Here is a 54,577-nt window from a genome sequence, read left to right on the forward strand (position 1 = left end):
CGCATGTTTGTAGTTGAAACCGGTGGAGCCGAAGCCTTCGGCAAAAAACAGCGCGCCCGCCGTTGCCAGCAGGGCCGCGACCCGATAACCGGCCATGTAGCTGGCCGCCAGTGCAGCCTGGCGGGTATCGTCGACGATTTCCAGGCGATAGGCGTCGATGGCAATGTCTTGCGTTGCCGAAGCAAAGGCGACTACCACAGCGATGGCGATCAGCCAGGACAGGTGTTTTTGCGGGTCGCAGAAACCCATGCCGATCAGGCCGAGGATCACCAGTGCCTGGGCCAGCACCAGCCAGGAGCGTCGTCGGCCCAGCTTGCCGAGCAGGGGTAGGCGCCACTGGTCGAGCAGCGGGGACCAGACCCATTTAAAGGCGTAGGCCAGGCCGATCAGGCTTGCATAGCCGATGGTTTCGCGGGCAACACCGGCCTCGCGCAGCCAGACTGAAAGCGTCGAAAACACCAGCATGTAGGGCAGGCCGGCGGCGAAACCAAGCAGCAACAGCACGAGCGTCGAGGGGCTGGCATAGGCGGCGAGCGCGGCGCGCCAGGTTTTACGGGGCATGGGCTGGAGTCTGCCTCAAGAATTACGGAAACAAAGCGCGCACTCTAACCGCTGTGCTCTACCGGGCGCCAGCCATGGCGCTGAATATCAACACGATTGTTCAGAACACTGATGCCTTCCATGCGCAATCGGGCCCGCTGTTCATCCCCTGAAGGGCTGCCTGCAGGCAGGCTGATCCGACCGCCGGCACCCAGCACGCGATGCCAGGGCAATTTAGTGTCACCGGGCAGTTGGCTCAATGTTCGCCCGACCCAGCGGGCGGCGCGACCCAGTCCCGCCAGCTCGGCGAGCTGACCGTAACTCACGACTTTGCCCTCGGGCACTTGTGCCAGGGTCAGGTAGAGCGCCGTGCGTCGGATTTGCGCTGCGCTTTCGGTTTCAGCGGTTGAGTCGGTCACGTCCGGGTTCCTGAAAAAAATACGCATTGACCGTCTGTAGGGTAAATCCTGGATTGTCAGTTGAGAAATGAACTCAATAGAAATAGCCGGGTCAGTCCTTGCCAGGGCCTTATTTCCAAGAATAATGCCGATTTTTTTTCGCAAAGTTGAGCTTTTGATTCGCTTATGTTGCCCAGAACCTTGCTGTGCCTCGCTGTCGTCAGTGCATCCACTCCCTTGCTCGCCGATACGGTCTGGTTGAAGAACGGTGACAAGCTGAGCGGCAAGATTACGCTCTTCGATGGCGGCAAGCTGTTGATCCAGACCCCGTATGCCGGTGCGGTTCCGATTGACTGGAAAGAGGTCAAAACCCTGGAAAGCGATCAGCAAATGTTGGTCAAACAGGATGCTTACACTGGCGAGAAGGCCAAGTCGCTGCATGCGGCGGAGGACGGCAAGGTCATCCTGGCCAACGGCGATGGCCCCAAGACTGTGGAGTTGGCCAGCATTCAGCAGATGCTCAAGCCCAAGCCGGTGGTCGAGGATTTGGTGTGGAAGGGTAATGTCGACATGGCCCTGGATTATCGGCGGGCCGAAAAAGATACCGATGATTATGATGTCGGCTTCAAAACCAGCGCGCGTCATGGTCGGTGGCGTCATACGGCGGAAGGTGAGTACAACCGCGAGTTCCAGGATAGCGTCGTTACCACTGATAACTGGCGTGCCGAGTATTCTCTGGACCGATTCCTTACCGATAAGTGGTTCTGGCAAGGTCGTTTGAATTACAAGCGCGACAAGGTCGAAGAGCTGTCCCGGCAGCGCACCATCGGTACCGGCCCCGGTTATCAGTTCTGGGATGACGAACTGGGCGCCTTCTCTCTAGGGTCGCTCTTGAATAACACCGATTATGAGTATTCCAATGGCCGCAAGGAAAATTTCTATTCCTTGGCGATGAAGTGGGACTACAACCGTTATCTGGTCGGCAAGAAGGTTGAGTTCTTCACCAAGGGTGAGGTGGGTAAGCCTTTGTCGGGTGTCGCGGATTACGCCCTCGATGCCGAGGTCGGTCTGCGCTACAAAGTCACTGATTGGGCATCGCTGAATCTGAAGGCTGAGAGAGACATTATCAGTGGTAGCGATGAGGCTGACCTGAGCAAGACCCGATATACCGCAGGGTTTGGCGTGGCCTGGTAACACGCTGGAAGATCAAAAGATCGCAGTCTTCGGCAGCTCCACACTTGTGGGTGCCGCCGAAGGGTGCGATTTTTTGTTGCCTCACAAAACACACAGGCACAAAAAAGCCCCGCTTTTAAGGGCGGGGCCTTTTACTAAAGCAAGTACAAGTTAGATAACTTGAACTTCTTCAGCTTGCATGCCTTTCTGACCGCGGGTAGCGATGAAAGAAACCTGTTGGCCTTCTTTCAGGCTTTTGAAGCCGTCGGATTGGATAGCTTTGAAGTGAACGAACAGGTCGTCACCGGATTGTGGAGTGATGAAGCCGAAGCCTTTTTCATCGTTGAACCACTTAACGGTACCGGTTTGGCGATTAGACATGGTGTAACTCCTTGAACAAAGATAACTGCGACTCAGGAAGAACCCTGGCCGAGACTGAGTGCAAAGAGCAGGAAAAATTCTTGTAGATGGTTGGATCGAAATTCAACATATCGTGTAGAGATTCTCAGTGACACAAGCAGCACAGTGGCGCCACCTTAACCCTTTTTCCGGAACGTGCCAATGGTTCTTGCGAAGGTTTCTCTTTTTTAATGACTGACGGTTAATAACATGGCGGTGAGGCCCCGGAATTCACGGGGGAACGGCGAGAATTGTCTCCCAGACTTTGAACCCGGAGCGCCTGCCCGGTAAGATGCCGGACAGAATTTTTCCGCCTCGCTATTCAGGACACCCGCCATGAGCATCAAATCGGACAAGTGGATTCGCCGCATGGCGCAAGAGCACGGCATGATCGAGCCTTTCGTGGAACGTCAGGTGCGCGGTAGTGACGACAGTCGTGTGATCTCCTATGGTGTGTCGAGCTACGGCTACGATGTGCGTTGCACCAATCATTTCAAGGTGTTCACCAACATCAATTCGGCCATCGTCGATCCGAAAAACTTCGACGCTGGCAGCTTCGTCGACATCCACAGCGACGTGTGCATCATCCCACCAAACTCTTTCGCCCTGGCCAGTACCGTCGAATACTTCCGCATTCCGCGCAACGTATTGACCATCTGTCTGGGCAAGAGCACCTACGCCCGCTGCGGCATCATCGTCAACGTGACTCCGCTCGAGCCCGAGTGGGAAGGCCATGTGACCCTGGAGTTCTCGAACACCACCAACCTGCCGGCGAAGATCTACGCCAACGAAGGCGTGGCGCAGATGCTGTTCCTCGAGTCCGACGAGGAATGTGAAGTGTCCTACAAGGACCGTGGTGGCAAGTATCAGGGCCAGCGCGGCGTGACCCTGCCGCGTACCTGAGTCAACCGTCTGACAAACCGTTGGAATTCCTGGGCGGGCGTACACTCTATGGGGTGTACTGCTCCGATTCGCGCAAGGCGGATCGGGCCATCGCTCAGGAGTGCTTCATGAAGATCGATCCGCGAATAAGTGCCGAACTGGCAAGGCTCGAGCCCAATCAGGTTGGTGTGCTGGCCTGGTCCTTGTTGGCGCATCCGCCAGTCAGCATGGCAGGGGGCATCCCCCATCAGCCTGATCCCGACACCCCCAATGAAGATCCGACAGAACCCGGAGAGCCCACCCTGCCGGATGAGCCACCTCCCGCACCTGTGGTCTGATACCCGCTTTTGTGGGCGCGAGCATCGCTCGCTCCCACGGGAAGGTGGCGTTTTACTTGAGGTTGCCGCTCAAGAACTGCTTCAACCGCTCACTCTTCGGATTGCCCAGCACGTCTTCCGGCGCGCCTTCTTCTTCCACCAGCCCCTGATGCAGGAACAGCACCTGGCTCGACACTTTGCGGGCGAAGCTCATTTCATGGGTGACCATGATCATGGTCCGGCCTTCCTCGGCCAGGCCCTGAATTACCTTGAGCACTTCGCCCACCAGTTCCGGGTCGAGTGCTGAGGTTGGTTCGTCGAACAGCATGACTTCAGGTTCCATGGCCAGCGCACGGGCAATGGCTACCCGTTGTTGCTGACCGCCCGACAGGAACGCCGGGTACTGATCCGCCACACGCGGCGCCAGGCCAACCTTGTCGAGGTAACGTCGGGCGCGGTCCTCGGCTTCTGCCTTGGTGCAACCGAGCACCCGCCGCGGGGCCATGGTGATGTTTTCCAGCACCGTCATGTGGCTCCACAGGTTGAAGTGCTGGAACACCATGGCCAGGCGGGTGCGGATCCGTTGCAGCTCATCGGGGTCGGCCACATGGATGCCGTGACGGTCCTTGGCCATGCGGATGTTCTGGCCGTCCATGCTCATGGTGCCGTCGTTGGGTTGCTCTAGAAAGTTGATGCAGCGCAAAAAGGTGCTTTTGCCCGAGCCGCTGGCGCCGATCAGGCTGATAACGTCGCCGGTTTTGGCCTTGAGCGAAACGCCTTTGAGCACCTGATGATCGCCATAGCTTTTATGCAGGCCTTCGATGGTCAGTTTGTACATGGGGCATGCATCCTCAAGGCGAAAGTAGATAGCCGCTGCGATAGGCTTCGGTGCCCGCGACGTGGGCGATTACCATGCCGGCAGTGGCCATGCGCCGCAGCGAACGGGCGTACATCAGCCCGGCGACGGTGCAATGAACAGGGGTGACGCGATCATTGATCGGGTCGATGACTTCGGCGATCAGTTGCCCGGCCTCCAGGTATTCCCCGGGCAGGACTGTAAACACCAGCAGTCCGCCCACGGGTGTCGCGACCGGTTCGACGCCGGCCAGCGGCGTGGCCGGGTAGGGCAGTTCCGGTAAGGGCGCCGGCTCACCGGCAATCGCGCCGAAGTGAATCAGATAATCGATCAGCGCTTGGCAGTCGAGGCTGGCCAACGGGTGATTAACGTCGCCCTGACCGCGCAATTCGACGGTGACCGAAAAGCTGCCCAGCGGAATATCGAAATGCTCGCCGAAGCGTTCTTTCAACTGCCACCAGAGCAGGGTGAAGCATTCATCGAATGACTGGCCACCAGAGTCGGTGGCCAACAGGCTGGCTTCGGCACCGATGTAACGCGCCAGCGGCTCGACCTGAGGCCAGGCTTCGGGCGTGGTGTAGAGGTGTGCCACGGCTTCGAAATCGCAATGCAGGTCCAGCACCATGTCCGCATCGCAAGCCAGTCGTTGCAGGGTCAGGCGTTGGGATTGCAGTTGCGTGCTGGCGGTATGGCGCGCCAATACGTCGCGCAGGCTGCTGCGGATCAGTTCGAGGTTGCGTTGTGGATTGTCGCCCAGCAAGCCTTCGATCTCGTTGCCGACTTCTTCACTCAAGTCGACGAACCAGCGATTGAAGTTCTGCCCGCTTTCCAGCTCGTAACGGCCCAATGGAACGTCCATCAACACTTGTTCCAGGCCGACCGGGTTGGCCACGGGCACCAGCACGATTTCGCTGCGCAGCCGACCGGCGGCTTCCAGCTCCGCCAGACGCTGTTTGAGGTGCCAGGCCACCAGCATGCCGGGCAGTTCATCGGCGTGCAGGGAGGACTGGATGTAGATCTTGCCTTTGGCCGCCTGGGGGCCGAAGTGAAAGCTGTGGATCTGTCGCACGGTCCCCGGCAGTGGGGCCAGCAGGTCATGAATCTGGTGGCGCATGTACGAATTGTCCTAGTGAGTCGGCCCGAGGAAGGCCAGCCATCGGCGTTCGGCGAGGCGGAACAGGCCGACCAGCGCAAAGGTAACGGTCAGGTAGATCAGCGCGGCGATGCCGAACGACTGGAAGGTCAGGAAGGTCGCCGAGTTGGCGTCGCGCGCGACTTTCAGGACATCCGGGATGGTCGCGGTGAACGCCACGGTGGTCGAGTGCAGCATCAGGATCACTTCGTTGCTGTAGTAAGGCAACGAGCGACGCAGCGCCGACGGCATGATCACGTAGGTGTACAGCTTCCAGCCGGTCAGCCCGTAGGCTTTGGCCGCTTCGACTTCACCGTGGTTCATGCTGCGAATCGCACCGGCGAAGATCTCCGTGGTGTAGGCGCAGGTGTTCAGGGCGAAGGCGAGGATGGTGCAGTTCATCGCATCGCGAAAGAACGCATCAAGGACGGGCTGCGCGCGCACGGCCGCCAGACTGTAGATGCCGGTGTAACAGATCAGCAGCTGAATATAGAGCGGCGTACCCCGAAACAGATAGGTGTAGAACTGCACCGGCCAGCGTAGGTAGAGCTTGGGGGAAACCCGGGCGATGGACAGCGGGATCGACACCAGAAAGCCGATGAAGATCGACGCACTGAGCAGCCACATGGTCATGGCCAGGCCGGTGATGTTGTAGCCGTCGGTATAAAGGAAGGGTTTCCAGTATTCCTGCAAGAGTTCGATCATCGTACGGCCTCCCGGGCACCGGCGGCGTAGCGGCGTTCGAGCCAGCGCAGGACGACGTTGGAGGCACTGGTGATCAGCAAGTAGATCAATGCGGCCAGCACCAGGAAATAGAACAGTTGATAGGTGCTTTTACCGGCGTCCTGCGCCGCCTTGACCAGGTCGGCCAAGCCGATGATCGAGACCAGCGCGGTGGCCTTGAGCATCACCATCCAGTTGTTGCCGATGCCCGGCAGGGCGAAGCGCATCATTTGCGGGAACACCACGAAACGGAAACGCTGGCCACGTTTGAGGCCATAGGCGGTGGCGGCTTCGACCTGGCCCCGTGGCACGGCGAGGATCGCCCCGCGGAACGTTTCGGTGAAGTACGCGCCATAAATGAAGCCCAGGGTGATGACCCCGGCGCTGAACGGGTTGATCTCGATGTATTCCCATTCCATGAGGTCGGTTAACGAGGTCAGCCAGGTTTGCAGGCTGTAGAAGATCAGCAGCATCAGCACCAGGTCTGGTACCCCGCGAATCAGCGTGGTGTAGATCTGCGCCGGCACGCGCAGCAGTTTGACTTTTGACAGCTTGGCACTGGCGCCCAGCAGGCCGAGCAACACGGCCACCAACAGCGACAACACCGATAATTTGATGGTCATCCAAGTGCCTTCCAACAGCAACGGACCGAAGCCCTGAAGGCTGAAGGCTGAGAGCCCCAGGTTTTGTAATAGGTTTTCAAACATAAATCAGCAACCTGATCGGGTGAAAAAAGCGCCCATCGCGAGATGGGCGCCGGGCATTACTTGCCGCTGTACAGATTCAGATCGCCAAAGTGTTTCTTCTGAATGGTGGCGTAGGTGCCATCGTCGTGTAACGCTTTGATACCTTTGTCCAGAAGTGCCTTGAGGTCTTTGTTACCTTTCGAGATACCGACAGCAGTTTTGGCTGGCAGCAATTCGCTGTCGACAGGCTTGCTGACTTCGTAATCGGCGCCTTTTGGCGACTTCAGGAAGCCCAGTTCGGCTTGCAGCATGTCCTGGATCGCGGCGTCGAGACGACCGGAAGTCAGGTCGGAATACACCTGATCCTGGTTGGCGTAGGCCTGGGTTTTCACGCCGGCCTTGTCCAGCACGGCTTTGGCATAGGCCTCCTGAATGGTGCCTTGCTCGTAACCGACGGTTTTACCCTTCAGCGTGGCGACGTCAGTGGTGAGGCCGGAGCCCTTCTTGAACACGTAGGCGGTAGGGCCGGAGAACAGCTCACTGGAGAAGTCGATGACTTTTTCGCGAGCCGGCGTGACGGTCATCGAAGAGATCACACCGTCGAATTTATTGGCCTTGAGGCCTGGAATCATGCCGTCGAAATCGCTTTCGACCCATTTGCACTTGACCTTCAGCTCGGCGCAGATTGCATTGCCCAGGTCGATGTCGAAGCCCACCAGGCTGCCGTCGGCTGCCTTGGATTCGAACGGCGCATAGGAAGGGTCAACACCAAAACGCAATTCTTTGTATTCCTTTGCCAGCGCGGAGCCGGCAGCCATGCACAACGCCAGTGCAGAAAGGGTCAGCAATGCTTTTTTCATTATTCAATCCCTAAGAACCAATATGAGCGCTTGTGGCGCAGAAGTACTGTTACTGAAAAGCGTAAGACCTATTAAAAGTAGCAATTTCCGAACCAGAGTCCCGAACAAGCGTTTTAAAAGGTGGCACAGGAAATGGCAAAGCGCGATTTGTGCACGAAAACGGGCGCTGCCAGATTCTTGCGTCTGGATGGTGCACAGGGAAGCTGATACCCATTAAATCTTGATGCTATTTGTGTAGCAGCTGTCGAGCCTGCGAGGCTGCGTTCGGCTGCGCAGCAGTCGCAAAATCAGAACTTGCGGTGCGTCAGGCGGACCGCATCAGCTGGATGCACGACGGCTGCGCCGCCGAACGCAGGCTTCGCCAGCTGCTACAAAGGCAGGGCCACAAGAGTCGGGTCAAGCCAGTAAATCCCGCAACGTCGCCAGGCTGTTAGCTTCTTCCACCGACTTGTCCTGCCGCCAACGCAATATCCGGGGAAACCGCACTGCAATCCCGCTCGGGTGCCGTTTCGACGGGGCAATGCTCTCGAATCCCAGCTCAAACACCAGGCTTGGTTTCACACGGATCACAGATCCGGACTTTTCCACCGTGGTCTTGCGCACGAGGCTGTCGATCTGGCGGATTTCTTCGTTGGTCAACCCGGAGTAGGCCTTGGCGAAAGGCACCAGTGTCCGCTCGCAGGCACAGGGTGGGCCGTCCCAAACGGCGAAAGTGTAATCAGTGTAGAGACTGGCCTGGCGGCCATGACCCTGCTGCGCATGGATCAGCACCGCATCGACACTGAAGGGGTCGACTTTCCATTTCCACCACACGCCCGTGTCTTTGTTCCGCCCGACGCCATACTGCGCATCGCGGGCCTTGAGCATCATGCCTTCGACCTTCAGTTTGCGAGAGGCTTCCCGTTGGCGGGCGAGGTCGAACCAGTCTTCGCCGATCAACATGGGCGAGGCAAGTAACACCGGGTTTGCGCAGGTGGTGACGAGGTGTTCCAACTGAGTGCGGCGCATGGCCTGAGTCTGGTTGCGCAAATCCTGGCCCTGCCATTCGAGCAGGTCAAAGGCCTGAATGACCACGGGCACCTCATCGAGGATTTTCTTGTCCAGCGTGTGACGGCTGCTGCGTTTTTGCAGCAGGGCGAAAGGCTGCACCGCCAGCGACGCAGGCGATTGCCGCTCGCAAGCGTTCCCAGAGCCCGAGGGCGCGGTTTTCCAGGCGACGATTTCACCGTCGATCACCGTGCCGTCGGGCAAGTCGTGAATCAGGCTGCCCAGTTCGGGGAACCGTTCGGTCACCAGTTCTTCGCCTCGCGACCAGACCCACAAGCGCCCATCGCGCTTGACCACTTGGGCGCGGATGCCGTCCCATTTCCACTCCACTTGCCATTGGCTGGCCGGGCCGAGCAGCGCTTCGAACTGCTCAACCGGTTGCGACAACGCATGGGCAAGGAAGAACGGGTAGGGTTGGCCACCCCGTTGGTCGTGTTCATCGGGTGCTTCGGGGGCAATCAGCTTCAGGTAACTGGCGGCATTCGGGCGGTGCGACGGGTCGGTGTAACCCACCAGTCGCTGGGCCACGCGTTTGCCGTCGAGCCCGGCCATTGCTGCCACGGCGCGGGTGACCAGCGATTTGGAGACACCGACACGGAAACTGCCGGTGATCAGTTTGATGCACAGCATCAGGCCCTGGCGATCCAGTTGCGCCCACAGCGCGGGCAGGCGTTCAGCGAGGACCCGCGGGGGCGCGCTGCGCAGTGGCAACAGTTTGTCCTCAATCCACACCGTCAGTCTGTCAGTAGACGTGTGAGGCGTTTCGGGCAGCACCAGCGAAATGGTTTCCGCCAGATCACCCACCGCCTGGTAGCTTTCCTCGAACAACCAGGGCGAGAGCCCGGAACACGCGATTGCCATGTCGCGCAGCACCCGTACCGGCACCCATTGCCGAAGCCGCCCGCCGGCCAGCAAATACACCGCCCAGGCGGCATCTTCAGGCGTGGCCTGGGCGAAGTAATGCTGCATCGCCGCCAGTTTGGCGTCGCTTGAGGTGGTGGCATCGAGTTCGGCATACAGCTCGGCGAAGGCTTTCATGCCTGCACCTCGGCGCTCTCGGGTTCGAAGGTTGCATTGTTCTCGTCGTCGCCATATTCGGTGCGCAACCCCATGGCATCGAGGCCCTGTTCGCGCAGATGCCGTACCAGCACTCCGATCGATCCATGGGTGACCTTCACCCGCTCGGCCCCGGACTGTTCGATGGCCCAGAGCAGGCCGGGCCAATCGGCGTGATCGGACAACACGAAACCACGATCCACGCCATGCCGCCGCTGCGTGCCGCGCAAACGCATCCAACCGCTGGCGAGGGCATCGCTGTAGTCGCCGAAGCGCCGTACCCAATTGCTGGTACCCGTTGCTGGCGGCGCGAGGACCAGAGCTTTGCGCCTCATCGGGTCCTGCTTTTTTACTTCGCTGGCATAAATCGTCGGCGGTAAATGAATGCCGCTCTGACGATAAAACTGATTGATCGGTTCAACCGCGCCATGCACCAGGATGGGGCCCAGGCTGGCATCGAGGCCATGAAGAATCCGCTGAGCCTTGCCGAAAGCATGACAGAGCAGCACGCTGGTTTTATCGACTGCGGCGTTGGACTGCCACCACTGATTGATCTCGGCAAGGATCTGCGCCTGGGGTTGCCAACGGTAAATTGGCAGGCCGTACGTCGATTCTGTGATGAAGGTGTGACAGCGCACCGGTTCGAACGGTGCACAGGTGCCGTCGGGCTCTGTTTTGTAATCACCGGAGGCAACCCAAACCTCACCGCCGCATTCCAGCCGCACCTGGGCTGAGCCGAGCATGTGGCCTGCGGGGTGAAAACTCAGTTTTACGCCATGGTGCAGCAATGGCTCGCCATAGGGCAGCGTTTGCAGGTTGATGTCCTGGCCCAGCTGCGCGCGCAGAATACCCGCACCCGGTGCCGCCGCCAGATAGTGTTGGTTGCCACGGCGAGCATGGTCGCTATGAGCGTGGGTGATGACTGAGCGCTCGACGGGGCGCCACGGGTCGATATAGAAATCCCCGGGCGGGCAGTACAAACCTTCAGGACGTGCGATAACAAGGTCCATATTGTTACCAGAATGGAGAGGCCTGTTAGCTAGGAGGTTTGCCCGAAACGAGAAGTTCTATTTATTTTCACAGAGATTAATAACAAAAGATCGCAGCCTGCGGCAGCGCTTACAGATGGGTGCGAATCCCCTGTAGGCGCTGCCGCAGGCTGCGATCTTTTGATGTTACTTGCCAGGCGTCAGCGTCAACCGCGTCTTGCCATACACCTTGTCAAAGTTCTGCGGCTGCATCGGCAGGCTCATGTATTGACCCTTGAGCCATGGATCGACGCTGTCGAGATAGTGCGGGCTGGCCGGGTTGCCGGATTGGCCGGTAGCGTTCTGGCCCATCAGCGGTTCGGCCTGGCCGAAGTCGACAATAAAGCGCATGGCCGGGGCCTGCGTGGTGTTGAAGTCCTGACCCCAGGCGAACGAGGCGGTGTTGAGCGTAGTGTGATCGCCGCCGGCCGCCAGCGGACCGCGCACGGTCTGGCCGCTGGCGTTTTTCCACTCGTAGCGGTGCAGTTTGCCCCACTGCCAGGCTTTGTGATCGCCGCCCAACTGGCTGTCACCCGCGCTGATCGCAGCCGCCAGGCTACGGGCCAGGATCGCCGGTTTGTCTTCCTTCTGCGCGGTGCGCACGTCATCCCAGAACGGACTGTCCTCACGCCCAAGCAGGTGATCGGCCTGGGCCGCGTAGGATAATTTGCCGTTGGCGATAAAGGCTTTCCACGCCGGGCTGCTTTCCGGGCCCAGTTCGTCGAGGAAAATCTGTTTGGTACTTTCCTGCAGGAACAGCTCGTAAATCGCCGCGTCGGCGGAGGTCGGGCTGAGTTTGCCGTCGAAGGCCATCAAGCGGGTATACGCCTCGCGAGCCTTGCCGCGATCGGCCACCGGCAACGCTTCGATGGCCTGCTTGAGTGGCTGGGCCATGCCCGGCGCTTCAAACATCTTCTTCAGCTTGGCGGCGAAGGTGGTGGTCTGGTCGTATTGCATGGCGATCAGGCTGCGGGTGTCGTGTTTGCCCACGCCCGCCAGTTCGGCCATGCGTTCGCCACGCTCCGGCGCCGCCCAGGAATTGGACAGCTGCATGCCGTAGCCATGGGGAATGACCCGCTGGTTGGCGGTGCCGAGCCAGCCCTGCGCCGGGTCCTGGTCATACGGATGGAGCATCGGGTCGGCGTAACCGTCCCAGTCGTAGCGACCTTCCCAGCCCGGCGACGGCAGCAAGCCTTCGCCTTCGCGACGGTTCGGGTAGCGACCGGTGACTTGCCAGCCGATATTGCTGGCATCGGCAAACACCAGATTCAGGGCGATGGCGCGGATTTCACGGCTAGCGTCCGACGCTCTCTCGGTACTCTGCGCCCGGGACAGGTCGAAAAAGGCGTCCAGGGTTTTGTCATCGGTGAAGTCCGGCGCCTGCAGGGCCAGGCCGAAACCATTCGCCAGCGCCGTGCCCTGAGCGCTGTTGAGCAGTGGCCCATGGCGGGTTTCGTACACCGCTTCGCGAATCGGCCGCTGGCCTTTGACGAAATAGGTTTCGTTGCGCACGATCGCCGGCTGCCATTTGCCGCCCACTTCGTAGGAAAGGCCATTGCCCTGGCGTTTGATTTTTTCCAGGAACACGTCCTGGTTGTCGCCCATGACCGAGGTCATGCTCCACGCCACTTTGCCGTTGAAACCAGCGAGCACCATCGGTAACCCGGCAATGGTTACGCCGGAGGCCTGGTATTTCGGCGCGCGAATCTGCACGTAACTGAACAGCGACGGGACGCCCAGCGGTCCATGGCTGTCGCTGGCCAGCAGGCTCTTACCGCTGCGGCTGCGTTGCGGGGCGATCGCCCAGTTGTTCGAGGAGGTAGCGCCCAGCAGATTCAGATCCGACAGTTGACCAGTGGCTTTGCTGATTTCGCTCAGCCCCGGGATTTGCCCGGTGAGTTTGATGCCCTGAAGTTTTTCAGCTTCAGCCACCGGCAGTTTTTCGTCGGGAGCGGACGGGGTCAGCCACGCCAGTTTGTCGGTGCTGACAGTCTGGGCCAGCATCAGCGAGGAAATTTCTTCCGGCAGGTTCGCCGACTGGCTGAAGTTCAGCAGGCAGAACATCAGCGCCGAATCTTCCGGTTTCCAGTATTCAGGTTTGTAGCCAGTGGCCGCGAGGTCCGCCGGCAGCTTGTCGCGGTAGCGGAACAGGTAGGCGTTGACCCCGCGGGCATAGACTTCGAAGAAACGCTTGAGGCGTGGCGACGAGGCCTTATACAGCTCATCCGCGCTTTTCTTCAGGTTGACCGCACGCATGTAGCGGTCGGCATCGAGCAGGTCCGCGCCGGACATTTCCGCCAGACGGCCCTGGGCCAACAGGCGCAGAGTGACCATTTGGCTGATGCGGTCGCTGGCGTGCACGTAGCCGAGGGTGAACAGCGCATCGTGGAAGCTGTTGCTCTCGATCAGCGGCATGCCCATGGCATTGCGGCGAACCGAAACGTTTTGCGCCAGGCCCTTCAGCGCTTGCACGCCGGAGGTGGGCGGGAGGGTGTCCTGGGCGTTCCATGTCTGACAACCGGTCAGGCTCAAAACACCGGCCACTGCTGCGGCAACGCCGAACCGGGGAAGAAAATGTGTAAGGGCTGGCGAGGCCATGGCAAAGCTCCTGCGGGGGTAGTGACGCGACAAAGGCGCTACGTTAGTGAGCAGGAGGTGGACGCGCAAGCGGCGGCTGGGTTATTTCTTTTCGGTGATCGTCGGCATCAGGTCGTCCTGTTTGCGTTTGATGGCTTGCCGGTAGCAAGAGGCGATGCTGAAGTGCGGCAAATTCAATGGCCTCGCATGGGAAAAGTCGGCATGGAACTTAAGACAAACGCGGCGCTGATCATCATCGATCAACAAAAAGGCATCCTGCATCCCAAGTTGGGCCGTCGAAACAACCCTCAGGCCGAAGAGCGCATCCTGGAGTTATTGGGGCATTGGCGTCGCACCGGGCGGCCGGTGATTCATGTGCAGCACCTTTCCCGCTCTGTGGATTCGGTGTTCTGGCCGCAGCAATCGGGGGTGGAGTTTCAGGAGCGCTTCCAGCCATCGATCGGTGAGTGGCTGATACAGAAACAAGTGCCGGATGCGTTTTGCTCGACCGGGCTGGAAGCGAGTTTGCGCGAGGCGGGGATCGATCAGTTGATCATCGTTGGCGTGGCGACGCACAACTCGGTGGAATCCACGGCGCGAACGGCTGGGAATCTGGGGTTTGAGGCGTGGGTTGTGGAGGATGCGTGCTTTACCTTCGACAAGGCGGACTTTTTCGGCAATGCCCATTCAGCTGAAGAAGTGCATGCGATGTCGCTGGGGAATCTGCATGGGGAATATGCGACGGTCGTTAGCGCCGCGAGCATTCTCATGATCGACTGAAACCTTGAACTGACCCCAAAATTAGGATTGGTGTCCAACTTTTGGGGTGCAGATCAACTTGTAGGAGCGAGGCTTGCCCGCGAAGAACGATGACGCGGTTTTTCTGATTGATCGTGGCGCCCTTTTCGCGGGCAAGCCTCGCTCCTACAGGGATTTGCGATTCAACAGGCGAAGAAGTTATTCGCCCGAATCCTCAAGCCCCGTGGCACTTCTTGAATTTCTTGCCGTTGCCGCAGGGGCAAGGGTCGTTGCGACCGACGTCTTTCAGGGCGTTGCGCACCGGTTCCTGGTGGGCGTGGCCGCAGTTTGGGCCGTGGACATGGCCATGGTCGTGATCATGGTGGTCGTGATGGTCATGATCGTGGTTGCAGTCAGGGCCATGGACGTGGGGTTGCTGGGTCATCGGGGTCACTCCGGAATTAAATCGGCGGCGATTATCACGCCATTGCGCGCCAGGTGCACGTAGTGCGCGATGAATAAACCGGTTTCAAGTGTGCCTTCCAGACGATAGGGAATCGGTTGCTCGGGTTTTTTCAGCAGTTTCACCACATCCCGAACCCTGGGCCACAGGTTGGTTCGGATCGGCACCTTGAAGTAGGCACTGTGCCTGGGGCCGACGGTGAACCAATGTTCGTGCTCGCCTTCGGTCAGCAGGACGTCCCCCAGATGAATGCGATATTCCAGGGCGCGCACCGTCAGGTCTTCGTCATTGGGGTTGTCGACGCGAAAATGCAGCAGGAATTTCTGCTCCAGCAACTTGGCCCGGACCACCTCGACCTTGACCAGATGCACTTGCGGGTCTGGCAAGTCGTTGCTGAACCATGAGGCGCAGCCGCCGACTCCTGAAAACAGAAGCAGCAAAGTGAACAAATAGAGCGCGAATCGTCCGGTGATCATGGTCGTGTTTCTCCCTTTGTAGCAGCTGCCTCGCTGTAGCAGCTGCTACGGCCGAACGCAGCTTTCGGCAGCTGCTACAGGGGGCACCTCAAGCGCCGAAATAACTCGCGCAGCACTTCTTGAACTTCTGCCCGCTGGCGCACGGGCACGCATCGTTGCGCCCGGCCTTGAGCGGCACCGTAGGGTCGATGAAGTACCAGCGGCCGGCGTTCTGCACGAATGACGAACGTTCGCGGTGGCTGTGTTCGCCGCTGCCGTCGTGCCAGCGAGCGGTGAAGGTGACGAAGGCGTGCTCCGGCTGGCCGCCGAAGACCTCGGCGCCTTCCACTTCCAGGCCCAGCCAGGTGCTCTGGGCGCTCCAGTCGCTGATCGACTGGCGATCCAGGCCGGCCTGTTGCGCGGGCAGGGTGGTGGCCACCAGATAGTCGACCAGCCCCAGCACATAGGCGCTGTAGCGCGAACGCATCAGGACTTCGGCGCTGGGGGCCGGATGGCCGGCATGGTAATGACCGCAGCAGGCATCGAGCAGCGTGCCGCTGCCGCAAGGGCAAATGGATGTACTCATTGCGTTACCACCAGTATTTCCCGAAGTTTTCCGGATTGGCCCAGAAGCGTGAGTTGAGCCAGTCGGGTACCTGTTTGTAGTCAAGCAGATCGTAGGTAAACAACGTCAACACTTGATCGTCGCGCTGGAAGCGTTCGCTGGCTTGCAGGGCCAGGGAGAAAAAATCCGTCTCCTGCCAACCGCTGGCGGGCAAGTCGGCCAACACCGCAATGCGACTGGCATTGAGGTTGCGTATCCCGCCGAGCAGATTCAGGCCGTCGCGCTTGGGTAAGTGTTCGAGGCAATCGACCACCAGCGCCAGATCAAACCGCTGCGCCGCCAGTTCGGCCGGCAATGCTCCGGGTGCGGCAAAAGCCACGATGCTATCCGGGTGCGCGAGTTTGAATGCCTCGAGCGCGGGGAACTCACTGGCGCCAATCAGCAACAGACGCGTCGGGGCGTAACGATCAAGCAATGCGGCCAACGCCTGCTGGGGCGTGCGCGAAGAAATACTTGCAGTCATCGAAGATCCTCAATCAGAACGCCAAGATTAACGTGTCTTGTCGAGCGTGTTTAAGCAAAAAAGCGCCGATCTTCCGTGAACATAAGGCAAAACAGCAATGGCCTATTGCTGGCGGAGATTAAAAGTCCGGTCTTTACTCCTTGAAATCGGTTATTAGCCGATCCCTCAGGAGAAAACTAGATGAGCATAGTTCGGACAGCATTACCTTTGGTTCTGCTAACCAGTGTGTTAACTGGTTGCGCAGGTTTGCAGAAAACCGACTGGCCGACCTGTGCGGCGGTCGGTGGTGTCGTCGGTGCAGGGCTCGGTGCGACAGAGAGCTCTTCATGGGCGGGGTATGGCGCGCTGCTGGTCGGCGGCACGGCAGCGGCTTATTGCTGGGTGCATGGCGATGGCGACGAAGACGGCGATGGTGTGCCGGACAGCCGCGACAAGTGCCCTCACACACCGAGAGGCGTGCGAGTCGATGCCGACGGCTGTCCTCCACCCGCGCCTGCGCCGGTGGTCGAAGAGAAGGCGGTGGTCAAGGAAGAAGTCATCGTTATCCGTGATGTTCACTTCCAGTTCGACTCGTCCAAGCTCACTCCTTCCGATAAAGAGGTACTCAACACCGTTGCTACGCGCCTGAAACAGGAGCCCGCCAGCGCCCGGTTGACCGTGACCGGTCATACCGACAGCGTCGGCAGCGATAAATACAACCAGAAACTGTCGGACAAACGCGCCCATTCGGTGGTGGAGTACCTGATTTCCCAAGGCGTGCCACGCAGCAGTTTCGTGTCTGTGACCGGTGCCGGTGAAAGCCAGCCGGTGGCCGATAACAAAACCGCTGAAGGCCGTGCGCTGAACCGGCGTACGGAAATCAAAATCGACCGCTAACCCCCTTGTATTCCGCGGCTTGTGCAGTCGCGGATGCGGGTCTTTACTCCTGTGTGACCGGTATGGGCCGGTGACACAGGAGCATTCACAATGAGCGTTCTCACAAGGACCGTCTTGCCGGTTCTACTGCTTGGTAGTCTTCTGACTGGCTGCGCGACTCACAGCGATGGCACCGCCCCCTTGAATCAACGAACCTGGCCGATCTGCAGTGTCATTGGCGGACTGGTTGGCGGCGGTCTGGGCGCGATCGAAAGTGGCGGTTGGGCGGCAGGTGGAGCGGCGCTCGGTATCTTGACCGGTGGCTTGGTCTGTTACGCCCAGGATGGCGACGAGGACGGTGATGGTGTTTTCGATCGACGCGATCGTTGCCCCGATACGCCTGCCAATACACCTGTCGATCATCACGGTTGCCCGCTACCGCAATATCCGGCCAGCGTAAAACCTGCTGAACCGCCGGTATCCGAAGTCATCACTCTGAGCAGTAATGTGTTGTTCGCGTACAACAAATCCGACCTGACGCCCGAGGCACGCAGCGAGCTGGATTCGTTGATGCCCAAATTGCAGAGTGCCGATGTGGTGAGCGTCAAGGTCGTCGGCCATACCGACAGTCAGGGTTCGGACGCCTATAACCAGAAGCTGTCGGAACGTCGTGCCAGTAGCGTGGCGGCCTACCTGTTGAGCCGGGGGCTGGCGCCGAACAAACTCACCAGCGAAGGACGGGGTGAAACCCAGCCGGTGGCTGACAATGATACGGAAGAAGGGCGGGCAAAAAACCGTCGTGTGGAGTTGCACATCAATCGCTAGGCTCCGTGATCAAGAGGCCCGTGATAGAGCCGTCGGATGACCATCAAGGTTGATCCGGCGGCCATTCGATGCCTTTCGGAAGAATTTTCTGCTGCCCTCTGGCTTATCCCGCGTGTAAGCCGTTATGGTGCGTGCAAATAATAATTCTCGACGGGGGAGCGTATGAAGGTGTTTTGGGGGCTGGGGAAGTTGTTGACCCTGCTGTTCTGGTTGGTGGTGCTGGTCAATCTGCTCATACCGTTTGTTCGTCCACTGCACCTGTTGGTCGATCTGGCTGGCAGCCTGTTGGCGCTGGCTCATCTTCTGGAGCTGGTGTTCTGCAATCGCAGCCTCAAAGGTCGAGCCCACCCCTGGCGTGATCGCCTGAAGATTGTCTTTTTCGGCGTTTTCCACCTGCAAACCATTCCGGCCCCGGCCACTGCGAAGGCTTCCCATGCGTAAAATCTGTCTGCTCGCCGCACTCATCAGCCCATTGGCCTGCGCTCAGGTGGTGAGTGTTGAAACCAACTCGCTGATGCGCTTGCCCAACACCGCCAGCTCCCTGCAACTGGAACGACTGGAAGTCGCCGATTACGGCACCTTGCTGATTCCCTCGAACGTGACCGAAGTGACGGTCGGCGAGCTGCACCTGGGACGCGAAGCGCGGATCGCCATTGTGCCGAGCGAACAGGCTCTGGCGTTGAAGGTCAGCCGGGCCGAGTTGGCCGAAGGCAGCCAGATCACCGCGCGGGGCGCCCCCGGGACTTATCTCAAGGCTGCCCGCTCCGGGCGCAATCTGAATTTGCAGATCAAAGCGCTGAAGGCGCAGCAATTGTCGGTAGACGCTCGCGGTGGCGCGGGCGCCCCGGGTTTTGTCGGTCTTGACGGGGCCAACGGCCAAGCACCGGGTTGCACCTGGGGCCAGGCCGGTCGCGGCTTCGATGGCAGTGACGGCAGCGACGGCCAACCCGGTGCGCCGGGGGCGCTGGTTCGACTGGAAGTGCCGCGTGACTATCCGGCGGAGCAGATCAAGGTCGAGGTGGCGGGCGGAGTCGGTGGCGCGGCCGGACCGGGTGGCAAACCGGGGGCGGGCGGCAAGGCCAAGGGCTGTATTGTCTATAAAGCCGATGGCGGCAAGAGCGGTCGCCCCGGTGCCGATGGCCAGCCTGGGCCTGCCGGGGCGGCAGGCTCGGTGAGCATTCAGCGGTTGTAAGAACGACCGAGAACCCCTGTGGCGAGGGAGCTTGCTCCCGCTGGGTCGCGAAGCGGCCCCAAAGCCGGCGACCCTGTTCTTTCAGAACGTGCGCAGTGATCGATTACGACTGCTACGCAGCCGAGCGTGAGCAAGCTCCCTCGCCACAGAGACTATGCATTGCTCAGAACATCGGCCGAGCCGCAGCAATCGCCACCAGCACCAACCCGACCATCAGGTTAATCCCCACCAACCGGCGAATCTTGCCCAGCGTCGCCGCGCCCGTCGGCCAATCCTCAGCCGCCACCGCCGTGCGCAGTTCCGGCAGCAGCAACGCCTGAATCCGGATAAACAACGCGGTCATCACCACATACAATCCCATCATCGCCTGCACATACCGCGGTGCCGCTTCAAACCCGGCGAACTGCAAATGAATCATGCCCACACCGCTGATCGGCAAAAGCACCACCGCGACCCAGACCCAGCGGAAAAAACCTTGAAACACTTCCACCCACAGCTTCAACCGGGCAGGGCCTTCCAGCGCCTTCATCGCCGCAGGGCGAAGGACCATCCAGGCGAAAAACATGCCGCCGACCCAGACCAGGGCGGCCAGGACATGCAGGGTATAAACGATGCCAAAAGGTGTCATTGGGGTACTCCGTTCTGCGCGGGATTAATTAGCGGGGTATGATAGCGGCCGATCCGAACCACTGAAAATTTATCCAGCGTTTTTTGCGCCCGACAATCAATGATCAGCACTGAACTCAAAACCACGATCCAGGGCGCCTACTCGCGTTTTCTCGAAGCCAAGAGCCTCAAACCGCGCTACGGCCAACGCCTGATGATCGCCGAAATCGCCAAAGTCCTCGGTGACATCGACACCGACGACGAAGGCCGGCGCAGTGGCGACCCCGCGATTGTCGCGGTGGAAGCCGGCACCGGTACCGGCAAAACCGTGGCCTACAGCCTGGCGGCGATCCCCGCCGCCAAGGCCGCTGGCAAGCGTCTGGTGATCGCCACGGCCACCGTGGCCCTGCAAGAACAGATCGTCTACAAGGATTTGCCCGACCTGATGCGCAATAGCGGGCTGAATTTCAGCTTCGCCCTGGCCAAGGGCCGGGGGCGCTACATGTGCCTGTCCAAGCTCGACATGTTGCTCCAGGAAGGTCACGCGCAAACCGCCACCGCCCAGCTGTTCGAAGAAGAAGGCTTCAAGATCGAGGTCGATGAGGCCAGTCAGAAGCTGTTCACCAGCATGATCGAGAAACTTGCCGGCAATAAGTGGGACGGCGACCGTGACAGTTGGTCCACCGCGCTCGAAGACGCCGACTGGGCGCGCCTGACCACCGATCACAGCCAGTGCACCAACCGCCATTGCCCCAACTTCGGCCAGTGCGCCTTCTACAAGGCCCGCGAAGGCATGGGCAAGGTCGACGTGATCGTCACCAACCACGACATGGTCCTGGCCGACCTGGCCCTGGGCGGCGGCGCGGTTCTGCCGGACCCGCGCGACACGATCTACGTGTTCGACGAAGGCCATCACCTGCCAGACAAGGCCATCGGCCACTTCGCTCATTACACGCGCCTGCGCTCCACTGCCGACTGGCTGGAGACCACCGCCAAGAACCTCACCAAATTGCTCGCCCAGCACCCGTTGCCGGGGGATCTGGGCAAGTTGATCGAGCAGGTGCCGGAACTGGCCCGGGAGATCAAGACCCAGCAGCAGTTCATGTTCAGTGCCTGTGAGCAAGTCGCCGACTTCAAGCCCGGCGAAGACGTCGAAGGTCGCGAGCGGCCGCGTCACCGTTTCGTCGGCGGGGTGATTCCCGAACACATGCGTGAGATGGGCATCGAGTTGAAAAAGGGCTTTGCCCGACTGACCGACCTGTTCACCCGGCTTACCGAACTGCTCAAGGAAGGCATGGACGGTGAGGTCAACATCGGCATCGCCAGCAACCAGGCCGAAGAGTGGTATCCGCTGTTCGGTAGCCTGCTGTCGCGTTCTTCGGGCAACTGGGAGTTGTGGACCGCCTTCACCGTCGAAGACCCGGAAGACAACCCGCCCATGGCCCGTTGGCTGACGCTGGCCGAAAGCGGTTCGTTGTTCGACATCGAGGTCAATGCCAGCCCGATCCTCGCGGCGGAAATGCTCCGGCGCAACCTGTGGAACGTGGCTTACGGGGCGCTGGTGACCTCGGCGACCCTGACCGCTCTCGGCACCTTCGACCGTTTCCGCATGCGCGCCGGCCTGCCGAAAACCGCCGTGACCGCCGTGGTCCCGAGCCCGTTCCATCATGCCGATGCCGGCGTTCTGCGGGTGCCGGACCTGAAAGCCGACCCGCGCGATGCGCCGGCTCATACGGCGGCGATCATTCGCGACTTGCCGGAACTGGTCGAGGGCTCCCGTGGCACTCTGGTGCTGTTCTCCTCGCGCAAACAGATGCAGGACGTATTCGACGGGCTGGATCGCGACTGGCGCAAGCAAGTGTTCATTCAAGGCAACCTGTCGAAGCAGGAAACCCTGAACAAGCACAAGGCGCGGGTCGATGGCGGGGATTCCAGCGTGCTGTTCGGCCTGGCGAGTTTTGCCGAAGGCGTGGATTTGCCCGGTGCCTACTGCGAGCACGTGGTGATCGCCAAGATCCCGTTCTCGGTGCCCGACGATCCGGTCGAAGCCGCGCTGGCTGAGTGGATCGAGGCTCGCGGCGGCAATCCTTTCATGGAAATCTCCGTGCCGGACGCCTCGCTGAAACTGGTCCAGGCCTGCGGTCGCCTGCTGCGAACCGAAGAAGACCGCGGCACCATCACCTTGCTTGACCGTCGTTTGGTCACGCAGCGCTACGGTAAAGCTATTCTCAATGCGTTACCGCCATTTCGTCGTGAAATTTCCTGATGCGCCAGTGGGCAAATTTGCCCACTGCGTTGTCTACCTCACTGCCACCGCTTTTCCATTGGCTCATTAATGGTCGTAAGGGAGAACCACGTTCCTATGATTCGCCGTTCGTTGCCCGCTGTTTTTGCCTTGATGTTTGCAGCCCCTTTGCTGGCGGCCCCTGAAGGCCAGCAGACGCTGTTCAACTTTGTGCGTCCCGCCGATGTGGTTCAAGTGGCGACCCAGGACGCCAGCCTGCCGCAATCCAACGCGGAGCAAACGGCCGAAGGCGAAGTGTTGCGTCGCGTGACCTTCAACCCGGCTGCCCAGCCGACCTTGCGCCTGACGCCGCAGACCGGTGCCTGGGACTGGTCGCAGTCGGGCGTCATGAGCCTGCGGATCCAGAGCGCGATGAACTGGGCCGTGACCTTGTACGTGAGAATCCAGAGTAACGACGGCAAGACTCTGGTCAGCCGTGTCGATCTGCCGGCCGGCCCGGCGCAGACCTTACTGGTACCGCTGCAGCCGAGTTCGCCGCTGAGCCAGGGCATGAAAGCTGGCCCGCCGATGCCGATCAATTTCGAAGGGCAGCGTGTATTGCTGGCCAGCAGTACCGGTGAGCTGGACCGCAGCCAGGTGGTGTCGGTGACCTTGTCGATGGATCAGCCGAAAGTCGCCCAAAGCATTCTGCTCGAGCGCTTCGGCGTGCAGGACGGCGAGGCCGTGACCAAAGCCGCTTATGGCGGTCTGGTGGACGCTTACGGTCAATCGACCCGGGCCAAATGGCCGGAGAAGATCAGCAGCGACGAACAACTGAAATCCGCCGCTGGCAAAGAGCAGCAACAACTGAAAACCTGGCTGGCGGAGCGCGAGAAGGCGCCTCTGGACAAGTTCGGCGGCTTGAACAAAGGTCCGGTGTTCAAGGCCAGCGGCTTTTTCCGCACCGAAAAGCGTGATGGCCGCTGGTACCTGGTGACTCCGGAGGGGCATCCGTTCTATTCCCTCGGCGTCAACACCGTGACCCCGAGCGTCAACCAGACCTACGTCGCCGGGCGCGAGTGGATGTTCGAGTCCCTGCCCAAACCCGAAGAACCCTTGGCCAGTCACTATGGCGAAGGCGATAACCGTGGCGGCAACGGTGTTGATCAGGGCCGAGCCTACAACGCCGGTCGTTGGTACGATTTCTATGGCGCCAACCTGCAGCGGCTGTACGGCGATCCTTGCGCACCGGGCAGTGGCACCAAGGCCGGTATTGCCGAAGCCGCCAAGGCCGATGCGGTTGAGGCTTCGGTCGATAAGGCCGCCGAACAATCAGCCGCTCCAGCACCTACCGAGTCCAGTACCGGTGTTGCCGAAGCGGCCAAGACCGGCGTGGTTGAAGCGACAGTCGAAAAGGCGGCCGCCGAACCCTGCAAAGTAACTGTCGACGAACAACGTTGGGCCAGTCATACCCTCGATCGCCTGCAAGCCTGGGGTTTCAACACCCTCGGCAACTGGAGCGCACCGGTGTTGGGCAACGCTGACCGTGTGCCGTACACCTTGCCGCTATCGATCGTCGGCGATTACGCCAGCATCAGCACTGGCACCGATTGGTGGGGCGGCATGCCTGACCCGTTCGATCCACGTTTCGCCATGGCCACCGAACGCGCCGTGGCCATCGCCGCCCGCGACCATCGCGACGATCCGTGGCTGATCGGTTACTTCGCCGACAACGAACTGGCCTGGGCCGGTCCCGGCGATGACCCGAAGGCTCGCTATGCGCTGGCCTACGGCACCTTGAAAATGACCACCGACGTGCCGGCCAAACGTGCCTTCCTCAAGCAGCTGCGCGACAAGTACCGCAACCAGGCGGGGTTGTCGAAAGCCTGGGGCATTGATCTGCCGGTTTGGGAATTGATGGAAGACCCAGGCTTCGTGCCGCCGGAGCCGAGCGCCGAACACCCGGAAATCGAAGCCGACTTCAAATACTTCCAGAAGGTCTTTGCCGACACCTACTTCAAGACTGTTTCAGACTCGCTCAAATGGCACGCGCCGAACCAGTTGTTGCTGGGTGGTCGCTTTGCCGTCAGTTCCCCGGAGGCAGTCGAGTCCTGTGCACAATACTGCGACGTGTTGAGCTTCAACATGTACACCCTGCAACCCCAGGACGGTTACGACTTCGCCAAACTGCGCAGTCTGGACAAACCGGTGCTGATCACCGAATTCAACTTCGGCTCGGCAGATCGCGGCCCGTTCTGGGGTGGCGTGACGCAATTGGCGAAGGAGGAAGACCGCGGCACGGCTTACGCTCACTTCCTCAAACAGGCGATGAGCGAACCGTCGATTGTCGGGGTGCACTGGTTCCAGTACCTCGACCAGCCGGTGACCGGTCGTCTGCTGGATGGCGAGAACGGGCACTTCGGTCTGGTGGGCATTACTGATTTGCCGTTCCAGGGCTTTGTCGACAGTGTGCGTAAAAGCAATGTGCAGATCATCGATCAGCTTGGCAAAGAGGCGGAGAAGGCCAGCGCTGAGGCGGATAAAGCCAGTCACGATGTCGAGGGTGGCAGGAAGGGCGAGGCAGGCAAAGGCCCGGGCAAGGGCGCTGGGCATGCGGGTGGGCATTCGGGCAATGGCCATTGATTCCTGATACACCTGTGGCGAGGGGGCTTGCCCCCGTTGGGCCGCGAAGCGGCCCCCATGCCTACAGATGCACCGCAAATACAGGTTTTTGCGACCGCTTCGCAGTCGAACGGGGGCAAGCCCCCCTCGTCACGGGGATCGCATCGTTGATGTCTGCGGCATTTCCATAACCGGGCGACCATCCGACCCGATCCTGTTCCCAAATCCCTCAAGGGCTGGAACAATGCGGGCCACTTTGTAGAGCGTTTATCCGGGAGAGTTGCGGGTGCAGATTCAGGGTCATTACGAGCTTAAGTTCGAAGCGGTGCGTGAAGCGTTTGCAGCGCTGTTCGACGATCCTCAGGAACGCGGCGCGGCGTTGTGCATCCGGATCGGTGGTGAAACCGTCCTCGACCTTTGGGCCGGTACCGCCGACAAGGACGGCCATGAGGCTTGGCACAGCGATACCATCGCCAACCTGTTCTCCTGCACCAAAACCTTCACCGCCGTGACGGCGCTGCAATTGGTGGCTGAAGGCAAGCTGCAACTCGATGCCCCGGTCGCCCGCTACTGGCCCGAATTTGCCGCCGCCGGTAAAGAATCCGTGACGCTGCGCCACTTGCTCTGCCATCAGGCGGGTCTGCCGGCCTTGCGCGAGTTGCTGCCTCCTGAGGCACTTTACGACTGGCAGACCATGGTCAATGCTTTGGCCGCCGAAGCACCCTGGTGGACGCCGGGCCAAGGTCACGGTTATGCGGCGATCACCTATGGCTGGCTCGTCGGTGAATTGCTGCGGCGCGCCGACGGTCGTGGGCCGGGCGAGTCCATCGTGGCGCGGGTTGCCAAGCCCTTGGGGCTAGATTTCCACGTCGGCCTGGCCGATTCAGAATTCCATCGCGTGGCGCACATCGCCCGCAGCAAGGGCAACGTCGGCGATGCCGCGGCCCAGCGCTTGCTGCAGGTGACCATGCGCGAACCGACGGCCATGACCACTCGGGCCTTCACCAACCCGCCGTCGATCATGACCAGCACCAACAAACCGGAATGGCGGCGCATGCAGCAGCCGGCCGCCAATGGCCACGGCAACGCCCGCAGCCTGGCCGGTTTCTACGCCGGACTGCTCGATGGCAGCCTGCTGGAAAGCGAAATGCTCGACGAGCTGACCCGCGAACACAGCGTTGGCGAAGACAAGACTTTATTGACCCGGACCCGCTTCGGTCTGGGTTGCATGCTCGATCAACCGGACGTACCCAACGCCACCTACGGCCTCGGCCCACGGGCGTTCGGTCACCCGGGTGCTGGCGGCTCCATCGGTTTTGCTGATCCGGAACATGATGTGGCCTTCGGTTTTGTGACAAATACCCTTGGGCCGTACGTCTTGATGGATCCACGAGCGCAAAAGCTTGTGCGAGTACTGGCCACTTGTCTGTAAATCACGCTTAAGGGGGCCAGGGCTGGAACCCGAAAGCCTTTGTGGTTTCAAAGCGTCTGTTTAGCCGGGGGCACCCTGGCTGACTTTTCATTACCTCATTTTGTGGATACCCAATGTCGTCCAATAAAACTCTCGCCCTGGCCCTGTGCTTCGCTATCACCGGTTGTGCACAAACCCCACAAAATGATGCCGCAGGTGGCAGCAGTTGGTGGCCGTTCGGCTCTTCCGACAAGGTCGCGACTAAAGAACCCGCCCCGGCTCCGGCTCCCCTGAAACCTGCTGCCGCAGTACCCGTCGCCAAGGCTGAAGCCGATGCCGGTGGCAAATGGTGGTGGCCGTTCGGCGGTAAGGAGCAGAGCACCAGCACTGCCAAAGCAGCCGTGCCGATGCCCGATCCGAAAATCACCCAAGCCTGGCTTGACGACTATGAACCGCGCCTGCGCGAGGCGGTGAAGGGCAGCAACCTGCAACTCGAGCGCCGTGAAAATGTGCTGGTCGTCACGGCTCCGGTGGAAGGCTCGTTCAACCCGGACCGCCCGGCCATGCTGCTGCCGGTGACCCTCGCTCCGTTCACCCGTGTCGCGAAAATCCTCGAAGCCGATCCAAAGACTGCCGTGCTGGTACTCGGCCACAGTGATACGTCGGGTGCGGCACCGGCCAACGTGAAACTGAGCCAGGAACGCGCCCAGGCGGTGGCAGCGATCTTCCGTCTCAGCGGTCTGCAGCGTGATCGCCTGATGTTGCGTGGCATGGGCGGTGACGCACCGCGCGCCGCCAACGACAGTGCTGAAGGTCGTGCCTTGAACCGTCGCGTCGAGCTGTTGTTGACGCCGCAAAACACCATGGCCGCACTGCTGAGCAAGTACAATATGCCGGCTCCGGCACCGGTAACCAAAGTCGTCGCGCAAGACGTCAAGCCAGTGGCCAAGCCTGTGACCCCGGAACCGGCTGCGAAAAAAACGGCTGCCTCGTCGAAGAAAAAGGCACCGGCCAAGAAAGCGGCCGCCAAGGCTCCAGCCAAAAAGGCTCCCGCGAAAAAGACCGCACCGGCTAAAACCGCTGTCGATTCGAAGAGCACCACCGCCACCGATGCCACAAAGCAGTGATTCATTAACCAAAAGGAATGCGCCATGACCCGGCCCTTGGCAGATATGCGTCGCGATTACACCCGAGATGGCTTGACCGAGGCGCAAGCCCCGGCCGAGCCGTTCGCACTGTTCCATCAGTGGTTTGCCGATGCGGTGAAAACCGAGCAGGTACCGGTGGAGGCGAATGCCATGACGTTGGCCACCGTCGATCAGGACGGTCGGCCGCATTGCCGCATTCTGCTGCTCAAGGGCCTGGACGAGCAGGGCTTCACCTTCTTCACCAACTACGAGAGCGATAAGGGTCAGCAATTGGCAGCCAATCCATTTGCTGCCATGACGTTCTTCTGGCCGGCCCTGGAGCGCCAGGTGCGCATCGAAGGGAGGGTGGTGAAGGTCACGCCTGAAGAGTCCGACGCCTACTATCAGGTTCGCCCTCTGGGTAGTCGTCTCGGTGCCTGGGCGTCGCCCCAGAGCCGGGTGATCGCCGATCGCGGCGAACTGGAAGCGCTGCTCAAGGACACCGAGCAGCGTTTCAGCGATAGCCAGCCGCACTGCCCCGAACACTGGGGCGGTTATCGTTTGCTACCGGAGCGCATCGAATTCTGGCAGGGCCGTCCGAGCCGTCTGCACGATCGCCTCAACTACCGCTTGCAGGGTGCTGACTGGGTGCGTGAGCGCCTGGCCCCGTAAACGGTCTACTGATCGGGATACCCTGCCGCAGCGGCCTCAAGCCACTGTGGCAGGTCCCGACGCTTGATCTTCTGCGCTTGAGCGTTCGCCAGTTGCTGGAGCATGAAGGCTCTTTTTTGTTCGTCTTTACCCGCCAGTGACAACGCCAGATCGCGGTCCATCCAGCGTTTGATCCGCACGTACAACCACCAATGGAAGTACAAACCGGCGACGGTCGTGACGACAATGATGAAGTAATCCATGATAATCCTTGGGTCAGCGGCGCAGATTTTGTAATTTGACGCTACTGTGGTGAGTTCGAGAAGTGCCTGTACCAGGCCTGAATGAAACCAATTTTATCCGGGCGATGCCGTGACAGGCGTCAAGCTGCGGGTTTTAATGGATACCTGTCCTATGGAGTTTGATGCTATGCGTAAGTCTGTTTTGCTGGTTGCTTCCTTTTCCACGATGGCGATGTTGCTCTCCGGTTGCCAATCGAGCCTGACCGGTGACTCCTACTCCCGTGACGAAGCGCGTCGCGTGCAGACGATTCGCATGGGCACCATCGAATCCCTGCGTCCGGTGAAAATCGAAGGCACCAAAACCCCAATCGGCAGCGCTGCGGGCGCAGTCGTGGGTGGCGTCGGCGGTAGCGCCGTCGGCGGCGGTCGCGGCAGCATCGTTGCAGCGGTCATCGGCGCGGTAGCGGGTGGCCTGGTGGGCTCGGCTGCCGAAGAAGGCCTGACCCGCACTCAAGGCGTTGAAATCACCGTGCGCGAAGACGATGGCAGCATGCGCGCCTACGTGCAGGAAGTTCAGCCAAACGAAGTGTTCCGTGTGGGTGAGCGTGTTCGGATCTCCACTGTGGGTGGGACCAGCCGCGTTTCGCACTAAGCGGAAACGAAAGGTAAAACAAAACCCCGATCAGGTGAGCTGGTCGGGGTTTTCTTTTTGGCTGTGGAGTTGAACCAGAGCATTTACTTGCTTGCATAACAACCGAGCTGAAAATCGTATTGTGGATCGTAAAATGATCGACCGACTAATGTTTCCAGTTTTGTTATCTGCTGGGAATCAAGGTCATAGCCATAGATTTCTTCTTCAGCCTCAGTCCAACTCATTATCGCCCTCAGCTGTGCAATGCCGTCTGCCGGGACAGGCACTTCGAATACCAACGCTTCTGTTTCTTTATCAAAAGCATAAATTACGTGGTTCACGGTTCTATCCTTCTTTTCGGATCCGCCGGCTTGTTTTGATTACCTGTTTCAGCGTCAAACTCACCCAGATGGCGACCTCGTTTGTCATACATTTCTACTGCTCCATGCTGATAATCCCATTCTAGAATTCGCCCTTCAGCCGTTCTCCAGCGCATTCGGGTGCCTCTACCTTTGACCCGAGTCTTCTGTTTTGCCGGTGTGGCATCAGGAAAAGCGGTAAGCCCGTTTGGCGCCGGATGATATTTGTGGTCCGCAACACTCACCACAATATAAACCGGCAACACCCCCGAATCCGCCGGAAACACCAGAATGAAATCCTTGTACTCCGGCGGATACACCGGGTTCACGATGATGCTGTCAGCCGCTTTCGTCGGCGGGTAAACCCAGATGTGCGGCGCTTGTGGCGCAGATTCCAAAGCGGGGATGCCGAGAATTTCTGAACCGTCCTCGGTCGGTGTCCATATCAGCTCAACGCCATCCCCGAGATCAGCCACTTGCTGACCGCCGCGCAAGGTGAACTGCACGACATCGACCATCTCCCAGTCACGGTTTTTGCCAGTGTAAAAACCGTATCCCTTGAGACTGCCGTCAGCCTGTTGCTCGACTCTGAGGCGAACGCGAGTGCGGGCCTGTTTGAGTGATCGCAATTGATCTTCGGTGTAGAGCGAGCTGTCGCCAAGGCTCGACGGCATGACCAGGGCCACCAGACCTGCCAGGGTGGCCGCAGCGGTGCTGACTGCGACGGCGGGTAATGCGGCGAACGCTGAGCCACTCAGGGCGAAGCTGCCGAAACCCACCGGAATGGCCGTACCACTGATTTTCTTCAGCGGCACGACACCGCTTTCATCGGCCTCGCGAGCGCCGAGTAGAACCAGTTCGCCGTAGTCTTTCAGGCTGTCGGTGGGAACAACGCCGGAGGGATTCGTGTAGTCGATGATTGCATCGGGCAGTTTGCAGGACTTGGCGAATACGCAACCCGCGCGGACAACGTTGTCCTTTTTCGCTGCGACTTGAAGGCTGTCTTCGAAGGCTTGCTGCCTCGCGAGCATGGCGTCGTAGGCGTCTTGTCTGGCATCACGCTCGGCCAATTCGGTGGCCGTCATGAATCGGTGGGTGACGTGATGCCCGTCGCCCGACGGTGGGTTTTGCACCCGTGGGATGTCCTTGTTGCCAGCCACTGATTGTCCTTTCGCTCGTCCATCGGCAACCCCCGAAGAGGGGGCTGCGCGACGCTATCGAACGTGGCTAATCGTGGCTGTAGGACGAGTCCTCAATGTCGCTAAGAGTGTTCTCTATCGCTCAGGAAGGCAGCGCAGCGCTCTTGCGACTCGCCGCCGCCGTCACTGCATAACCGATCAATGCCGCCAGGATCGAGCCGGTCAAAATCCCCATCCGATCCATCCCGGCGTATTCACTGGCGCCGGGCACGAAGGCCAGGGAGCCGACAAACAAACTCATGGTGAAGCCGATACCGCAGAGGATCGCCACCCCCATGATCTGGCCCCAGTTGGCGCCTTGGGGCAGGGCGGCGATGCCGATTTTTACCGCCAGCCAGGTCAGGCCGAAAACACCGACGGTCTTGCCCAGCAGCAGGCCGACGGCGATGCCCATCGGTACATGGTGGGTGAAGCTTTCGACGGTCACACCGCTCAGGGACAAGCCAGCGTTGGCGAAGGCAAACAGCGGCAGGATGCCGTAGGCCACCCACGGATGCAGGGCATGCTCCAGGATCAGCAGCGGCGAAGGCTCGGCGTTTTTCGTGCGCAGTGGAATGCAGAAGGCCAGGGTCACACCCGCCAGCGTCGCATGCACGCCGCTCTTGAGTACGCAGACCCAAAGGATCAGCCCGATGATCATGTACGGCCCGAGTTTCACCACACCAAGTCGGTTCATCCCGATCAAGGCCGCGATGCAGGCCGCGGCCAGCGCCAGGGACAGGGTCGACAGAGCGCCGGAATAGAAGATCGCAATGATGATGATTGCGCCAAGGTCATCGATGATCGCCAGGGTCATCAGGAACAGTTTCAGCGACACTGGCACGCGTTTACCCAGCAGGGCCAGCACGCCAAGGGCGAAGGCAATGTCGGTAGCCGTCGGGATGGCCCAGCCGCTCAGGGCGGACGGGTTATCGCGGTTGAGGAACCAGTAGATCAGCGCCGGCACCACCATGCCGCCAATTGCGGCCGCGCCGGGCAGGACGATCTGCGACGGTTTCGACAGTTGGCCGTCGAGGACTTCGCGCTTCACTTCCAGGCCGATCAACAGGAAGAACAGGGCCATCAGGCCGTCGTTGATCCACAGCAGCAATGGCTTGGCGATTTTCAGCGCGCCGATCTGAGCCACCACGGGGGTGTCCAGCAGGCCGTTATAGAGCCACGACAGCGATGAGTTGTTGATGATCAGGGCCAGGACAGCTGCGGCGATCAATAGCAGACCGCTGGCAGCTTCCAACTGAAAGAAACGCGTGAACGTGCTACGCAGAGGCAAGGTCGCTCTCCATCGATGAATTCAAAAGGTGGCACACCCTAACCCGTACCGTTGGTTGTTAAAACAAAAGTTATATTCTTTTTTGTTATATACCGTTACAACGTGTCCGGTCAGCAAAGGCCTAAGCCTAGCAGTTGCCGGACGTATTGAACCCCAGCTGTATCTGTGCGTGATGTAGGTTTTTTCCTAAGCTTGTGGACTGAGCCTTGCGACAAGGCCGACTCTTGCCTGATTCAACGAGAAAACCATCATGAGCGACAACCGACAGTGGGCCCGCGAAGCTATCCGGATCATCGAAGCCGACTTCCAGCGCAGCGCCGACACCCACCTGATCCCCTTGCCGCTGCCGGGGTTGCCGGGCATCGAGTTGTACTTCAAGGATGAGTCGAGCCATCCCACCGGCAGCCTGAAACATCGGTTGGCCCGCTCATTGTTCCTCTATGCACTGTGTAACGGCTGGCTCAAACCCGGTGCGCCGGTGATTGAAGCGTCCAGCGGTTCGACGGCGATTTCCGAGGCGTACTTCGCCCGGTTGCTGGGTTTGCCGTTCATTGCGGTGATGCCCGCGAGCACGTCCAAGGAAAAGATCGCGCAAATTGCTTTCTACGGTGGCAAGAGCCATCTGGTGGACGATCCGACGCAGATTTACGCTGAGTCCGAACGCCTGGCTCACGAACACGACGGGCATTTCATCGACCAGTTCACCTACGCCGAACGCGCCACCGACTGGCGAGCGAACAACAACATCGCCGAATCGATCTTCCATCAGATGCGCTTCGAGCAGCACCCGGAACCCAGCTGGCTGATCTCCAGCCCTGGCACCGGCGGCACCACCGCGACGCTGGGCCGTTACGTGCGCTATCGCCAGCATTGCACCCGTGTGCTGTGCGCCGATGCCGAGCGTTCGGTGTTTTTCGATTACTACAAGACCGGCGACGCCAGCCTGCGCCTCGATCACGGGTCACGGATTGAAGGCATTGGCCGGCCGCGTGTCGAGGCGTCGTTCCTGCCTAAGGTCATCGATGCAATGGTCAAGGTGCCGGACGCCTTGTCACTGGCAGCCATGCATTACCTGGCGCAACGTTTGGGGCGACGGGTTGGCGGTTCGAGCGGGACCAACCTGATCGGCGCCTTGATGGCGGCCCAGCAGATGGCGACGGCGGGGGAGTCGGGGTCGATTGTGGCGATTTTGTGCGATGGTGGCGAGCGCTATGCCGACACCTATTACGATCAGGCCTGGCTCAAGGCCCAAGGGTATGAGTTGAGTGGTCTGATGGATGCCGTGGCGGCCAGCGTTGAGCGCGGAGAGCCGCTGCCGGCCAGCGTGTTGCGCGCCAATATCTGAGATATTTGATCGTTCCCACGCTCTGCGTGGGAACGATCATCTGGGTCAGGCTTCTAGGCCAAGGATATCCCGGGCAACCGCTTCGGCAATCCGAATCCCGTCGACACCCGCCGACAGAATCCCGCCCGCATAACCCGCGCCTTCACCCGCCGGGAACAACCCCTTCACGTTCAGGCTCTGCATCGACTCGTTACGGGTAATGCGCAGCGGCGATGAGGTGCGCGTCTCGATCCCGGTCAACACGGCGTCGTGCAGCGAGTAACCACGAATCTGCTTCTCGAATGCCGGCAAGGCTTCGCGAATCGCTTCGATGGCGAACGCCGGCAGGGCCAGGGCCAAATCACCCAAGGCAACGCCCGGTTTGTAGGACGGCTCGACGCTGCCCAATTCGGTGGACGGCTTGCCGGCAATGAAGTCGCCGACCAGTTGCGCCGGTGCTTCGTAGTTGCTGCCGCCCAGCACAAAGGCGTGGGATTCCAGGCGTTCCTGCAACTCGATGCCGGCCAGTGGGCCGCCCGGATAATCGACTTCCGGGGTGATGCCGACGACGATCCCGGAGTTGGCGTTGCGCTCGTTACGCGAGTATTGGCTCATGCCGTTGGTGACCACGCGGTTCGGCTCGGAGGTCGCCGCCACTACGGTGCCGCCCGGGCACATGCAGAAGCTGTAGACCGATCGACCGTTCTTGGCGTGGTGCACCAGTTTGTAGTCGGCAGCGCCGAGTTTCGGGTGGCCGGCGTATTTGCCAAGGCGCGCGCGGTCGATCAGCGACTGCGGGTGTTCGATGCGGAACCCCACCGAGAACGGCTTGGCTTCCATGTACACACCACGGCCGTGCAGCATGCGGAAGGTGTCCCGGGCGCTGTGGCCGAGGGCCAGAATCACGTGCTTCGAATGGATCTGTTCGCCGCCATGGAGTTCGACGCCCACCAGTTGGCCGTCGTCGATCAGCACATCGGTAACCCGCTGCTGGAAGCGCACTTCGCCGCCCAGGGCGCGAATCTGCTCACGCATGTTTTCCACCACACCGGTCAGACGGAACGTCCCGATGTGCGGCTTGCTGACGTAGAGGATTTCTTCCGGCGCACCGGCCTTGACGAACTCATGCAGAACCTTGCGACCGAGGAATTTCGGGTCCTTGATCTGGCTGTAGAGCTTGCCGTCGGAGAATGTCCCCGCGCCACCTTCACCGAACTGCACGTTGGATTCGGGGTTGAGCACACTTTTACGCCACAGGCCCCAGGTGTCTTTGGTGCGCTGGCGCACTTCGGTACCGCGTTCGAGGATGATCGGCTTGAAGCCCATCTGCGCCAGCACCAGGCCGGCGAAGATCCCGCACGGGCCGAAGCCGACCACGATCGGACGCTGGCTCAGGTCGGCCGGCGCCTGGCCGACCACTTTGTAGCTGACATCCGGCGCCACGTTGACGTTACGGTCATCGGCGAACGTGCGCAGCACCGCCGCCTCATCGCGAACGTTGAGGTCGATGGTGTAGATGAAACACAGTTCGGAGGACTTTTTGCGCGCATCGTAGCTGCGCTTGAACAAGGTGAAGTCGAGCAGGTCATCACTGGCGATGCCCAGGCGCTGCACGATGGCAGGGCGCAGGTCTTCTTCGGGATGGTCGATCGGCAACTTGAGTTCGGTGATTCGTAACATGGCGGGATCCGGTTCGCGGGGCGCACAACTGCGCCAAGGCGTTTGAAGCCCGCGATTATAAGCCTCAAAGGATGATTCCCGTGAGGCTAAAACGATCAGTCGTTACGCGATCCGCCAAAATACCCGCAGCCGCGTTGCACCTGGCCGTCGATACGCAACTCGGCGCTCATGTGCTGCACGCTGCCGGTGCTGCTGTCGACGCAACGTCGCGGCGCGACCCAGAGCTCGATGCGCTGATTATTGGCTTCGGTACTGAGGTTGAAGCGGCCATCGCCCAGTTGTTCTTCAACGTACGGCAGGGCCAGGGGCGGCTGACCAGCGCGGTCGACGATCATGCCCTTGCCACTGACCTTGACGTTCCACTCCGGGCCATGGCCGGCGGCGCGCAGGATCAGCTGCTTGAAATTGGGATCGTCGCACGCCGTGCCCGAGCGCTCGACGCGGTACAGCTGCGTAAGGTCGAGTTGGCTGTCAGCACCACTGGCAACGATCCGGCCGCGCACATCGGCGAACAGCTTGCCCTGATCATCGGCCAGGGTCGCGGCCTCTTGCAGGATGCTGGTGCCACCGATGTCATTGACTACGAAACTGCGTTGCTCATTACATGGCTGGAACAGCAGCTTGCCGTCGGCCGCCGTCAATTGGCCCTGCATGCGGGTCTGGCCCACATGGGAAGCACTTTGCCGTGGGCCATCGAGCAGTTGGCAAGCGGCGAACAACGGAAGCAGGGCAACAAGTACCAGGGAACGGGCAACACGCATCTTTGAGTCTCCAGACAAGTGTCGCCACGTTACTCAGCCTGACCGTTCATCACAACCCTGCGATGTTCTCGGTTGCCTCTACGGGGGGCGGTTTAACCGACGCGATAGGTCTGGCCGGTCTGCAGGCCTTCCACGCTTTTGGCGTAGGCCAGCGCCACCTCGGCGGCGGGAACCGGTTTGAAACCACGGAAGTACGGCGCATAGCTCCCCATGGCTTCGACCAGCACGTTCGGGCTGACCGAGTTGATGCGCAGACCGCGTGGCAGTTCGATCGCCGCCGCACGGACGAAGGCGTCGAGGGCGCCGTTGACCAGGGACGCGGAGCTGCCGGTACGAATCGGATCGTGGCTGAGGATGCCGGTGGTGAAGGTGAAAGACGCACCGTCATTGGCGAATTCCCGGCCGATCAGCAGCAGGTTGACCTGGCCCATCAGCTTGTCCCGCAAGCCGAGTTCGAAGTCTTGTGCGGTCATGGTGGCCAGCGGCACGAAGTTGACACTGCCGGCGGCGCAGATCAGTGCATCGAAGTTGCCGGTCTGTTCGAACAGTTTGCGGATCGAGGCGCTGTCACTGATGTCGACCTGGAAATCACCGCTTTTACGGCCGATACGGACGATTTTGTGGCGCTGGGACAGTTCATGGTCAATGGCCGAACCGACGGTGCCGGAGGCGCCAATCAACAGAATTTTCATCGTGCAGTTCCTCAAGTGGGTTGGATTTAAAGTTAAGTCTAGTGTGGTTTTTTTTATAAATAAGCGTGCTAATGGGCAACCTTTGGTTTTCAAATGGAAACAATCCATGAGTGAAATGGACGATCTGTCGGCGTTCGCGGTATTGATCGAGGCGGGCAGTTTCACCCTGGCCGCCCAGCAACTGGGGTGCAGCAAGGGGCAACTCTCCAAGCGCATCAGCCTGCTGGAAACGCGCTTTGGCGTGGTGTTGCTGCAACGCACCACACGTCGCTTGAGCCTGACGGCGGCGGGTGCGGCGTTGTTGCCGCAAGCCCAGGCGCTGGTGGTGCAAGTGGAGCGTGCGCGTCAGGCGTTGGCGCGGCTGAAAGACGACATGGCCGGCCCTGTGCGGATGACGGTGCCGGTTTCACTGGGGGAAACGTTCTTTGACGGCGCACTGCTGGAATTTTCCCGGCAGTACCCCGAGGTGCAGATCGAGCTGGAACTCAACAACCACTACCGCGACTTGTCCCGGGACGGTTTCGACCTGGCGATCCGCTCGGAAGTGGCCAACGACGAACGTCTGGTGGCCCGACCGTTGCTGGCCTGGCACGAAATGACCTGTGCCAGCCCCGCGTATCTTGAGCGATTCGGTGAGCCGCTGACGCCACAGGCCTTGGCCGAACACCGTTGTCTTCTCAACAGCCATTACAGCGGTCGCGAAGAATGGCTCTATCACCAACAGCACGAATTAACGCGGGTGCGTGTGTCGGGTCCGTTCGCCAGCAACCATTACAACCTCTTGAAGAAAGCTGCACTGACCGGTGCGGGCATTGCGCGTTTGCCGTCGTATCTGTTGCAAGAGGAATTGGCTGATGGACGTTTACGCTGGCTCCTGCGTGATTATCAAACCCGCAGCATGCCGATGTATCTGGTGCATCCGTATCAGGGCGGGTTGCCGAAGCGTACCCAAGTGCTGGCGGACTATTTGATCGGTTGGTTCAAGCGCAGTGGTGAGGCGTTGGATCGGCTTCAACGATAACGTCTCACCACACAACCTTTATGGGAGTTCTGAGGTTGGTATCAGCGGGCATAACGCCGGGCAAGCAGGTGATCGATCGACAACTTGCCAGGTCCAGTCGCCATCAAGTACAGCAACACCGCCGCCCAGGTGCCGTGGGTCGGATACGCATCGGGGTACACGAACAGTTGAATGGTCAGGGTCATACCCAGCAGCGCCAGGGCCGAAAAGCGCGTGGCGAAGCCGATCAGGATCAGTATCGGAAAGAAATGCTCGGCGAAGGCCGCCAGGTGCGCCGCCAGTTCCGGGGAGAGCAACGGCAGGTGATATTCGCTCTGGAATAACGGAATGGTCGAGTCCGCCAGCCTTGGCACACCGAGTTCAAAGGTGCCGTCGATCAAGTCGATGGCCAAGCCTTCCACCTTGGTTTGCCCGGACTTCCAGAACACCGCGGCAATGGAAAAACGCGCGATAAAGGCGATCAGGCTGTGGGGGATTTTTTCCAGCAGCGTGATGGCGCGGGTAATGGGGTTTGTGTTCATGGCGATACCTGGTTGTGGTGTAAATGAGTGATGGCGTTGTGGCTGATCAGCAGCGCCAGGGTTTGGCTGAGATCGAAGGCCGGCGCGTTTTCCAGCGCTTGGCTCAGGGGCTGGCCGAGTCGCAGGCTCTGAATGAAGATTCTGGCGCCGTGGTCGATGGCGAAGACCTCAACCTCCAGTTCGTTACGCAGCACCAGCGCGTTTTGCCCGTGGCCGAGGTCGATCCCGGCCAGCGTCGCGTCCTGTTGATGCGCCGCCCAGATTGCGACCACGGCGAAGGCTGAAGTCAGCAGATTGAGGGAGGGATGAAGCCCAAGCGTCAGCTCGCTCAATGCCTGTGGGTCCGACAGCACGGCGGCGATTTGCTCATGGCCCAAAGGCTGCGCATCAGCGGCGTGATAGGCCTGAACGCGCAAGCGCTCCAGCCGCGCCACATCGGCCAGATAAGGCACGCTGGCTGCCGGTTCAAAATTGTCGATGAACTCGGCGAAGTCCTTGCCGTAGTCGTTGATGAGCGGGCTTTGCGGTGGGCAACTTTGCACATACAACCCTGCCATCGCCCGGAAAAATTCATCACCGACCAACTGCATAACCACCGGATAGCTGTCGGCCAAGGCGTTGATCAGCGAGCTCTGCACATTGTTGCGATACACCGCGAAACGGCTGGCCGGATCGGCACCGTTGGCACTGAACACGCCCTCGGGGCAGGGCCGTTGCGGATCGAGCAGGGCGGCGGAAAAAGCGGCTTGAGTGCTCATGGCCGGCTCCCTGCGCGGTGCAGCAACTCATCGGCATGACGGGCTTCGGCGTGCAACACACTGAAGGCCGGTAACCGGTTGTCGCGTTCGATCAACGTGGCGATCGGGCCGACCCGCTCCAGCACCTGCGAGTACAGCGCCCACACCGCGTTATCGACGGGCGCACCGTGATCGTCGATCAGTAGTCGGTCACCAAGGCTGTCGGTGTCTTCGGCAAACCCCGCCAGATGAATCTCTCCCACCGCGTGCAGTGGCAGGGCGTCGATGTAGGCCCGCGGATCTCTTTGGTGATTGATGCAGGAGACGTAAACGTTGTTGACGTCCAGCAGCAGGCCGCAGCCGGTGCGGCGAATGACTTCACCGATGAAGTCGGCTTCATCGATTGTCGAGTTCTGGAACGCCAGGTATGTCGCCGGGTTTTCCAGCAGCATCGGGCGTTTGAGGGTGTTCTGTACCTGATCGATGTGCTCGCAGACACGGTTCAGCGTCGGCGCATCGTAGGCCAGGGGCAGCAGGTCATTGAGAAACACCGGGCCATGGCTGGACCAGGCCAGGTGTTCGGAAAAGGAGTGGGGTTGATAGCGCTCGATCAGCGCGGCCAGCCTTTGCAGGTGCTGACCATCCAGCGGACCTTCGGCACCGATGGACAGGCCAACACCGTGCAGCGACAGCGGATACTGCTCACGGATCAATCCCAGAAAATGATGAAACGGGCCGCCGGCCACCATGTAGTTTTCGGCGTGGACTTCGAAGAAACCGATGTCCGGTTGTGCACCGAGCACTTCACGAAAGTGCTCGGTCTTGAGCCCCAGCCCGGAGCGGGGCGGGAGCCCGGAGAATGAATGGTTCATGGTCGACACTCTGGCTGGGGGACTGATTACGACTTGGCTTTGTAGGCTTCCATCTGGCCGAAACCGGTTGGCGAGGTCTTGCTCATTGTGGTGGCGCAGGTGCCCTTGGGGACGAGCTTCCAGGCGTTGGCCTGGTAGTCGGTTTTGGCGGTGCCAGCGCAAGTGGTACCAGCACCAGCGGCGCAATCGTTATGACCTTTCATGGCCACGCCGAAGCATTTTTCCATGTTGGCGTCAGCGGCATGGGCCGTGGAGACCGCGGCGATGCTCAGGGCAGAACCAAGTGCCAGAACCAGGGCGGTGGCGGACAGGGTGCGGGTGGTAGCAGTCATGATGTTTCTCCGAAATTGAGCTTGGTATGGCAAGCGTTTGTGCTTGCTTACCGCTCTAGAGAAACGACAGGGCGGGGTGTTACAGCTGACTGCAGATTTTTTTCAAAAATCCTCAAAACACCATCAATCCCCTGTGGGAGGGCGCGCGATAGCGTCATGACATTTAGCACTGATGCTGACTGACAACGGATTCGTGCTATCGCGCCGATAAGACAGTCATGCAATGCTGATTTTATTAACGCTAGTGATCTGACCGTTCCAGATCATCTCGTAGTGGGCTGTTTGAATGACTGATGAGACTGGTCTGGGAGTCATCAGCGCCCAGCAGTAGTTGCCATGCATACGCACGGAGTTGTATCGCAGGCCAAGGCCCCCTGCATCCTTGACTGCCTTACCCAAGCGATGTGAGTGCGTGTAGTCGACGGGATCGTAGATAGGATCGTGCATCGGAATGGATACGGCATCCCTCATTGCTTCGTCAACGAAAGTGCAGGATAACCCCCGGAAAACAAACCTCTCGTAATTGAGATTCTGGACATTCGACCAATACTGATTTTGGTGATGCTGTACCTCAGCCAGAGCAGTTTCCATCGAGGCAGCCAAGTACAACACGCCGAAACTGCCATCGCTGAAACGCGAGCCAGTTGGGTTGACGTGGGTGAAAGGGGCTGTCGCATAAGAGCATCCAGGGATGCCAAAGGGAATTTCCGCACGCGGTATCAGCTCAAGCCGACCTACCTCATTTTGCAGCCTCGGATTTGTGAGGGCCTGTATCTGATACAGAACATCAAATTCGTTCGCGTCCGCCACGTCGTCAAACAACGCAATGGGCGGAAACTTTGAATTGATCAATCGGTAGGCCTGCAACTGCTCACCGGCCAATACTGGCAACTGGCTCACCATTACCATTGTGCGCCTCGCAGCACGTCGATCCGCCGAAACGTCTCGTACAAGGAAATCATATCCCCCTGGGACATGATTTCGAGCGGGGTACGCCCGTTGAAGAACTCGTTTTCGTTCGCCATTGTCGGAAAACCATAGACGTTCTCAGGGTTATCAAAGACAAGACGCAGAACGGCATGGATGTTGAGAATAAAACTGATGCGCTGCATCTGGTCTGAATCCAGGTTTACGGACCAATCGGGATCGCGTTGCTTTGCCCGTGAGTACGTACTGCGGGAAATGCGCAGGATACGACAGGCCTGATCGCCCGATGCCTGCCACTTTTCGAGTATGCCTACAGCTGCTCGCAAACCAGTCACGCACTGGTCTTTGGTGAATCCTTGTGCCTGGGAGGTTGCTGTCATGTTGATCACTTCTTGTTTGTCTGTAGATACAAATATATGCAAGATGACTCTATAGATCAATGACGTTTATGAGGCGGGACTCCTCCGACAGGGCTTCTTCTTTATCATTCAGGTTGTGCTAAAGATACACAGCCCCGTAGGAGCGGCCTTCGGTGAGGTTTGTGCCAGGCACAAAAAAACGGCCCGAAGGCCGTTTTTTGTTTACCGCAAAGGCTTAACCGCCGAGGTACGCTTCGCGTACTTTCGGGTCGGTCAACAGCGCTTCACCGGTCCCGCTCATCACCACCCGGCCGTTTTCCAGCACGTAGGCACGGTCGGCGATTTTCAGGGCCTGGTTGGCGTTCTGCTCCACCAGGAACACCGTCACACCGTCCTTACGCAGTTGTTCGATGATGTCGAAGATCTGCTGGATGATGATCGGTGCCAGGCCCAGCGATGGCTCGTCAAGCAGCAGCAGCTTGGGCTTGCTCATCAGCGCGCGGCCGATGGCGAGCATTTGCTGTTCGCCGCCGGACATGGTGCCGCCGCGTTGGGCAAAGCGTTCTTTCAGGCGTGGGAAAAGTCCCAGAACCTTGTCCATCTGTTCCTGATAATCGCCCTTGTCGGTGAAGAACCCGCCCATGGCGAGGTTTTCTTCCACGGTCAGGCGGGCAAACACCCGACGGCCTTCCGGAACCACGGCGATGCTTTTACGCATGATCTGCGACGAGTCCTGGCCAACGAGCTCTTCGCCCATGTAGCGGATGCTGCCGCTGTGGGCTTGCGGCGAACCGCAGAGGGTCATCAGCAGGGTCGACTTGCCGGCACCGTTGGCGCCGATCAGGGTCACGATCTCGCCCTGGCGGACTTCGACGTTGACGCTGTGCAGCGCCTGGATCTTGCCGTAGAAGGTGGAAACGTTTTCGAACTGCAGCATTTACGCTTCCCCCAGGTAGGCTTTGATCACTTCAGGATTGTCGCGGATCTGCTCCGGCGTGCCGTTGGCCAACGGTGTGCCCTGGTTGATCACGAAGATATGGTCGGAAATGCTCATGACCAGTTTCATGTCGTGTTCGATCAACAGCACCGTCACATTATGCTCTTCACGCAGGGTGCCGATCAGCGCCTTGAGGTCGTCGGTTTCCCGCGGGTTGAGGCCGGCGGCCGGTTCGTCGAGCATGAGGATGCTTGGACGGGTCATCATGCAGCGGGCGATTTCCAGGCGGCGCTGCTGACCATAAGCCAGGGTGCCGGCCGGGCGGTTGGCGAACTCCTTGAGGTTGACCTTTTCCAGCCAGAACTCGGCGTATTCCATCGCCTCGCGTTCGCTGCGGCGAAACGCCGGGGTCTTGAACAGGCCTGCCAGGAAGTTGGTGTTCAGGTGCCGGTGCTGAGCAATCAGCAGGTTTTCCACGGCGGTCATGTCCTTGAACAGCCGCACGTTCTGGAACGTCCGCACCACGCCTTTGCCGGCGATCTTGTGGCCGGGCAGGCCTTCGATCGCTTCACCGTTGAGCTGGATAGTGCCGGCGGTGGGTTTGTAGAACCCGGTCAGGCAGTTGAATACAGTGGTCTTGCCGGCGCCGTTGGGGCCGATCATCGAGACCACTTGTTTCTCTTTGACGCTCAAGGCTACGCCGTTGACCGCCAACAGGCCGCCGAAGCGCATGCTCAGGCCATCTACTTTCAGGATCTCTCTGCTCATTTACGCAGCTCCATGTGAGGACGTTGCATGGGCAGCAGACCTTGAGGACGCCAGATCATCATCAGCACCATCAAGGCGCCGAACATCAACATGCGGTATTCGCTGAAGTCACGCATCAGTTCGGGCAACAGGATCATCACGACAGCCGCGAGAACCACGCCCAACTGCGAGCCCATGCCGCCCAACACCACGATGGCGAGGATGGTGGCCGACTCGATGAAGGTGAACGACTCCGGCGTGACCAGCCCTTGGCGCGCGGCGAAGAAGCTACCGGCGAAACCAGCGAAGCAGGCACCCAGGGTGAAGGCCGACAGCTTGATCACGGTCGGGTTCAGGCCCAGGGCACGGCAGGCGATTTCGTCTTCGCGCAAGGCTTCCCAGGCACGGCCGATCGGCATGCGCAGCAGGCGGTTGATCACGAACAGCGCGAACAGTGCCAGCAACAGCGCCACCAGGTAGAGGAAAACCACCTTGCTGACCGGGTTGTACGTCAGGCCGAAGAACTCGTGGAAGGTCTGCATGCCTTCGGCGGCCGTTCTTTCGAAGGTCAGGCCGAACAGCGACGGTTTGGGAATGTTGCTGATGCCGTTCGGTCCGCCGGTGAGGCCCGTCAGGTTACGCAGGAACAGACGGATGATCTCACCGAAGCCCAGGGTCACGATCGCCAGATAGTCACCGCGCAGGCGCAGCACCGGGAAACCGAGCAGGAAGCCGAATGTGGCCGCCATCAGGCCGGCGATTGGCAGGCAGATCCAGAAGCTCAGGCCGTAGTAGTGCGACAGCAGCGCATAGCTGTAGGCACCCACGGCGTAGAAGCCGACGTAACCGAGGTCGAGCAGGCCGGCCAGACCGACCACGATGTTCAGGCCCAGGCCGAGCAGCACGTAGATCAGGATCAGCGTGGCGATGTCCACCGCACCGCGTGAACCGAAGAACGGCCAGACCAGTGCCACGACGATCAACGCCATGATGATCCAGCGCTGGGTGGTCGGCAGGGTCAGGAAGTGGCTCGCGCTGGCCGGGATCAGTTTGCCCTTGGGCACGGAGCTCATGGCCGCCGAGTATTCGCGGTCGAACAGCACACGCAGGAACATCAGCACCGAGCAGGTGGCGATGATGATCAGCGTGGAGGTGCTGGCGCCTTCCACTTCGAGGTTGATCCCGGCGATGGACAGTTTCAGGCCGAGTACCGGATAGGCCACGGCCCATACCAGCAGGGCGCTGAACAGCGCCTGTTTAAGATTCCTAGTCATACTTTCTCAACCTCCGGACGACCCAGCAGGCCGGTTGGCCGGAATAACAGCACCAGGACCAGAAGGCCGAAAGCCACCACGTCCTTGTACTGGTCACCGAATATATCGGCGCCGAATGCTTCGGCTACCCCCAGCACCAGACCACCGAGCATGGCGCCCGGAATGCTGCCGATGCCACCCAGCACCGCCGCGGTAAAGGCTTTGAGGCCTACCAGGAATCCGGCGTTAGGGTTGATCACGCCGTACTGCATGCTCAACAGTACTGCCGCCACGGCCGCCAGGGCGGCACCGATGACGAAGGTCAGGGCGATGATGTTGTTGGTGTTGATGCCCAGCAGGTTGGCCATCTTGATGTCTTCGGCACAGGCCCGACAGGCGCGTCCCAGACGTGAACGCGAGATGAACTGGGTGAGACAGAGCATCACCACCAGGGTCACCACGAACACCAGGATCTGCATGTAGGAGATCAGCACTTCCTGTGCGCCGCCTGGACCGAAGCTGAAGCTGCCCGGAATCAGGTTAGGGATCGATTTGTCCTTGGAGTCCTGCGAGAGCAGTACGGAGTTCTGCAGGAAGATCGACATGCCGATGGCGGAGATCAGCGGGATCAGACGGTTACTGCCCCGCAGAGGGCGGTAGGCGATCCGTTCGATACTGTAGCCGTAGGCACTGGTCACGACGATGGTCGCCAGGAAAGCGGCGGTCATCAACAACGGCAGAGAATGGATACCCAGCATGGCCAGTCCGGCAAGGACGATGAAGGCCACGTAGGAACCGATCATGTAGACCTCGCCATGGGCGAAGTTAATCATTCCAATAATGCCGTAAACCATTGTGTAGCCAATGGCTATAAGGGCATAGGTGCTGCCAATGGTCATCCCATTAACCAGCTGTTGGAAGAAGTGATAGATCTCAGGCATTACAGCGCTCCTAAAAACCTGATACGCATTTCACTGGTGGAGTCATGTTCCGGCCCGGGCTGTGTGGTCTGTGGCCACCTTCGCACGAGCGTTTGCCAGCGAACCGCTGGTGACGGTTTTAAGATTTTCAGGTAAGCCAACTCCCGGATCGCGGGACTCTGACTCATTAATCTCGTAAAACAAAGCCCACTGCTTGCGCAGTGGGCTTTATTAATCATGGAGCTAGCTTACTGAGGGGAAACTTCGGTTTTTGGTTTGCCGAAGTGCCACTCATAGACCACGAATTTGAAGTCTTTCAGGTCGCCCTTGCTGTCGAACGACAGATCACCGGTCGGGGTCTTGAAGGTGCCTTTGTGAATGGCTTCAGCCACCTTGGCGGTGTCTTCGCTCTTGGCAGCCTTGATACCTTCGGCAATCACTTCGACAGCCGAGTAGGCCGGGAACACGAACGGACCGCTTGGGTCCTGCTTCTTGTCGGCAAAGGCTTGTACCAGGGCTTTGTTGGCTGGGTCCTGGTCGAAGGATTTCGGCAGGGTGACCAACAGGCCTTCGGAAGCATTCTGGGCAATTTGCGAGATGGAGTCGTTGCCGACGCCTTCAGGCCCCATGAACTTGGCTTTCAGGCCTTTTTCCTGGGACTGACGCAGGATCAGGCCCAGCTCCGGGTGGTAGCCGCCGTAGTAGACGAAGTCGACGTTGGCTTGCTTGAGCTTCTGGATGATCGAGGAGAAGTCCTTGTCACCGGCGTTGAGGCCTTCGAACACGGCAACCTTAACGCCTTTCTTCTCAAGGGTCTGTTTCACGGCGGTGGCGATGCCTTCACCGTATTGCTGTTTGTCGTGCAGCACGGCAACGATTTTCGGTTTTACGTGATCGGCAATGTAGTTACCGGCGGCAGGGCCCTGGGCGCTGTCCAGGCCGATGGTGCGGAACACCAGCTTGTAACCACGGGTGGTGATGTCCGGGTTGGTGGCGGCCGGGGTGATCATGATCACGCCTTCGTCTTCGTAGATGTCCGAAGCTGGCTGGGTGGAGCTGGAGCACAGGTGGCCGACCACGAATTTCACACCATCGTTGACCACTTTGTTGGCGACGGCCACGGCTTGTTTAGGGTCGCACGCGTCGTCGTATTCCTTGGCTTCGAGCATCTTGCCGTCGACGCCGCCCTTCGCGTTGATCTGCTCGATGGCCATCTTGGCGCCGATGAACTGCATGTCACCGTATTGAGTGACCGGGCCGGTTTTAGGGCCGGCGATGCCGATCTTGATGGTGTCGGCGGCGAACGAATGGCTGGCAACCCCGGCCAGAACCATAGCGGCAAACAGTTTTGAAATCTGCTTAGTAGCCTTAGTCATAGTGCTCCACTCTTACTGTTGTAGTTTTTATAGTCCTGGCGCCGTAGCAGCAGAACCGGGTCAGATATCGTCGATATCCTCCGGAAAATGCCCCCGGCAACTGTACCGGTACAGTGTAGAGCGCCGATTGTTAGCCTGGGAAGCTGGCGCCAGGGGGCAAAACCTGAGGGTGTCGCTTTGTTGAAAGAAAAAGACAGAATCGCGGCAGGATGTTAGCTGGCTAATACTTGAAGCAGCAGCATTCCCTGGCTTTCCCGGGTTTTTCAATCGGTAACGCAATTGCATCCGGGTTTTTCTGGCGCAACACCGACGTTATCATTCACATCGATTTCTTTTGCGGACAGGAACCCATGACTCAAGAACCTAGCACCCTCTATGCCAAGCTGCTTGGTGAAACCGCATCTATTACCTGGAAAGAGTTGGAGCCGTTCTTCGCCAAGGGTGCCCTATTGTGGGTCGACCCAGGCCTGGATTTGATTGCTGCGGCGGAGGCGGTGGCGACCGATGAAGGCGAGAAAGTCGCTGCCTGGCTGGCCGCCGACAAGGTCGCCAAGCTGTCTGAAACGCGGGCGCTGGATCTTTTCGAGCGTGATCCGGAGCTGTGGGCCGTGGTTGTTTCGCCGTGGATTATGATCCAGGAAAGGGCGAAGGCTTGAATGCTTGCACCGATTTGGTGCTTTGTTTTGTCGGGCAAAAGTGTGTAGCCGAGTAGCGTGATGGCACGTTGCCGTGGAGAAAGGCCACAGAAAGGCCGGTATAACGGTGACGTAAACGTAACGGGAACAGTTTATTGAGCAGCCGATGGGCTGCTCAATTGTTTCTGGGTGTTGTGATAGTTCCCACGCTCTGCGTGGGAATGCAGCCCGGGACGCTCTGCGCCCCAAAAGCGGACGCGGAGCGTCCATTGAGGCGTTCCCACGCGGAGCGTGGAAACGATCATCACAAGGCTGCGATCGTTAAAGGCTCGACCTCAATAAGCCGTCTTGCCCGTATGGTTATTCAGCGAAATAACCTTGGTCTTGCCAATCCGGTGACGGTAGATCTCGCGCAGGTACTTGATCGCCTTCTTCACGCAATCGCGCGACAAACGAATGTCATTGATCGAGACGAACTTGTCCTTGTCGTTGATCAGCTCGCGGTACTTCTTCTCGTACATCGGTTTGATCGCGTACCAGTTGGTGTCGAGGATCTTCGCCGGGTTTTCGAATTCGTTGAGCAGATCGTCGATCCGGTCTTCGTCGAAGTCTTCATGGATGATGAAGTCCAGGATCGAGTTATCCAGCGTTTCGTCGAAGCGATACGGATTTTTTGCGAAGCAACGCTTGATGAACGCCACGATCAGCGTCAGGAAGTCGTCCGACAGGCACGGGCTCTTGGCGATCAGGGTGGTCAGCGACAGGTTGGCCGAGGCGCCGATCACCAGTGCATAACGCTTGAGCGTGGTGTTGGGGAACAGGCTGTTGAGGTGAGTCTTCAACCGGTTCAGGTCCATGTAGGACAGTTTGTAGTCTTTAGGCAGGGACACGATCGACACCACCGAGGAGCAATTCTTGAAGAAGTGCAGGTCGTGCAAGGCGGCCGCGTCATAGCCCGAATTCTTGTACTGCTCGAGCGAGGCGCGGTAGCGCTTGGACTCGATTGGCAACAGGCTGATGCCTTCAATCGCCTGAGTGACTTTGTTGAAGTGCGGCAGGTCGATGGAACGGAAGAACAGATCGTCGATGTTCAAGCGCTGCGGCTCTTTGTCGAACACCTTGAATTTGTCACTGCTCGGTGGCGGGGTTTCCGGCACCACGGACTCGGCGTAGGCAATTGCCACCGGGCCGGCCAGGCTCATGAACAGATCGTTGGCGTCCAGGCGAATGGTTTCGCCGATGTCGATGCCTGCGCGACGGAAATAGTTCTGGTCGTAGTCGGTGGTGACCGCCTGCGCCGTCAGAATGTTGAAGATCTGCTGTGAGATGTACTGGTTGGCGTGCTTTTCCATCGCGTTGACGTCGATATTCTGGATGTTGCCGTCATCGCTTTCTTCGGCATAACGCATGATGTCGTTGGAGATCAGCATCATCGCGTTCCATGGGCGGATACGGCCCATGACACTGGCTTCGCTGCTGTCTTCGTTGGCGAAGTTGTAGGAGAAGTCCCACTCTTCCGACAGGTATTTGCACAGCAGGCGACCGGCGTTGATGTGCAGCGCTTCGGACATTTCACTGCGGTGATCGGAAATGTTCGGCAGTACGCAGATGCCGCTGGTGAAGATCGGCTCGAAGACGAAGGAATGGCCGCTCTTGCCGTCGTGTTCGTCCATCGGCTTGGTGTCGAACGTCTTGTTCATGTACGAGTGCTGCTGGGCCAGGCCGAATTCCGAGGCCATGCCCGAACCGGTACCGCCGCCGGCACTGAAGATCGAGAAGTACAGGCGCGACTGGTTGGCCTTGATCCCGCAGCTGTCGATCAGGTACGAGTGAATCATCTTCCAGTCGGGGCTGGAGAAGCGCTGGGTGTCCTTGTTCAGGATGATCTTGGCCAGGTACTGGCCGAGGATCGGCGCGTTACCGGCGCCACCGGCGTGGACTTCCGACAAGTCCATGATTTTCATTTTGCTGTAGTCGCGCAAAAAGCCGCTTTTTTCGCCCTTGCGCGAGAAACGGATGCGACCGGCGATGTCCTTGTCCAGGTCGCCGAGCATCACCAGCGGTTCCACCAGGAATACCGGTTTGGTGGCCTTGTTCGGCCCCAGGCGCAGGTTGTTGCGAATCCACTGCGCCGGGCTGTAGCCCTTTTCGGCGTAGCGTTTATCCGGCGACGGACGGTCTTCGTTGTTGAATTCGTTGAGGTAGAACTTGCGGGCGTTGTACACCAGCTCCGCCACGTCCAGCGCGATGTTCGAACCGCAGCGGCCCAGGCCGATCAGGCACACCGAGGGGAATTCCTGGTCGTTGTGCTGTTCGTTGTCGCCTTCCAGATGGGGCGGGCGCGGGAACACCAGGTCGCGCAGGCCGTCGAGGTTGTCGAGGATGCGGTCGGTATTGGTTTCGGTGAAGTACAGGTATTGCTGAGTCGACAGCGGACGCGACGGGGGCAATGGCTTCGACGATGAGGGGCTGTTCGCCGCGGGGCTCAGGGTCAGGTCGGATACCGCGGTGGCCGGATTGTTTTTAGAAGTCATTGTGCGCCATATACCTGGACTGGTCGGCTCGGCGACAAGTGTCATCGAGTCATCACGGAATGGGATCTCGCGTCTTTTTTTAGCGCGAATGTAGCCCAAGCGTCAGGGCCTTGGCCTGAACATCGCTCGGGGGAATCCTTTCCTTAACCATGATGAATCGGCCAATATTCGATGATCTTTAATCAAGGGGAGGCTAAATGATGGCAACGTTGCCTGCGCTGGGGTTCGCCGGAATCGGGCTGATGGGTTTGCCGATGTGCCGACGCCTGTTAGCGGCCGGTTACCCGCTGACGGTGTGGAACCGCAACCCGGCCAAGTGTGCAGTGCTGGTCGAGGCTGGTGCGCGGCAAGTGGCGACACCGGCCGAGCTGTGTCAGCACGCCGACGTGGTGATGTTGTGCCTGGCCGATACCGCGGTGGTTCGTGAGGTGGTGTTTGGCGCGGCTGGCGTTGCCAAGGGGGCGAAAAGCGGCCAGTTGCTGGTGGATTTTTCCAGCCTGGAGCCCACCGCAACGCGGGAAATGGCCACAGCACTGGCCAATAAAACCGGGATGGGTTGGCTCGATGCGCCAGTGTCCGGCGGGGTGGTCGGCGCCGAGGCCGGCAGTCTGGCGATCATGGTTGGTGGCGAGGCGGCAGACCTGGCGCGCGTGCGGCCGGTGTTGCTGACCCTTGGCCAGCGCGTGACCCACATGGGCGCGATCGGCGCGGGGCAGGTGACCAAGGCCTGCAATCAGATGATCGTCGCCTGCAATGCCTTGGTCATTGCTGAAGTGGTGAGCCTGGCCGAGCGCTCCGGGGTCGATGCCAGCCTCATTGCCGAGGCGCTGGCCGGTGGTTTCGCCGATTCAAAACCGTTGCAGATTCTCGCGCCGCAAATGGCCGAAAGCCGTTTCGAGCCCGTGAAATGGCACGTACGTACGTTGCTGAAGGATCTCGATACCGCCGTGAAGTTTTCCCGCGAACAGGGTTCGGCCACGCCGATCAGCGGATTGGCCGCACAACTGATGCGCCTCCATGGGGGGCAGGGGTTCCTGGAAAAGGATCCTTCGACGTTAGTGCAGTTGTACCGTGAGCCAGACTCAACGGATTGACGGCATGCGTGTGCTGGTTGATTTCGGCCAGTACCGGCCGCAACTCAGCCAGCGGCACCGGATGGCTAAGCAGGTAGCCCTGGACGAAATCGCAGCCGTGGCGTTGGAGAAAGTCGTATTGCTCGAGGGTCTCGACGCCTTCGGTGACGACCTGCAAATGCAGGGTGTGGGCCATGACGATAATGGCCTGGACGATTTCCATGTCCTGGGTGGCCTTGGGGATGTCCTGAATGAACGAGCGGTCGATCTTCAGCGTGTTTAATGGCAGGCGCCTGAGGTAGGCCAGGGATGAATAGCCGGTGCCGAAGTCGTCGATCGACAACGAAACGCCAAGGGCGCGAATCTGCCGCAGCAACACCAGGGTATTGGAAATATTGCCCATCAGCGCATTCTCGGTCACCTCCAGCTCCAGTCGCTGGGGCGTCACCCCGTAGATGCGCAGGGCGTGTTCGATTTCATCGGCCAGTTCTTCTCGCGCCAGGTTCAGGGGCGAGCAATTCACTGCGATCTTGAGGTCTTCGCAATCGTGGCGGGACAGTTCGCCCAGGTCTGCGCAGGCTTTGCGCAATACCCAATTGTCCAGTTCGGCGATCAGGCCGTTGGCCTCGGCGATGGCGATGAACCGGTCCGGCGTCAGCAATCCGTGAACCGGGTGTTGCCAGCGGACCAGCGCTTCCAGTTTGGTGACTCGGCCGATTCTCAGGTCATAGATCGGCTGGTAATACAGCATCAATCCGGAGTCTTCGCGCAGGGCGTGACGCAGTTCTTCTTCGAGTTGCAACTCCAGGGTGGCGCGGGCTTTCAGGTTGGAACTGAAAAAGTGCAACCCGTTACGACCGCTGCCCTTGGACTGATACAGCGCCAGGTCGGCGTGCTTCAGCAGTTCTTCGCAGGTCTTGCCGTCTTCCGGAAACAGACTGATACCGATGCTGGTGGTCATGACCATGCGCCGTCCGGACAGCTCGATGGGGTCCTTCATTTTCAGCATGATGCGCTGGGCCATATGCCGCGCTTCTTCACGGTCGTACAGGTTGATGAGGAGGCAGAATTCGTCGCCTCCGAAACGCGCCACCACGTCTTCGTGGCTGCGCACCGAAGCCTTGATATGGCTGGCGAGGACTTTGAGCAATTCGTCGCCGGCGTCATGGCCAAGGCTGTCGTTGATTCGCTTGAAGTGGTCGATGTCGAGGAATATCACCGCGAGCATGCCGCCTTCGTTGGTTTTTTCGATGAGTTTTTCGGCGAAGAGCTGGTTGAAGCCCCGGCGGTTGAGCAGGTTGGTCAAGGGGTCGTAATGCGCCACCTGTTGCAGCGACATGCGTGCCTGATCCAGTTGACCGAGCAGGGCGTTGACCCGCTGCAGGTCGGACTCCTTATGTTGCAGCTTCTTGTCCGCCAGTGCGGCACTGATGCTGCTGCCGATGATCAACAGCGCCATCACTGCCACTGTCAGCCCCAGTTGCAGGTGATTGTTGTCACCGGGCAGCGGTTGAAGGCTGTCGTCGGGCAGCACCAGGTTGAGCGATGCCATGCCGGTGAAATGCATGCTGACAATGCCGGCCCCGAGCACCAGGCTGGCGGTGTATTTGAGCAGTAGATGATACGCACCGGTGTCATCGCGCAAGTGACTGGAAATCAACAGGGCAGCCAGGCTGGCACCGATGGCGATCACCACGGAGAGCACGAACAGAGCGGGTTGGTAATAGACCAGCGCATTCGATCGCAGTGCGGCCATGCCCACGTAGTGCATGGTCGCGATACCCAGGCCGATCCACACCGCGGCCCGCAGGTATTGCCAGAAATTCAGTTGGGGATGGCTCAGGGTGTACATGGCCAGCCACGAGGCGGTCAGGGCGAACAACAGCGAGATCAGGGTGGTGGGCAGGTGGTAATGGATTTCGATCGGCACCTGGAACGCCAGCATGCTGATGAAGTGCATGGACCAGATACCGCCCGCCAGACACCCGGCGCCGACCCAGCGCCAGAGTCGTTGAGAGGCGGACTTTTCCACATGACCCACCCGCTCGGTCATGTCCAGCGTGGCGAAACCGGCCGTGCAGGCGACCAGATAGGCCAGCAACACCAGAAACGGGTTATGGGTGCAATTGAGTATGACCTGCCCGCTGTCCGGCAGCCCGGTCATGAAATGCAAACCAAGCCACTCCATAGCATGTCCCGTCTGTGAGTCATCTTGGCCTGCGTCATGCGCGCTGGCGAATGCTGGCAGTATAGAGGGCTTACACGGAGCGCAAGGGATGATAGCGCAATGATGTCAAATATTTTTCGAATGGCTTGATTGCGGTCGCTGCCAAGCCTTAGGCGATCTGCTCAAAAGGCGTTTCGAATTCAGGCTGCAGGGCGGGCAGCCCGAACGCGGCCCTTGCCGCATCGCAATCCACGTTCGCCTCGCCATTGGCCCAAGAGGCGTCGAACTCCCGACAAGTGCTGGAGCGCTGATCATAAATCGAGCACTGCACGGTGCTGCCCACTTCACCCACCAGACCGACACAGCGAACAGGTTTGCAGTCTGTGCCCAGCATGGCCACCCGGCTGGGGCTGATGGACGTGACCAGTTCGTCAGGCACCGTGCCCCCGGCCGAGGTGCATTCACCCCAGAAAAAAGACACGCGGAAATGAGAACAGCAGGCACCGCAATTCAGACACGGACTGGCTTCGGACATGGGCAATGATCAAAGGAGGAATGGGAACGGGGTGGGCAGACAAGGCCGCTATTCTAGGCTTCGCCATGCCGTTGGGAAGGGGGGCGCAGAGGTATTTTTCCAGCCTGCGACTGATGGTGAAAAACCTGGCTTCCTGACAGCACTGATCCCACAGGTTATGTGTGGCGCCATGGGCTGATATCAGCCTTGCGAATAATGACAGACAGCCCTGACGGGCCTGACTAGATTGGAGGTTCCGGGGACAGTGACGGCCCCAACAACAATAAAAAGAGACGGACCCATGCAGAACTCGACCCAAGCGGCGAATGCCTGGCGCATTCTGTTCCTGTTGTTCCTGGCCAACCTGTTCAACTTCTTCGATCGCACCATTCCGGCGATCATCATCGAGCCGATCCGCATGGAATGGCACCTCAGCGACTTTCAGCTGGGGATCATCGGGACTGCATTCACCATCGTTTACGCCATTGCCGGCCTGCCTCTGGGGCGATTGGCCGATACTGGCTCGCGCAGCAAACTGATGGGCTGGGGCCTGGCGGCATGGAGCGGGCTGACCGCGGTCAACGGGTTGGTGGGCAGTTTCTGGAGTTTCCTGATCGTGCGGATGGGCATCGGCATCGGTGAAGCCAGTTACGCGCCGGCTGCCAACTCGCTGATCGGCGACTTGTTCCCGGCGCATCGTCGGGCGCGGGCCATGGGCATTTTCATGCTCGGCTTGCCGTTGGGCCTGCTGCTGGCGTTCTTCACCATTGGTGCGATGGTGAAGGCGTTCGACAGCTGGCGTGCGCCGTTCTTTATCGCGGCGGTGCCGGGGTTGATCCTGGCGGTCTTCATGTTCTTCATCAAAGAGCCGAAACGTGGCGCGGCGGAAAGCGTGCAGGTTTCACAGGAGCGTGTGGACCGGCCGATCCGTCGAGTGCTGGCGGTACCGACTTTTCTGTGGCTGGTGATGGCGGGGCTTTGTTTCAACTTCGCCACCTATGCCTGCAACTCGTTTCTGGTGCCGATGCTGCAGCGTTATTTTCTGATGCCGTTACAGGACGCGGCGGTGGCGACCGGGGTGATCGTCGGAGTGACCGGGTTGTTCGGCCTGACATTAGGCGGATGGATTGCCGACAAGATTCACCAGCGGGTGGCCAACGGGCGACTGCTGTTCGCCGCGTTCAGCCTGATCATTTCGACGTTGTGCACGGCTTGGGCGCTGCATGCCGGGCGGATCGAGATCGGGGTATTTGTCGCGGTATTCAGCCTGGGGTGGTTATTCGCCTACAACTTCTACACCTGCGTGTACACGGCGATTCAGGACGTGGTCGAACCACGCCTGCGGGCGACGGCGATGGCGTTGTTCTTTGCCGGGTTGTATCTGTTGGGCGGTGGTTTGGGGCCGGTGGTGGTGGGCGGTCTGTCCGATCACTTCGCCCATACCGCGATGCTCTCGGCGGGTGCCGAGCAGATGACCGAGGCATTCAAGGCTGTCGGCCTGCATGACGCGATGTACCTGATCCCGGTGGCGCTGTTTTTCACCATGGTGTTTCTGTTTTTGGC

General features: G+C 59.7%; 56 protein-coding genes (2 of these 56 running past the window's edge). 19 read left to right on the forward strand and 37 right to left on the reverse strand.

Annotation, left to right across the window (positions count from 1 at the left end; translation table 11 throughout):
• Both ACEN8R_RS01650 and ACEN8R_RS01655 read right to left on the reverse strand, forming a co-directional pair.
• On the reverse strand, positions 1 to 561 hold the 5' portion of the coding sequence (locus tag ACEN8R_RS01650; protein ID WP_495624547.1) for an AmpG family muropeptide MFS transporter. Its footprint begins 1,008 nt before the window's first position; the window shows 561 of its 1,569 coding nt (coding positions 1-561); the start codon lies at positions 559 to 561; its stop codon lies beyond the left edge, outside the window.
• 44 nt (positions 562 to 605) lie between these two features.
• The gene (locus ACEN8R_RS01655) at positions 606 to 986 is read right to left on the reverse strand and encodes an MGMT family protein (RefSeq protein WP_219731186.1); all 381 of its coding nucleotides are present in this window, start codon (positions 984 to 986) and stop codon (positions 606 to 608) included.
• Positions 987 to 1,124: 138 nt separating this feature from the next.
• Here ACEN8R_RS01655 and ACEN8R_RS01660 point away from each other — a divergent pair, with 138 nt between their 5' ends.
• Positions 1,125 to 2,132 carry a DUF481 domain-containing protein gene (locus ACEN8R_RS01660; protein WP_018926937.1) on the forward strand — a complete coding sequence of 336 codons (1,008 nt, stop codon included), beginning with the start codon at positions 1,125 to 1,127 and terminating at the stop codon, positions 2,130 to 2,132.
• A 150-nt stretch (positions 2,133 to 2,282) separates the two neighbouring features.
• Here the strand turns inward: ACEN8R_RS01660 and ACEN8R_RS01665 are convergent, their stop codons facing one another.
• Complete coding sequence (locus ACEN8R_RS01665; RefSeq protein ID WP_002554837.1) at positions 2,283 to 2,492, reverse strand: cold-shock protein; 210 nt, start codon at positions 2,490 to 2,492, stop codon at positions 2,283 to 2,285.
• A gap of 354 nt (positions 2,493 to 2,846) precedes the next feature.
• On the opposite strand from ACEN8R_RS01665, the gene dcd reads away from it, so the two are divergent.
• The gene (gene dcd, locus ACEN8R_RS01670) at positions 2,847 to 3,413 is read left to right on the forward strand and encodes a dCTP deaminase (protein ID WP_007904652.1); all 567 of its coding nucleotides are present in this window, start codon (positions 2,847 to 2,849) and stop codon (positions 3,411 to 3,413) included.
• Between the two features lie 107 nt (positions 3,414 to 3,520).
• Positions 3,521 to 3,730: a hypothetical protein gene (locus tag ACEN8R_RS01675; protein WP_019580966.1), complete on the forward strand. Its 210-nt coding sequence runs from the start codon at positions 3,521 to 3,523 to the stop codon at positions 3,728 to 3,730.
• Between the two features lie 52 nt (positions 3,731 to 3,782).
• Here ACEN8R_RS01675 and ACEN8R_RS01680 read toward each other — a convergent pair whose 3' ends face one another.
• The 8 genes from ACEN8R_RS01680 to ACEN8R_RS01715 form a co-directional block, all read right to left on the reverse strand.
• Positions 3,783 to 4,547, reverse strand: a complete 765-nt coding sequence (locus ACEN8R_RS01680) for an ABC transporter ATP-binding protein (protein ID WP_018926934.1) — start codon at positions 4,545 to 4,547, stop codon at positions 3,783 to 3,785.
• Between the two features lie 13 nt (positions 4,548 to 4,560).
• The gene (locus ACEN8R_RS01685; protein WP_064619966.1) at positions 4,561 to 5,679 is read right to left on the reverse strand and encodes a succinylglutamate desuccinylase/aspartoacylase family protein; all 1,119 of its coding nucleotides are present in this window, start codon (positions 5,677 to 5,679) and stop codon (positions 4,561 to 4,563) included.
• Positions 5,680 to 5,691: 12 nt separating this feature from the next.
• Positions 5,692 to 6,402: an ABC transporter permease gene (locus ACEN8R_RS01690; protein ID WP_018926932.1), complete on the reverse strand. Its 711-nt coding sequence runs from the start codon at positions 6,400 to 6,402 to the stop codon at positions 5,692 to 5,694.
• Positions 6,399 to 7,127: an ABC transporter permease gene (locus ACEN8R_RS01695; RefSeq protein WP_018926931.1), complete on the reverse strand. Its 729-nt coding sequence runs from the start codon at positions 7,125 to 7,127 to the stop codon at positions 6,399 to 6,401. The genes ACEN8R_RS01690 and ACEN8R_RS01695 overlap by 4 nt, the downstream gene beginning before the upstream one ends.
• 56 nt (positions 7,128 to 7,183) lie before the next feature.
• The gene (locus ACEN8R_RS01700; protein WP_018926930.1) at positions 7,184 to 7,966 is read right to left on the reverse strand and encodes a transporter substrate-binding domain-containing protein; all 783 of its coding nucleotides are present in this window, start codon (positions 7,964 to 7,966) and stop codon (positions 7,184 to 7,186) included.
• Between the two features lie 396 nt (positions 7,967 to 8,362).
• Complete coding sequence (locus ACEN8R_RS01705) at positions 8,363 to 10,051, reverse strand: ATP-dependent DNA ligase (protein WP_495624548.1); 1,689 nt, start codon at positions 10,049 to 10,051, stop codon at positions 8,363 to 8,365.
• Positions 10,048 to 11,079, reverse strand: a complete 1,032-nt coding sequence (locus tag ACEN8R_RS01710) for a ligase-associated DNA damage response exonuclease (RefSeq protein ID WP_495624549.1) — start codon at positions 11,077 to 11,079, stop codon at positions 10,048 to 10,050. Before ACEN8R_RS01710 ends, ACEN8R_RS01705 begins: the two co-directional genes overlap by 4 nt.
• 165 nt (positions 11,080 to 11,244) lie before the next feature.
• Entirely contained in the window at positions 11,245 to 13,695 is a 2,451-nt protein-coding gene (locus ACEN8R_RS01715; RefSeq protein WP_018926927.1) for a penicillin acylase family protein, read from the reverse strand.
• 201 nt (positions 13,696 to 13,896) lie between these two features.
• On the opposite strand from ACEN8R_RS01715, the gene ACEN8R_RS01720 reads away from it, so the two are divergent.
• Positions 13,897 to 14,454 (forward strand): cysteine hydrolase family protein, encoded by a 558-nt coding sequence (locus ACEN8R_RS01720; protein ID WP_258671006.1) that lies wholly within the window; start codon positions 13,897 to 13,899, stop codon positions 14,452 to 14,454.
• Between the two features lie 193 nt (positions 14,455 to 14,647).
• On the opposite strand, the gene ACEN8R_RS01725 is transcribed toward ACEN8R_RS01720, so the two are convergent.
• The 4 genes from ACEN8R_RS01725 to ACEN8R_RS01740 form a co-directional block, all read right to left on the reverse strand.
• Positions 14,648 to 14,857 carry an SEC-C metal-binding domain-containing protein gene (locus ACEN8R_RS01725; protein WP_007906737.1) on the reverse strand — a complete coding sequence of 70 codons (210 nt, stop codon included), beginning with the start codon at positions 14,855 to 14,857 and terminating at the stop codon, positions 14,648 to 14,650.
• Positions 14,858 to 14,862: 5 nt separating this feature from the next.
• Complete coding sequence (locus tag ACEN8R_RS01730) at positions 14,863 to 15,351, reverse strand: LEA/WHy family protein (RefSeq protein WP_495624550.1); 489 nt, start codon at positions 15,349 to 15,351, stop codon at positions 14,863 to 14,865.
• Positions 15,352 to 15,439: 88 nt separating this feature from the next.
• Complete coding sequence (locus ACEN8R_RS01735; RefSeq protein WP_018926923.1) at positions 15,440 to 15,916, reverse strand: YchJ family protein; 477 nt, start codon at positions 15,914 to 15,916, stop codon at positions 15,440 to 15,442.
• Positions 15,917 to 15,920: 4 nt separating this feature from the next.
• The gene (locus ACEN8R_RS01740; protein ID WP_018926922.1) at positions 15,921 to 16,418 is read right to left on the reverse strand and encodes a DUF6231 family protein; all 498 of its coding nucleotides are present in this window, start codon (positions 16,416 to 16,418) and stop codon (positions 15,921 to 15,923) included.
• 180 nt (positions 16,419 to 16,598) lie between these two features.
• On the opposite strand from ACEN8R_RS01740, the gene ACEN8R_RS01745 reads away from it, so the two are divergent.
• The 4 genes from ACEN8R_RS01745 (at position 16,599) to ACEN8R_RS01760 (ending at position 19,290) form a co-directional block, all read left to right on the forward strand.
• A complete protein-coding gene (locus tag ACEN8R_RS01745; protein WP_026286483.1) occupies positions 16,599 to 17,294 on the forward strand; it encodes a PA1041 family peptidoglycan-binding anchor lipoprotein in 696 nt (231 codons plus the stop codon).
• 90 nt (positions 17,295 to 17,384) lie between these two features.
• Positions 17,385 to 18,098, forward strand: a complete 714-nt coding sequence (locus ACEN8R_RS01750) for a PA1041 family peptidoglycan-binding anchor lipoprotein (RefSeq protein WP_028939242.1) — start codon at positions 17,385 to 17,387, stop codon at positions 18,096 to 18,098.
• 162 nt (positions 18,099 to 18,260) lie between these two features.
• The gene (locus tag ACEN8R_RS01755; RefSeq protein WP_018926919.1) at positions 18,261 to 18,539 is read left to right on the forward strand and encodes a DUF1145 domain-containing protein; all 279 of its coding nucleotides are present in this window, start codon (positions 18,261 to 18,263) and stop codon (positions 18,537 to 18,539) included.
• Positions 18,532 to 19,290 (forward strand): collagen-like triple helix repeat-containing protein, encoded by a 759-nt coding sequence (locus ACEN8R_RS01760; RefSeq protein ID WP_495624551.1) that lies wholly within the window; start codon positions 18,532 to 18,534, stop codon positions 19,288 to 19,290. Before ACEN8R_RS01755 ends, ACEN8R_RS01760 begins: the two co-directional genes overlap by 8 nt.
• A 163-nt stretch (positions 19,291 to 19,453) precedes the next feature.
• On the opposite strand, the gene ACEN8R_RS01765 is transcribed toward ACEN8R_RS01760, so the two are convergent.
• On the reverse strand, positions 19,454 to 19,918 hold the full coding sequence (locus tag ACEN8R_RS01765) for a CopD family protein (protein ID WP_018926917.1): 465 nt from the start codon (positions 19,916 to 19,918) through the stop codon (positions 19,454 to 19,456).
• A 99-nt stretch (positions 19,919 to 20,017) separates the two neighbouring features.
• Between ACEN8R_RS01765 and dinG the strand changes: the two genes are divergently transcribed.
• The 5 genes from dinG to pdxH all read left to right on the forward strand — a co-directional run bounded on the left by dinG (position 20,018) and on the right by pdxH (position 27,952).
• Positions 20,018 to 22,162 (forward strand): ATP-dependent DNA helicase DinG, encoded by a 2,145-nt coding sequence (gene dinG, locus ACEN8R_RS01770; protein ID WP_007935913.1) that lies wholly within the window; start codon positions 20,018 to 20,020, stop codon positions 22,160 to 22,162.
• A gap of 96 nt (positions 22,163 to 22,258) precedes the next feature.
• Positions 22,259 to 24,763, forward strand: coding sequence for a beta-galactosidase (locus ACEN8R_RS01775; RefSeq protein WP_018926916.1), 2,505 nt, complete (start codon positions 22,259 to 22,261; stop codon positions 24,761 to 24,763).
• Between the two features lie 265 nt (positions 24,764 to 25,028).
• Positions 25,029 to 26,174 carry an EstA family serine hydrolase gene (locus ACEN8R_RS01780; protein WP_018926915.1) on the forward strand — a complete coding sequence of 382 codons (1,146 nt, stop codon included), beginning with the start codon at positions 25,029 to 25,031 and terminating at the stop codon, positions 26,172 to 26,174.
• Positions 26,175 to 26,287: 113 nt separating this feature from the next.
• Positions 26,288 to 27,280, forward strand: a complete 993-nt coding sequence (locus tag ACEN8R_RS01785) for an OmpA family protein (RefSeq protein ID WP_018926914.1) — start codon at positions 26,288 to 26,290, stop codon at positions 27,278 to 27,280.
• Between the two features lie 24 nt (positions 27,281 to 27,304).
• The gene (pdxH, locus tag ACEN8R_RS01790; protein ID WP_018926913.1) at positions 27,305 to 27,952 is read left to right on the forward strand and encodes a pyridoxamine 5'-phosphate oxidase; all 648 of its coding nucleotides are present in this window, start codon (positions 27,305 to 27,307) and stop codon (positions 27,950 to 27,952) included.
• A gap of 5 nt (positions 27,953 to 27,957) precedes the next feature.
• Here the strand turns inward: pdxH and ACEN8R_RS01795 are convergent, their stop codons facing one another.
• Positions 27,958 to 28,194 (reverse strand): hypothetical protein, encoded by a 237-nt coding sequence (locus tag ACEN8R_RS01795; protein WP_018926912.1) that lies wholly within the window; start codon positions 28,192 to 28,194, stop codon positions 27,958 to 27,960.
• 166 nt (positions 28,195 to 28,360) lie between these two features.
• On the opposite strand from ACEN8R_RS01795, the gene ACEN8R_RS01800 reads away from it, so the two are divergent.
• Positions 28,361 to 28,825 (forward strand): outer membrane lipoprotein, encoded by a 465-nt coding sequence (locus ACEN8R_RS01800; protein WP_018926911.1) that lies wholly within the window; start codon positions 28,361 to 28,363, stop codon positions 28,823 to 28,825.
• Between the two features lie 83 nt (positions 28,826 to 28,908).
• Here the strand turns inward: ACEN8R_RS01800 and ACEN8R_RS01805 are convergent, their stop codons facing one another.
• The 3 genes from ACEN8R_RS01805 to nhaA form a co-directional block, all read right to left on the reverse strand.
• Entirely contained in the window at positions 28,909 to 29,145 is a 237-nt protein-coding gene (locus tag ACEN8R_RS01805) for a DUF7683 domain-containing protein (RefSeq protein WP_018926910.1), read from the reverse strand.
• The gene (locus ACEN8R_RS01810; RefSeq protein ID WP_018926909.1) at positions 29,142 to 30,323 is read right to left on the reverse strand and encodes an S-type pyocin domain-containing protein; all 1,182 of its coding nucleotides are present in this window, start codon (positions 30,321 to 30,323) and stop codon (positions 29,142 to 29,144) included. The genes ACEN8R_RS01805 and ACEN8R_RS01810 overlap by 4 nt, the downstream gene beginning before the upstream one ends.
• A 121-nt stretch (positions 30,324 to 30,444) precedes the next feature.
• Positions 30,445 to 31,632, reverse strand: a complete 1,188-nt coding sequence (nhaA, locus tag ACEN8R_RS01815; protein ID WP_018926908.1) for a Na+/H+ antiporter NhaA — start codon at positions 31,630 to 31,632, stop codon at positions 30,445 to 30,447.
• A 247-nt stretch (positions 31,633 to 31,879) separates the two neighbouring features.
• Here nhaA and ACEN8R_RS01820 point away from each other — a divergent pair, with 247 nt between their 5' ends.
• A complete protein-coding gene (locus ACEN8R_RS01820) occupies positions 31,880 to 32,977 on the forward strand; it encodes a PLP-dependent cysteine synthase family protein (protein ID WP_173861174.1) in 1,098 nt (365 codons plus the stop codon).
• A 45-nt stretch (positions 32,978 to 33,022) separates the two neighbouring features.
• Here ACEN8R_RS01820 and ACEN8R_RS01825 read toward each other — a convergent pair whose 3' ends face one another.
• The 3 genes from ACEN8R_RS01825 to ACEN8R_RS01835 form a co-directional block, all read right to left on the reverse strand.
• Positions 33,023 to 34,636 (reverse strand): NAD(P)/FAD-dependent oxidoreductase, encoded by a 1,614-nt coding sequence (locus tag ACEN8R_RS01825; RefSeq protein ID WP_018926906.1) that lies wholly within the window; start codon positions 34,634 to 34,636, stop codon positions 33,023 to 33,025.
• 95 nt (positions 34,637 to 34,731) lie between these two features.
• A complete protein-coding gene (locus ACEN8R_RS01830) occupies positions 34,732 to 35,397 on the reverse strand; it encodes a COG3650 family protein (protein WP_018926905.1) in 666 nt (221 codons plus the stop codon).
• Positions 35,398 to 35,489: 92 nt separating this feature from the next.
• Positions 35,490 to 36,089 (reverse strand): short chain dehydrogenase, encoded by a 600-nt coding sequence (locus tag ACEN8R_RS01835; RefSeq protein WP_018926904.1) that lies wholly within the window; start codon positions 36,087 to 36,089, stop codon positions 35,490 to 35,492.
• Between the two features lie 106 nt (positions 36,090 to 36,195).
• Here ACEN8R_RS01835 and ACEN8R_RS01840 point away from each other — a divergent pair, with 106 nt between their 5' ends.
• Positions 36,196 to 37,110 (forward strand): LysR family transcriptional regulator, encoded by a 915-nt coding sequence (locus ACEN8R_RS01840; protein ID WP_018926903.1) that lies wholly within the window; start codon positions 36,196 to 36,198, stop codon positions 37,108 to 37,110.
• Between the two features lie 41 nt (positions 37,111 to 37,151).
• Here the strand turns inward: ACEN8R_RS01840 and ACEN8R_RS01845 are convergent, their stop codons facing one another.
• From ACEN8R_RS01845 to ACEN8R_RS01895, 11 genes are all read right to left on the reverse strand, one after another.
• Entirely contained in the window at positions 37,152 to 37,631 is a 480-nt protein-coding gene (locus ACEN8R_RS01845) for a DoxX family protein (protein ID WP_018926902.1), read from the reverse strand.
• On the reverse strand, positions 37,628 to 38,389 hold the full coding sequence (locus ACEN8R_RS01850; RefSeq protein WP_018926901.1) for an HvfC/BufC N-terminal domain-containing protein: 762 nt from the start codon (positions 38,387 to 38,389) through the stop codon (positions 37,628 to 37,630). Before ACEN8R_RS01850 ends, ACEN8R_RS01845 begins: the two co-directional genes overlap by 4 nt.
• The gene (bufB, locus tag ACEN8R_RS01855; protein WP_018926900.1) at positions 38,386 to 39,240 is read right to left on the reverse strand and encodes an MNIO family bufferin maturase; all 855 of its coding nucleotides are present in this window, start codon (positions 39,238 to 39,240) and stop codon (positions 38,386 to 38,388) included. The genes ACEN8R_RS01850 and bufB overlap by 4 nt, the downstream gene beginning before the upstream one ends.
• A gap of 26 nt (positions 39,241 to 39,266) precedes the next feature.
• On the reverse strand, positions 39,267 to 39,572 hold the full coding sequence (locus ACEN8R_RS01860; protein WP_018926899.1) for a BufA1 family periplasmic bufferin-type metallophore: 306 nt from the start codon (positions 39,570 to 39,572) through the stop codon (positions 39,267 to 39,269).
• Between the two features lie 216 nt (positions 39,573 to 39,788).
• Positions 39,789 to 40,481: an RES family NAD+ phosphorylase gene (locus ACEN8R_RS01865; protein ID WP_026286482.1), complete on the reverse strand. Its 693-nt coding sequence runs from the start codon at positions 40,479 to 40,481 to the stop codon at positions 39,789 to 39,791.
• A complete protein-coding gene (locus ACEN8R_RS01870; RefSeq protein WP_018926897.1) occupies positions 40,475 to 40,879 on the reverse strand; it encodes an antitoxin Xre-like helix-turn-helix domain-containing protein in 405 nt (134 codons plus the stop codon). Before ACEN8R_RS01870 ends, ACEN8R_RS01865 begins: the two co-directional genes overlap by 7 nt.
• Before the next feature lie 214 nt (positions 40,880 to 41,093).
• The gene (locus ACEN8R_RS01875; protein ID WP_018926896.1) at positions 41,094 to 41,795 is read right to left on the reverse strand and encodes an ABC transporter ATP-binding protein; all 702 of its coding nucleotides are present in this window, start codon (positions 41,793 to 41,795) and stop codon (positions 41,094 to 41,096) included.
• The gene (livG, locus tag ACEN8R_RS01880; RefSeq protein ID WP_018926895.1) at positions 41,796 to 42,563 is read right to left on the reverse strand and encodes a high-affinity branched-chain amino acid ABC transporter ATP-binding protein LivG; all 768 of its coding nucleotides are present in this window, start codon (positions 42,561 to 42,563) and stop codon (positions 41,796 to 41,798) included. It abuts the gene before it with no gap.
• Positions 42,560 to 43,816, reverse strand: a complete 1,257-nt coding sequence (locus ACEN8R_RS01885; protein WP_018926894.1) for a high-affinity branched-chain amino acid ABC transporter permease LivM — start codon at positions 43,814 to 43,816, stop codon at positions 42,560 to 42,562. Before ACEN8R_RS01885 ends, livG begins: the two co-directional genes overlap by 4 nt.
• Positions 43,813 to 44,736, reverse strand: coding sequence for a high-affinity branched-chain amino acid ABC transporter permease LivH (gene livH / locus ACEN8R_RS01890; RefSeq protein ID WP_018926893.1), 924 nt, complete (start codon positions 44,734 to 44,736; stop codon positions 43,813 to 43,815). The genes ACEN8R_RS01885 and livH overlap by 4 nt, the downstream gene beginning before the upstream one ends.
• A gap of 227 nt (positions 44,737 to 44,963) precedes the next feature.
• The gene (locus ACEN8R_RS01895) at positions 44,964 to 46,091 is read right to left on the reverse strand and encodes a branched-chain amino acid ABC transporter substrate-binding protein (RefSeq protein WP_019580926.1); all 1,128 of its coding nucleotides are present in this window, start codon (positions 46,089 to 46,091) and stop codon (positions 44,964 to 44,966) included.
• Positions 46,092 to 46,441: 350 nt separating this feature from the next.
• On the opposite strand from ACEN8R_RS01895, the gene ACEN8R_RS01900 reads away from it, so the two are divergent.
• Positions 46,442 to 46,747, forward strand: coding sequence for a DUF2288 domain-containing protein (locus ACEN8R_RS01900; RefSeq protein ID WP_026286481.1), 306 nt, complete (start codon positions 46,442 to 46,444; stop codon positions 46,745 to 46,747).
• A gap of 314 nt (positions 46,748 to 47,061) precedes the next feature.
• On the opposite strand, the gene ACEN8R_RS01905 is transcribed toward ACEN8R_RS01900, so the two are convergent.
• Positions 47,062 to 49,260, reverse strand: coding sequence for a hypothetical protein (locus ACEN8R_RS01905; protein WP_018926890.1), 2,199 nt, complete (start codon positions 49,258 to 49,260; stop codon positions 47,062 to 47,064).
• A gap of 197 nt (positions 49,261 to 49,457) precedes the next feature.
• On the opposite strand from ACEN8R_RS01905, the gene ACEN8R_RS01910 reads away from it, so the two are divergent.
• Positions 49,458 to 50,354 carry an NAD(P)-dependent oxidoreductase gene (locus tag ACEN8R_RS01910; protein ID WP_167331186.1) on the forward strand — a complete coding sequence of 299 codons (897 nt, stop codon included), beginning with the start codon at positions 49,458 to 49,460 and terminating at the stop codon, positions 50,352 to 50,354.
• Here ACEN8R_RS01910 and ACEN8R_RS01915 read toward each other — a convergent pair.
• On the reverse strand, positions 50,245 to 52,521 hold the full coding sequence (locus ACEN8R_RS01915; RefSeq protein WP_018926888.1) for a putative bifunctional diguanylate cyclase/phosphodiesterase: 2,277 nt from the start codon (positions 52,519 to 52,521) through the stop codon (positions 50,245 to 50,247). The genes ACEN8R_RS01910 and ACEN8R_RS01915 overlap by 110 nt on opposite strands.
• Positions 52,522 to 52,669: 148 nt before the next feature.
• On the reverse strand, positions 52,670 to 53,035 hold the full coding sequence (locus ACEN8R_RS01920; protein WP_018926887.1) for a YkgJ family cysteine cluster protein: 366 nt from the start codon (positions 53,033 to 53,035) through the stop codon (positions 52,670 to 52,672).
• 262 nt (positions 53,036 to 53,297) lie between these two features.
• Between ACEN8R_RS01920 and ACEN8R_RS01925 the strand changes: the two genes are divergently transcribed.
• Positions 53,298 to 54,577 carry the 5' portion of a spinster family MFS transporter gene (locus tag ACEN8R_RS01925; RefSeq protein WP_256580779.1) on the forward strand. 88 nt of this gene lie beyond the right edge of the window, so the window shows 1,280 of its 1,368 coding nt (coding positions 1-1,280); the start codon lies at positions 53,298 to 53,300; its stop codon lies off the right edge, out of view.

Source organism: Pseudomonas sp. Pseusp15 (assembly GCF_059492165.1).

What these genes read in the sequence shown, in the direction of transcription:
- ACEN8R_RS01730 (WP_495624550.1), bottom strand. Translation starts at nt 15,351, where the DNA reads ATGATCACCGGACGATTCGCGCTCTATTTGTTCACTTTGCTGCTTCTG.
- ACEN8R_RS01835 (WP_018926904.1), bottom strand. Translation starts at nt 36,089, where the DNA reads ATGAAAATTCTGTTGATTGGCGCCTCCGGCACCGTCGGTTCGGCCATT.
- ACEN8R_RS01885 (WP_018926894.1), bottom strand. Translation starts at nt 43,816, where the DNA reads ATGACTAGGAATCTTAAACAGGCGCTGTTCAGCGCCCTGCTGGTATGG.
- ACEN8R_RS01830 (WP_018926905.1), bottom strand. Translation starts at nt 35,397, where the DNA reads ATGCGTGTTGCCCGTTCCCTGGTACTTGTTGCCCTGCTTCCGTTGTTC.
- ACEN8R_RS01690 (WP_018926932.1), bottom strand. Translation starts at nt 6,402, where the DNA reads ATGATCGAACTCTTGCAGGAATACTGGAAACCCTTCCTTTATACCGAC.
- ACEN8R_RS01655 (WP_219731186.1), bottom strand. Translation starts at nt 986, where the DNA reads ATGCGTATTTTTTTCAGGAACCCGGACGTGACCGACTCAACCGCTGAA.
- ACEN8R_RS01685 (WP_064619966.1), bottom strand. Translation starts at nt 5,679, where the DNA reads ATGCGCCACCAGATTCATGACCTGCTGGCCCCACTGCCGGGGACCGTG.
- ACEN8R_RS01825 (WP_018926906.1), bottom strand. Translation starts at nt 34,636, where the DNA reads ATGTTACGAATCACCGAACTCAAGTTGCCGATCGACCATCCCGAAGAA.
- ACEN8R_RS01860 (WP_018926899.1), bottom strand. Translation starts at nt 39,572, where the DNA reads ATGACTGCTACCACCCGCACCCTGTCCGCCACCGCCCTGGTTCTGGCA.
- ACEN8R_RS01750 (WP_028939242.1), top strand. Translation starts at nt 17,385, where the DNA reads ATGAGCGTTCTCACAAGGACCGTCTTGCCGGTTCTACTGCTTGGTAGT.
- ACEN8R_RS01660 (WP_018926937.1), top strand. Translation starts at nt 1,125, where the DNA reads ATGTTGCCCAGAACCTTGCTGTGCCTCGCTGTCGTCAGTGCATCCACT.
- ACEN8R_RS01850 (WP_018926901.1), bottom strand. Translation starts at nt 38,389, where the DNA reads ATGAGCACTCAAGCCGCTTTTTCCGCCGCCCTGCTCGATCCGCAACGG.
- ACEN8R_RS01870 (WP_018926897.1), bottom strand. Translation starts at nt 40,879, where the DNA reads ATGACAGCAACCTCCCAGGCACAAGGATTCACCAAAGACCAGTGCGTG.
- ACEN8R_RS01905 (WP_018926890.1), bottom strand. Translation starts at nt 49,260, where the DNA reads ATGACTTCTAAAAACAATCCGGCCACCGCGGTATCCGACCTGACCCTG.
- ACEN8R_RS01785 (WP_018926914.1), top strand. Translation starts at nt 26,288, where the DNA reads ATGTCGTCCAATAAAACTCTCGCCCTGGCCCTGTGCTTCGCTATCACC.
- ACEN8R_RS01760 (WP_495624551.1), top strand. Translation starts at nt 18,532, where the DNA reads ATGCGTAAAATCTGTCTGCTCGCCGCACTCATCAGCCCATTGGCCTGC.
- ACEN8R_RS01710 (WP_495624549.1), bottom strand. Translation starts at nt 11,079, where the DNA reads ATGGACCTTGTTATCGCACGTCCTGAAGGTTTGTACTGCCCGCCCGGG.
- ACEN8R_RS01740 (WP_018926922.1), bottom strand. Translation starts at nt 16,418, where the DNA reads ATGACTGCAAGTATTTCTTCGCGCACGCCCCAGCAGGCGTTGGCCGCA.
- ACEN8R_RS01680 (WP_018926934.1), bottom strand. Translation starts at nt 4,547, where the DNA reads ATGTACAAACTGACCATCGAAGGCCTGCATAAAAGCTATGGCGATCAT.
- ACEN8R_RS01920 (WP_018926887.1), bottom strand. Translation starts at nt 53,035, where the DNA reads ATGTCCGAAGCCAGTCCGTGTCTGAATTGCGGTGCCTGCTGTTCTCAT.
- bufB (WP_018926900.1), bottom strand. Translation starts at nt 39,240, where the DNA reads ATGAACCATTCATTCTCCGGGCTCCCGCCCCGCTCCGGGCTGGGGCTC.
- ACEN8R_RS01700 (WP_018926930.1), bottom strand. Translation starts at nt 7,966, where the DNA reads ATGAAAAAAGCATTGCTGACCCTTTCTGCACTGGCGTTGTGCATGGCT.
- ACEN8R_RS01705 (WP_495624548.1), bottom strand. Translation starts at nt 10,051, where the DNA reads ATGAAAGCCTTCGCCGAGCTGTATGCCGAACTCGATGCCACCACCTCA.
- ACEN8R_RS01695 (WP_018926931.1), bottom strand. Translation starts at nt 7,127, where the DNA reads ATGTTTGAAAACCTATTACAAAACCTGGGGCTCTCAGCCTTCAGCCTT.
- ACEN8R_RS01915 (WP_018926888.1), bottom strand. Translation starts at nt 52,521, where the DNA reads ATGGAGTGGCTTGGTTTGCATTTCATGACCGGGCTGCCGGACAGCGGG.
- ACEN8R_RS01735 (WP_018926923.1), bottom strand. Translation starts at nt 15,916, where the DNA reads ATGAGTACATCCATTTGCCCTTGCGGCAGCGGCACGCTGCTCGATGCC.
- ACEN8R_RS01775 (WP_018926916.1), top strand. Translation starts at nt 22,259, where the DNA reads ATGATTCGCCGTTCGTTGCCCGCTGTTTTTGCCTTGATGTTTGCAGCC.
- ACEN8R_RS01725 (WP_007906737.1), bottom strand. Translation starts at nt 14,857, where the DNA reads ATGACCCAGCAACCCCACGTCCATGGCCCTGACTGCAACCACGATCAT.
- ACEN8R_RS01875 (WP_018926896.1), bottom strand. Translation starts at nt 41,795, where the DNA reads ATGCTGCAGTTCGAAAACGTTTCCACCTTCTACGGCAAGATCCAGGCG.
- ACEN8R_RS01765 (WP_018926917.1), bottom strand. Translation starts at nt 19,918, where the DNA reads ATGACACCTTTTGGCATCGTTTATACCCTGCATGTCCTGGCCGCCCTG.
- ACEN8R_RS01895 (WP_019580926.1), bottom strand. Translation starts at nt 46,091, where the DNA reads ATGACTAAGGCTACTAAGCAGATTTCAAAACTGTTTGCCGCTATGGTT.
- dcd (WP_007904652.1), top strand. Translation starts at nt 2,847, where the DNA reads ATGAGCATCAAATCGGACAAGTGGATTCGCCGCATGGCGCAAGAGCAC.
- pdxH (WP_018926913.1), top strand. Translation starts at nt 27,305, where the DNA reads ATGACCCGGCCCTTGGCAGATATGCGTCGCGATTACACCCGAGATGGC.
- ACEN8R_RS01675 (WP_019580966.1), top strand. Translation starts at nt 3,521, where the DNA reads ATGAAGATCGATCCGCGAATAAGTGCCGAACTGGCAAGGCTCGAGCCC.
- ACEN8R_RS01840 (WP_018926903.1), top strand. Translation starts at nt 36,196, where the DNA reads ATGAGTGAAATGGACGATCTGTCGGCGTTCGCGGTATTGATCGAGGCG.
- ACEN8R_RS01910 (WP_167331186.1), top strand. Translation starts at nt 49,458, where the DNA reads ATGATGGCAACGTTGCCTGCGCTGGGGTTCGCCGGAATCGGGCTGATG.
- ACEN8R_RS01715 (WP_018926927.1), bottom strand. Translation starts at nt 13,695, where the DNA reads ATGGCCTCGCCAGCCCTTACACATTTTCTTCCCCGGTTCGGCGTTGCC.
- livH (WP_018926893.1), bottom strand. Translation starts at nt 44,736, where the DNA reads ATGCCTGAGATCTATCACTTCTTCCAACAGCTGGTTAATGGGATGACC.
- ACEN8R_RS01845 (WP_018926902.1), bottom strand. Translation starts at nt 37,631, where the DNA reads ATGAACACAAACCCCATTACCCGCGCCATCACGCTGCTGGAAAAAATC.
- ACEN8R_RS01795 (WP_018926912.1), bottom strand. Translation starts at nt 28,194, where the DNA reads ATGGATTACTTCATCATTGTCGTCACGACCGTCGCCGGTTTGTACTTC.
- dinG (WP_007935913.1), top strand. Translation starts at nt 20,018, where the DNA reads ATGATCAGCACTGAACTCAAAACCACGATCCAGGGCGCCTACTCGCGT.
- ACEN8R_RS01665 (WP_002554837.1), bottom strand. Translation starts at nt 2,492, where the DNA reads ATGTCTAATCGCCAAACCGGTACCGTTAAGTGGTTCAACGATGAAAAA.
- livG (WP_018926895.1), bottom strand. Translation starts at nt 42,563, where the DNA reads ATGAGCAGAGAGATCCTGAAAGTAGATGGCCTGAGCATGCGCTTCGGC.
- ACEN8R_RS01720 (WP_258671006.1), top strand. Translation starts at nt 13,897, where the DNA reads ATGGAACTTAAGACAAACGCGGCGCTGATCATCATCGATCAACAAAAA.
- ACEN8R_RS01755 (WP_018926919.1), top strand. Translation starts at nt 18,261, where the DNA reads ATGAAGGTGTTTTGGGGGCTGGGGAAGTTGTTGACCCTGCTGTTCTGG.
- ACEN8R_RS01900 (WP_026286481.1), top strand. Translation starts at nt 46,442, where the DNA reads ATGACTCAAGAACCTAGCACCCTCTATGCCAAGCTGCTTGGTGAAACC.
- ACEN8R_RS01745 (WP_026286483.1), top strand. Translation starts at nt 16,599, where the DNA reads ATGAGCATAGTTCGGACAGCATTACCTTTGGTTCTGCTAACCAGTGTG.
- ACEN8R_RS01800 (WP_018926911.1), top strand. Translation starts at nt 28,361, where the DNA reads ATGCGTAAGTCTGTTTTGCTGGTTGCTTCCTTTTCCACGATGGCGATG.
- ACEN8R_RS01865 (WP_026286482.1), bottom strand. Translation starts at nt 40,481, where the DNA reads ATGGTAATGGTGAGCCAGTTGCCAGTATTGGCCGGTGAGCAGTTGCAG.